Annotated in this window: 55 protein-coding genes and 1 tRNA gene (1 of these 56 cut by a window edge); 29 read left to right on the top strand and 27 right to left on the bottom strand. The window is 68.9% G+C overall.

What is annotated here, in order from left to right; translation table 11 throughout:
• Nucleotides 1–1272, top strand: the 3' portion of a protein-coding gene (pyrC, locus tag V6M51_RS00485) for a dihydroorotase (protein WP_332763686.1). 39 nt of this gene lie to the left of the window's left edge; only the last 1272 of its 1311 coding nucleotides appear in the window; its start codon lies off the left edge, out of view; the stop codon is at nucleotides 1270–1272.
• Here the strand turns inward: pyrC and V6M51_RS00480 are convergent.
• Nucleotides 1242–2132 carry a glycosyltransferase family 2 protein gene (locus V6M51_RS00480; protein WP_332763684.1) on the bottom strand — a complete coding sequence of 297 codons (891 nt, stop codon included), beginning with the start codon at nucleotides 2130–2132 and terminating at the stop codon, nucleotides 1242–1244. The genes pyrC and V6M51_RS00480 overlap by 31 nt on opposite strands.
• 408 nt (nucleotides 2133–2540) lie before the next feature.
• Between V6M51_RS00480 and V6M51_RS00475 the strand changes: the two genes are divergently transcribed.
• The 3 genes from V6M51_RS00475 to dprA all read left to right on the top strand — a co-directional run bounded on the left by V6M51_RS00475 (nucleotide 2541) and on the right by dprA (nucleotide 5371).
• Entirely contained in the window at nucleotides 2541–3485 is a 945-nt protein-coding gene (locus V6M51_RS00475; RefSeq protein WP_332763683.1) for a glycosyltransferase family 2 protein, read from the top strand.
• A 141-nt stretch (nucleotides 3486–3626) separates the two neighbouring features.
• Entirely contained in the window at nucleotides 3627–4274 is a 648-nt protein-coding gene (gene plsY, locus V6M51_RS00470) for a glycerol-3-phosphate 1-O-acyltransferase PlsY (RefSeq protein WP_332763682.1), read from the top strand.
• Nucleotides 4271–5371, top strand: coding sequence for a DNA-processing protein DprA (gene dprA / locus V6M51_RS00465; RefSeq protein WP_332763681.1), 1101 nt, complete (start codon nucleotides 4271–4273; stop codon nucleotides 5369–5371). Before plsY ends, dprA begins: the two co-directional genes overlap by 4 nt.
• Here dprA and V6M51_RS00460 read toward each other — a convergent pair.
• On the bottom strand, nucleotides 5368–5589 hold the full coding sequence (locus tag V6M51_RS00460; RefSeq protein ID WP_332763679.1) for a hypothetical protein: 222 nt from the start codon (nucleotides 5587–5589) through the stop codon (nucleotides 5368–5370). The two genes, dprA and V6M51_RS00460, sit on opposite strands and share 4 nt — an antisense overlap.
• Nucleotides 5590–5769: 180 nt before the next feature.
• Between V6M51_RS00460 and topA the strand changes: the two genes are divergently transcribed.
• Nucleotides 5770–8379, top strand: coding sequence for a type I DNA topoisomerase (gene topA, locus V6M51_RS00455; protein ID WP_332763677.1), 2610 nt, complete (start codon nucleotides 5770–5772; stop codon nucleotides 8377–8379).
• A gap of 57 nt (nucleotides 8380–8436) precedes the next feature.
• Complete coding sequence (gene rnr / locus V6M51_RS00450) at nucleotides 8437–10770, top strand: ribonuclease R (RefSeq protein WP_332763675.1); 2334 nt, start codon at nucleotides 8437–8439, stop codon at nucleotides 10768–10770.
• On the opposite strand, the gene V6M51_RS00445 is transcribed toward rnr, so the two are convergent.
• On the bottom strand, nucleotides 10767–11456 hold the full coding sequence (locus V6M51_RS00445; RefSeq protein ID WP_332763673.1) for a phosphatase PAP2 family protein: 690 nt from the start codon (nucleotides 11454–11456) through the stop codon (nucleotides 10767–10769). The genes rnr and V6M51_RS00445 overlap by 4 nt on opposite strands.
• A gap of 173 nt (nucleotides 11457–11629) precedes the next feature.
• On the opposite strand from V6M51_RS00445, the gene V6M51_RS00440 reads away from it, so the two are divergent.
• The 6 genes from V6M51_RS00440 (at nucleotide 11630) to V6M51_RS00415 (ending at nucleotide 17530) form a co-directional block, all read left to right on the top strand.
• A complete protein-coding gene (locus V6M51_RS00440; protein ID WP_332763672.1) occupies nucleotides 11630–12274 on the top strand; it encodes an NUDIX hydrolase in 645 nt (214 codons plus the stop codon).
• A 92-nt stretch (nucleotides 12275–12366) separates the two neighbouring features.
• Nucleotides 12367–13044 (top strand): PepSY-associated TM helix domain-containing protein, encoded by a 678-nt coding sequence (locus V6M51_RS00435; protein ID WP_332763671.1) that lies wholly within the window; start codon nucleotides 12367–12369, stop codon nucleotides 13042–13044.
• A gap of 11 nt (nucleotides 13045–13055) precedes the next feature.
• Nucleotides 13056–13571 (top strand): DUF2271 domain-containing protein, encoded by a 516-nt coding sequence (locus tag V6M51_RS00430; RefSeq protein ID WP_332763670.1) that lies wholly within the window; start codon nucleotides 13056–13058, stop codon nucleotides 13569–13571.
• A 20-nt stretch (nucleotides 13572–13591) separates the two neighbouring features.
• On the top strand, nucleotides 13592–14410 hold the full coding sequence (locus V6M51_RS00425; RefSeq protein WP_332763669.1) for a DUF4198 domain-containing protein: 819 nt from the start codon (nucleotides 13592–13594) through the stop codon (nucleotides 14408–14410).
• A gap of 4 nt (nucleotides 14411–14414) precedes the next feature.
• Nucleotides 14415–15410 carry an FAD:protein FMN transferase gene (locus tag V6M51_RS00420; protein WP_332763668.1) on the top strand — a complete coding sequence of 332 codons (996 nt, stop codon included), beginning with the start codon at nucleotides 14415–14417 and terminating at the stop codon, nucleotides 15408–15410.
• 83 nt (nucleotides 15411–15493) lie between these two features.
• Nucleotides 15494–17530, top strand: a complete 2037-nt coding sequence (locus V6M51_RS00415) for an amidohydrolase family protein (RefSeq protein WP_332763824.1) — start codon at nucleotides 15494–15496, stop codon at nucleotides 17528–17530.
• Between the two features lie 5 nt (nucleotides 17531–17535).
• On the opposite strand, the gene V6M51_RS00410 is transcribed toward V6M51_RS00415, so the two are convergent.
• Entirely contained in the window at nucleotides 17536–18279 is a 744-nt protein-coding gene (locus tag V6M51_RS00410) for a class I SAM-dependent methyltransferase (RefSeq protein WP_332763666.1), read from the bottom strand.
• 291 nt (nucleotides 18280–18570) lie between these two features.
• Between V6M51_RS00410 and rpmG the strand changes: the two genes are divergently transcribed.
• Entirely contained in the window at nucleotides 18571–18738 is a 168-nt protein-coding gene (gene rpmG / locus V6M51_RS00405) for a 50S ribosomal protein L33 (RefSeq protein ID WP_254836926.1), read from the top strand.
• Between the two features lie 64 nt (nucleotides 18739–18802).
• On the opposite strand, the gene V6M51_RS00400 is transcribed toward rpmG, so the two are convergent.
• From V6M51_RS00400 to V6M51_RS00390, 3 genes are all read right to left on the bottom strand, one after another.
• Nucleotides 18803–19171 (bottom strand): hypothetical protein, encoded by a 369-nt coding sequence (locus tag V6M51_RS00400; protein ID WP_332763664.1) that lies wholly within the window; start codon nucleotides 19169–19171, stop codon nucleotides 18803–18805.
• A gap of 65 nt (nucleotides 19172–19236) precedes the next feature.
• On the bottom strand, nucleotides 19237–20601 hold the full coding sequence (locus tag V6M51_RS00395; protein WP_305761913.1) for a PleD family two-component system response regulator: 1365 nt from the start codon (nucleotides 20599–20601) through the stop codon (nucleotides 19237–19239).
• A gap of 5 nt (nucleotides 20602–20606) precedes the next feature.
• Nucleotides 20607–20972: a response regulator gene (locus tag V6M51_RS00390; RefSeq protein WP_215340030.1), complete on the bottom strand. Its 366-nt coding sequence runs from the start codon at nucleotides 20970–20972 to the stop codon at nucleotides 20607–20609.
• A gap of 99 nt (nucleotides 20973–21071) precedes the next feature.
• Between V6M51_RS00390 and V6M51_RS00385 the strand changes: the two genes are divergently transcribed.
• Entirely contained in the window at nucleotides 21072–21755 is a 684-nt protein-coding gene (locus V6M51_RS00385; RefSeq protein ID WP_332763662.1) for a hypothetical protein, read from the top strand.
• A 17-nt stretch (nucleotides 21756–21772) separates the two neighbouring features.
• Here the strand turns inward: V6M51_RS00385 and V6M51_RS00380 are convergent, their stop codons facing one another.
• Nucleotides 21773–22513 (bottom strand): YceI family protein, encoded by a 741-nt coding sequence (locus V6M51_RS00380; protein ID WP_332763661.1) that lies wholly within the window; start codon nucleotides 22511–22513, stop codon nucleotides 21773–21775.
• A 131-nt stretch (nucleotides 22514–22644) separates the two neighbouring features.
• On the opposite strand from V6M51_RS00380, the gene V6M51_RS00375 reads away from it, so the two are divergent.
• The 4 genes from V6M51_RS00375 (at nucleotide 22645) to clpA (ending at nucleotide 27611) form a co-directional block, all read left to right on the top strand.
• Nucleotides 22645–23532: an ROK family protein gene (locus V6M51_RS00375; protein ID WP_332763660.1), complete on the top strand. Its 888-nt coding sequence runs from the start codon at nucleotides 22645–22647 to the stop codon at nucleotides 23530–23532.
• Nucleotides 23529–24797 (top strand): DNA polymerase IV, encoded by a 1269-nt coding sequence (locus tag V6M51_RS00370; protein ID WP_332763659.1) that lies wholly within the window; start codon nucleotides 23529–23531, stop codon nucleotides 24795–24797. The genes V6M51_RS00375 and V6M51_RS00370 overlap by 4 nt, the downstream gene beginning before the upstream one ends.
• A 154-nt stretch (nucleotides 24798–24951) precedes the next feature.
• Nucleotides 24952–25281: an ATP-dependent Clp protease adapter ClpS gene (gene clpS / locus V6M51_RS00365; RefSeq protein WP_305761908.1), complete on the top strand. Its 330-nt coding sequence runs from the start codon at nucleotides 24952–24954 to the stop codon at nucleotides 25279–25281.
• An 8-nt stretch (nucleotides 25282–25289) separates the two neighbouring features.
• Nucleotides 25290–27611, top strand: coding sequence for an ATP-dependent Clp protease ATP-binding subunit ClpA (clpA, locus tag V6M51_RS00360; RefSeq protein WP_332763656.1), 2322 nt, complete (start codon nucleotides 25290–25292; stop codon nucleotides 27609–27611).
• A gap of 60 nt (nucleotides 27612–27671) precedes the next feature.
• On the opposite strand, the gene V6M51_RS00355 is transcribed toward clpA, so the two are convergent.
• A complete protein-coding gene (locus V6M51_RS00355) occupies nucleotides 27672–28109 on the bottom strand; it encodes an HIT family protein (protein WP_332763654.1) in 438 nt (145 codons plus the stop codon).
• A 59-nt stretch (nucleotides 28110–28168) separates the two neighbouring features.
• Here V6M51_RS00355 and V6M51_RS00350 point away from each other — a divergent pair, with 59 nt between their 5' ends.
• The 3 genes from V6M51_RS00350 to V6M51_RS00340 all read left to right on the top strand — a co-directional run bounded on the left by V6M51_RS00350 (nucleotide 28169) and on the right by V6M51_RS00340 (nucleotide 32921).
• Nucleotides 28169–28765 carry a DUF4287 domain-containing protein gene (locus tag V6M51_RS00350; RefSeq protein ID WP_332763652.1) on the top strand — a complete coding sequence of 199 codons (597 nt, stop codon included), beginning with the start codon at nucleotides 28169–28171 and terminating at the stop codon, nucleotides 28763–28765.
• Nucleotides 28766–28914: 149 nt separating this feature from the next.
• Entirely contained in the window at nucleotides 28915–31227 is a 2313-nt protein-coding gene (locus tag V6M51_RS00345; RefSeq protein WP_332763651.1) for a TonB-dependent receptor, read from the top strand.
• Nucleotides 31228–31241: 14 nt separating this feature from the next.
• A complete protein-coding gene (locus V6M51_RS00340) occupies nucleotides 31242–32921 on the top strand; it encodes an alkaline phosphatase D family protein (RefSeq protein WP_332763650.1) in 1680 nt (559 codons plus the stop codon).
• 4 nt (nucleotides 32922–32925) lie between these two features.
• Here the strand turns inward: V6M51_RS00340 and V6M51_RS00335 are convergent, their stop codons facing one another.
• From V6M51_RS00335 to V6M51_RS00320, 4 genes are all read right to left on the bottom strand, one after another.
• Nucleotides 32926–34086 carry a GNAT family N-acetyltransferase gene (locus V6M51_RS00335; RefSeq protein ID WP_332763649.1) on the bottom strand — a complete coding sequence of 387 codons (1161 nt, stop codon included), beginning with the start codon at nucleotides 34084–34086 and terminating at the stop codon, nucleotides 32926–32928.
• On the bottom strand, nucleotides 34083–34829 hold the full coding sequence (locus tag V6M51_RS00330) for a glycerophosphodiester phosphodiesterase (RefSeq protein WP_332763648.1): 747 nt from the start codon (nucleotides 34827–34829) through the stop codon (nucleotides 34083–34085). Before V6M51_RS00330 ends, V6M51_RS00335 begins: the two co-directional genes overlap by 4 nt.
• A complete protein-coding gene (locus tag V6M51_RS00325) occupies nucleotides 34826–35287 on the bottom strand; it encodes a RidA family protein (RefSeq protein ID WP_332763647.1) in 462 nt (153 codons plus the stop codon). Before V6M51_RS00325 ends, V6M51_RS00330 begins: the two co-directional genes overlap by 4 nt.
• A gap of 122 nt (nucleotides 35288–35409) precedes the next feature.
• Nucleotides 35410–35844 carry a phasin family protein gene (locus V6M51_RS00320; protein ID WP_305675551.1) on the bottom strand — a complete coding sequence of 145 codons (435 nt, stop codon included), beginning with the start codon at nucleotides 35842–35844 and terminating at the stop codon, nucleotides 35410–35412.
• Nucleotides 35845–36143: 299 nt separating this feature from the next.
• On the opposite strand from V6M51_RS00320, the gene V6M51_RS00315 reads away from it, so the two are divergent.
• Complete coding sequence (locus tag V6M51_RS00315) at nucleotides 36144–37460, top strand: D-alanyl-D-alanine carboxypeptidase (RefSeq protein ID WP_332763646.1); 1317 nt, start codon at nucleotides 36144–36146, stop codon at nucleotides 37458–37460.
• 3 nt (nucleotides 37461–37463) lie between these two features.
• Here the strand turns inward: V6M51_RS00315 and V6M51_RS00310 are convergent, their stop codons facing one another.
• A complete protein-coding gene (locus V6M51_RS00310; RefSeq protein ID WP_332763644.1) occupies nucleotides 37464–37883 on the bottom strand; it encodes a J domain-containing protein in 420 nt (139 codons plus the stop codon).
• Between the two features lies 1 nt (nucleotide 37884).
• Nucleotides 37885–38703: a division plane positioning ATPase MipZ gene (locus V6M51_RS00305; protein ID WP_332763642.1), complete on the bottom strand. Its 819-nt coding sequence runs from the start codon at nucleotides 38701–38703 to the stop codon at nucleotides 37885–37887.
• Nucleotides 38704–38854: 151 nt separating this feature from the next.
• Here V6M51_RS00305 and panC point away from each other — a divergent pair, with 151 nt between their 5' ends.
• Nucleotides 38855–39706 (top strand): pantoate--beta-alanine ligase, encoded by an 852-nt coding sequence (panC, locus tag V6M51_RS00300; protein WP_332763640.1) that lies wholly within the window; start codon nucleotides 38855–38857, stop codon nucleotides 39704–39706.
• 610 nt (nucleotides 39707–40316) lie between these two features.
• On the top strand, nucleotides 40317–41942 hold the full coding sequence (locus V6M51_RS00295) for a flavin-containing monooxygenase (RefSeq protein WP_332763638.1): 1626 nt from the start codon (nucleotides 40317–40319) through the stop codon (nucleotides 41940–41942).
• A gap of 4 nt (nucleotides 41943–41946) precedes the next feature.
• On the opposite strand, the gene V6M51_RS00290 is transcribed toward V6M51_RS00295, so the two are convergent.
• Together V6M51_RS00290 and V6M51_RS00285 are read right to left on the bottom strand one after the other, a co-directional pair.
• Nucleotides 41947–42348 (bottom strand): DUF1489 domain-containing protein, encoded by a 402-nt coding sequence (locus V6M51_RS00290; RefSeq protein WP_332763637.1) that lies wholly within the window; start codon nucleotides 42346–42348, stop codon nucleotides 41947–41949.
• 6 nt (nucleotides 42349–42354) lie between these two features.
• Entirely contained in the window at nucleotides 42355–43191 is an 837-nt protein-coding gene (locus V6M51_RS00285) for an enoyl-CoA hydratase-related protein (RefSeq protein WP_332763636.1), read from the bottom strand.
• Nucleotides 43192–43287: 96 nt separating this feature from the next.
• Between V6M51_RS00285 and V6M51_RS00280 the strand changes: the two genes are divergently transcribed.
• A complete protein-coding gene (locus V6M51_RS00280; RefSeq protein WP_332763635.1) occupies nucleotides 43288–45042 on the top strand; it encodes a patatin-like phospholipase family protein in 1755 nt (584 codons plus the stop codon).
• A gap of 221 nt (nucleotides 45043–45263) precedes the next feature.
• On the opposite strand, the gene V6M51_RS00275 is transcribed toward V6M51_RS00280, so the two are convergent.
• On the bottom strand, nucleotides 45264–46010 hold the full coding sequence (locus V6M51_RS00275; protein WP_332763634.1) for an anti-sigma factor: 747 nt from the start codon (nucleotides 46008–46010) through the stop codon (nucleotides 45264–45266).
• Nucleotides 46007–46507: an RNA polymerase sigma factor gene (locus V6M51_RS00270; protein WP_332763633.1), complete on the bottom strand. Its 501-nt coding sequence runs from the start codon at nucleotides 46505–46507 to the stop codon at nucleotides 46007–46009. The genes V6M51_RS00275 and V6M51_RS00270 overlap by 4 nt, the downstream gene beginning before the upstream one ends.
• Nucleotides 46508–46660: 153 nt before the next feature.
• Here V6M51_RS00270 and V6M51_RS00265 point away from each other — a divergent pair, with 153 nt between their 5' ends.
• The 3 genes from V6M51_RS00265 (at nucleotide 46661) to V6M51_RS00255 (ending at nucleotide 49623) form a co-directional block, all read left to right on the top strand.
• The gene (locus V6M51_RS00265; protein WP_332763632.1) at nucleotides 46661–47992 is read left to right on the top strand and encodes a S8 family serine peptidase; all 1332 of its coding nucleotides are present in this window, start codon (nucleotides 46661–46663) and stop codon (nucleotides 47990–47992) included.
• A 90-nt stretch (nucleotides 47993–48082) separates the two neighbouring features.
• Nucleotides 48083–48643 carry a hypothetical protein gene (locus V6M51_RS00260; RefSeq protein WP_332763631.1) on the top strand — a complete coding sequence of 187 codons (561 nt, stop codon included), beginning with the start codon at nucleotides 48083–48085 and terminating at the stop codon, nucleotides 48641–48643.
• Nucleotides 48644–48816: 173 nt separating this feature from the next.
• Entirely contained in the window at nucleotides 48817–49623 is an 807-nt protein-coding gene (locus tag V6M51_RS00255) for a helix-turn-helix domain-containing protein (protein ID WP_332763629.1), read from the top strand.
• Nucleotides 49624–49809: 186 nt separating this feature from the next.
• Here V6M51_RS00255 and V6M51_RS00250 read toward each other — a convergent pair whose 3' ends face one another.
• The 5 genes from V6M51_RS00250 to V6M51_RS00230 form a co-directional block, all read right to left on the bottom strand.
• Entirely contained in the window at nucleotides 49810–50223 is a 414-nt protein-coding gene (locus V6M51_RS00250; RefSeq protein WP_332763627.1) for a DUF3574 domain-containing protein, read from the bottom strand.
• A 48-nt stretch (nucleotides 50224–50271) separates the two neighbouring features.
• Nucleotides 50272–51510, bottom strand: a complete 1239-nt coding sequence (locus V6M51_RS00245; protein WP_442957830.1) for a glycoside hydrolase family protein — start codon at nucleotides 51508–51510, stop codon at nucleotides 50272–50274.
• Nucleotides 51511–51578: 68 nt separating this feature from the next.
• Nucleotides 51579–53009: a magnesium transporter gene (gene mgtE, locus V6M51_RS00240; protein ID WP_332763623.1), complete on the bottom strand. Its 1431-nt coding sequence runs from the start codon at nucleotides 53007–53009 to the stop codon at nucleotides 51579–51581.
• Nucleotides 53010–53072: 63 nt separating this feature from the next.
• Nucleotides 53073–53157: transfer RNA gene (locus V6M51_RS00235), tRNA-Leu, on the bottom strand.
• A gap of 48 nt (nucleotides 53158–53205) precedes the next feature.
• On the bottom strand, nucleotides 53206–53484 hold the full coding sequence (locus tag V6M51_RS00230; RefSeq protein ID WP_442957677.1) for a FliM/FliN family flagellar motor switch protein: 279 nt from the start codon (nucleotides 53482–53484) through the stop codon (nucleotides 53206–53208).
• A gap of 49 nt (nucleotides 53485–53533) precedes the next feature.
• Here V6M51_RS00230 and lipB point away from each other — a divergent pair, with 49 nt between their 5' ends.
• The gene (lipB, locus tag V6M51_RS00225) at nucleotides 53534–54250 is read left to right on the top strand and encodes a lipoyl(octanoyl) transferase LipB (protein ID WP_332763618.1); all 717 of its coding nucleotides are present in this window, start codon (nucleotides 53534–53536) and stop codon (nucleotides 54248–54250) included.
• Here the strand turns inward: lipB and V6M51_RS00220 are convergent.
• From V6M51_RS00220 to V6M51_RS00210, 3 genes are all read right to left on the bottom strand, one after another.
• A complete protein-coding gene (locus tag V6M51_RS00220; RefSeq protein WP_332763616.1) occupies nucleotides 54225–54701 on the bottom strand; it encodes a DUF805 domain-containing protein in 477 nt (158 codons plus the stop codon). The two genes, lipB and V6M51_RS00220, sit on opposite strands and share 26 nt — an antisense overlap.
• A gap of 18 nt (nucleotides 54702–54719) precedes the next feature.
• Nucleotides 54720–55130 carry a DUF805 domain-containing protein gene (locus tag V6M51_RS00215; protein ID WP_332763614.1) on the bottom strand — a complete coding sequence of 137 codons (411 nt, stop codon included), beginning with the start codon at nucleotides 55128–55130 and terminating at the stop codon, nucleotides 54720–54722.
• A 43-nt stretch (nucleotides 55131–55173) separates the two neighbouring features.
• The coding region (locus tag V6M51_RS00210; RefSeq protein WP_332763612.1) for an acetyl-CoA carboxylase biotin carboxyl carrier protein subunit at nucleotides 55174–55456 on the bottom strand (283 nt) is incomplete at its 5' end.

Raw genomic sequence — 55456 nt, 5'->3', positions numbered from 1 at the left:
GTCGATCCGGCCAGCGGTTGGGACGGCCCCGGCGCCCTGCTGGTCCGTGACGGCAAGATCGCCGACGTCGCCCACGGCGGCGACTTGGGGACCCTGTCGGCCGACATCGAGGTCATCGACGCGGGCGGCGCCATGCTGGCTCCAGGCCTCGTGGACCTGCGGGTCAAGACCGGCGAACCCGGCGCCGAGACCAAGGAGACGTTGAAGTCCGCCGCCCTCGCCGCCGCGGCCGGCGGCGTGACCTCCATCGTGCTGCAGCCCGACACAGATCCGGTGATCGACGAGGCCTCGGTGGTCGACTTCATCCTGCGCCGGACTCGCGACATCGAGCTGGTCCATGTCTATCCCGCCGGCGCCGCCACCAAGGGCTGCCGCGGCGAGCGGATGGCCGAGATCGGGCTGATGGCCGAGGCCGGCTGCGTCTATGTCACCGACGCCGACCGGCCCATCGTCGACTCCAAGGTGCTGCGCCGGGTCCTGGCCTACGCCAAGAGCTTCGACGTCCTGGTCGCCCACCGGCCCTCCGACCCGTGGCTGGCCAACGGCTCGGCGGCCACCGAGGGCGAGTTCGCCGGCCGCATGGGCCTGCCCAGCGTGCCGCCCATCGCCGAGAAGATCATGCTGGAGCGGGATCTGGCCCTGGTGGAGCTCACCGGCGCGCGCCTGCTGGTCGACCAGGTGACCACCGCCTGCGCCCTGGAAAGCCTGGCGCGGGGCAAGGCCAAGGGCCTGCCGGTCACCGCCACCACCTCGATCAACCACCTGTCGTTCAACGAGATCGACATCGGCGACTACCGGACCTTCCTGAAATTCGACCCGCCGGTGCGCGGCGAGGACGACCGCCAGGCGACCATCGATGCCCTGGCCAGCGGCCTGATCGACATCGTGGTCTCCGCCCACGCCCCGGCCCCGGCCGAGGACAAGCGCCTACCCTATGACGAGGCCGCCCCCGGAGCTGTGGGCCTGCAGACCCTATTGGCCGCCCTGCTGGCCTTCCACCACGAAGGCCGCATCCCGCTGATCGACCTGATGCGCACGGTCACCAGCCGCCCTGCCGACCTGCTGGGCCTCGCCGCGGGCCGCCTCGCCAAGGGCGCCCCCGCCGACCTGGTGCTCTGCGACCTCAACGCCCCCATCGTCGTCGACCTTGAGAAGCTGAAATCCAAGTCGCGCAACTCCCCCTTCGACGGGCGCAGGCTGCAGGGCGAGGTGAAGATGACCCTGGTCGACGGGCGGGTCGTCTACGCCCTGGCCGACCGCCAGTCGTCCTGAAGCTTGCGGATAGCCTCCGGGCAGTCGCCAAATCGCCGTAGCAGGTAGTCCAAAAGGCCCCGACGACGCGCCCGCGCCGTCCGGTCGCCAGCGGCGAACGCCCTGGCCGCGAAATTCTTCGCCGCGCGCAGGCGCTGCACGAGCGTGGCGTGTCGCTCGGTGAACAGCAGGCCGTTGCGCGTCCGGAAATAGGCTACGAGCGGCGAGTCGTCGCCTCCCGTCGATCCATAGCGGCTGTGGCGAAGCCTCGCGTCGGCCACGACAAGGCTCGGGTGTCCCGCTTTCGCGCCCCGAACGCACCAGTCGGCCTCATCGTTGTAGAGATAGAAGGCGTCGTCGAAGGGCCCGATCGCCTCGAACACGTCGGCGCTCGCGAACAGCGCCGCGCCGCAGACCATCGATGCCGCCAGCAACCCGTCGTCGACGGCCGTCATGGTCGGGGTCGGCGTCCAACGCGGCAGTCCGGTCGGCGGGTGCAGGCGGAAACCAGACTGGATCTCGACGCCGGTCTCGTCGCAAAGCACCCCGCCGAGGATCGCCGTGGGGGCCCGCTGCGCGCCCGCCAGGAACGCCGCCAGCGTCCCGGGCTCGACGCAGGCGTCATTGTTGAGCAGAAAGATCTGCCGGTAGCCGGCCCGCAGGGCGTAGGCGACGCCGAGATTGTTGCCGCCGGTCCAGCCGCCGTTGGTCGGCGACGGCAGACAGGTCACCTCGTCGCCCAGGTCCACGAAATGACTTATAGAGTCGTCGGTGGAGGCGTTGTCGACAATGAACAGGCGCCAGGATACGTCGCGGGTCGCGCGAAGGGCTGCCAGGCACGCCAGGGTGTCCCGCCACCCGTTCCAGTTGACCGTCACCACCGCGACGCAATCCTTGGGGGGCGATTGGACCGGGGAAGTTCCATCTCCACCTGGCCCCCTGGGAACGTCCGGCGGCGTGAAGCTTGGCCCACGGCGACGCTCGCCCCCTTCGCCGCGCGGCCACGTCATGCGCCGAGCTTCCTTCAGCAGCCCTTCCCGACGCACAACTATCTGCTCTCCTGATTGTTCAATCCAATATGGCGCCGATCAATTACGTCTCCAAAAAAACAACGCTGCATCGCCAACTATTTCACAAAAAATTCAAACGGTTCCCCTAATACACATTGTCGGCGGGAAGATTTTACATAGTTGCCGCCCGGTGAATCGGACGCAGGCAGCCGGATTTTGCCTGCACCTATTAGGAAGCCACTGCGTCATAATGTTCCCGAGGCAAGGATGAACGAAGACTTGGCGAAGTCTGCCCCCAACGCCTCGATCACGGTGCTGATACCCGCCTACAACGCTGCGGATTTCATAAATCGGGCCATCGAGTCGGCGCTCGCGCAGTCACCCTCCCCGTTGGAGGTTGTGATCGTCGACGACAAGTCCACCGATCGCACGGTGGAGGTCGTCTCGGCCATGGCCGCGACGGAGCCGCGGATCAGGCTCATCGAACTGCCGGCCAATCTCGGGGCTGCGGGAGCGCGCAACGCGGGGCTCGACAACGCCCGCGGCGATTGGATCGCCGTGCTGGACGCCGACGACGCCTACGCCGCCGGCCGCCTGTCGGCGTTGCTGGAGACCGCCTTGTCTTCGAACGCCGACCTCGTCGCCGACAATTACCACTACTACAACGCCATCACTCAGGAGATCGGCGGTTGCGCCCTGGCGACCGAGCCGGCGCAGGAAGTGGTCGACCGCTATCGCTACGTGGAGCGCTCTCACGGTTTCACCGACGAGAGCGACTGGGGCATGCTCAAACCGATGTTCCGTCGACGCTTCCTGGAAGATCATGGGCTGCGCTATCGACCCTATGCCCGGCATGGACAGGATTTCCTGTTCGTCCTGGACATCCTGCTGGCCGGCGGCCGGTATGTGCTGAACCGGACCCCTTACTACCTCTGGACCACCCGGGACTCAGGCATGAGCCGCACCCCGGTAAACTACGACAAGATGGCGCTTCAGAACGCCCAGCTGCTGGAGGACCACCGGATCCGTTCCGATCCGGCCATGCGCAGGCTGATCGAGATCCGGGTGCAGGCGGTCGAACGCCTGTCGGCCGAACGCAAGATGTCGGCGCTGATCGCCAAGCGGAACCTCGGCGGAGCGCTGTCCCTCGCCTTCTCCGACCGCTGGGCCGCTCGGGCTCTCTGGAAGCGTGTCGCGAAGCGGACGGCTCTGCCCGTCCGCTGACCGCCAGCGCCGCAGGCGGCCGCCTCCTTCTACGAGAACAATTGACGAACACGCATGGGCGGCGCCAAGCTCGGCCTCGGAGGTGACGGGTGACGCGATGCCCGGCCTCGGCTACCAAAGCGCCAAAGAGGGGGAACGCCGATGCCTGAGTCACTCAGTCCCGCGCTGCTCGCGGTCGCCATGGTGGGCGGCTATCTGCTGGGCTCGATCCCCTTCGGCCTGATCGCCGCCAAGCTGGGCGGCCAAGGGGACATTCGCAACATCGGTTCGGGCAATATCGGGGCGACCAATGTCCTGCGCACCGGCCGCAAGGACCTGGCGGCGCTTACCCTGCTGGGCGATGGCGGCAAGGGCGCGGTGGCCGTGCTGCTTGCCTGGCTGGCCACCCGCGACAAGGGCGTGGACGCCCAGGCCGTGCTGACGGCGCTGGCCGGCGGCGCGGCCTTCTTGGGCCACTGCTTCCCTGTCTGGCTGAAGTTCAAGGGCGGCAAGGGCGTGGCGACCTTCTTCGGCGTCCTGCTGGCCGCGGCCTGGCCGGTGGGGCTGGCGGCGGGCGCCACCTGGATCGCCATGGCCTTCCTGTTCCGGATGTCCTCGCTGGCGGCCCTGACCGCCGCCGCCCTGGCGCCGCTCTATGTGGTCTTCGTCTTCGACCGCCCCTACCCGATCGCGGCCATGGCGCTGTTCATGGCGGTGCTGATCTACGTCCGCCACAAGGACAACATCTCCCGCCTCCTGAAGGGCCAGGAGCCCAAGATCGGCGGCAAGAAGGGCAAAGAGGCGGCGTGATCCGGGCGCTGACGCAGGCCGGACGCCGCGACTGGCTGCGCCTGGCGCGCACCGAGAACGTCGGGCCTGTCACCTTCCAGCAGCTCATCGGCCGCTATGGCGAGGCGTCGCTGGCGCTCGCCGCCCTGCCCGACCTCGCCCGGCGCGGGGGTCGAGTATCGCCCCTCGACATCCCCGCCGTGTCCGAGATCGAGGCCGAACTGGAGGCCGGAGCCGCCCTGGGCGCGCGGCTGATCGCCGCGTGCGAGGCCGATTTCCCGGCGCCCCTCGCGGCCCTCGATCCCCCGCCGCCGGTGATCTGGGCGCGCGGCGAGCCCCGGCTGCTGTCGCGGCCCGCGGTGGCGATCGTCGGCGCGCGGGTGGCCTCGGCCGGCGGCCAGAGGTTCGCCCGCGGCCTCGCCGCCGATCTCGGGGCGGCGGGGTTGGTGGTGATCTCCGGCATGGCCCGCGGCGTCGACGGCGCGGCGCACGAAGGGTCACTCGCCACCGGAACCGTCGCCGTCTTGGGCGGCGGGGTGGATGACGTCTATCCCCGCGAGCACCGCGACCTCTACGAGCGCATCGTCGAGCAGGGCTGCGTGGTCTCGGAGAGCGCGCCCGGCCGCACCGCCACGGCCAAGGACTTCCCGCGGCGCAACCGGCTGATCTCCGGCCTCAGCCAGGCCGTGGTCGTGGTGGAGGCCGAACTGCGCTCCGGCTCGCTGATCACCGCCCGCCTGGCCGCCGAGCAGGGCCGAGAGGTCCTGGCGGTGCCCGGCTCACCGCTGGATCCGCGCGCCAGGGGGACGAACGACCTGATCCGGCAAGGCGCGGCCCTGTGCGAAGGCGCCGACGACGTGCTGCGCGCCCTGGAAGGATTCGGCGGCTTCCGCGCTCCGGATCGCGCCTTCGAACCGGCGCGTCCGACGACGCCCGACGCGGAGGTGGCGGCCATACGCGAGCGGGTCGCGGCCCTGTTGTCGCCGACCCCGGTGTCGCGGGACGAACTGATCCGCGCCGCGGGGGCGCCAGCGGCCATCGTGCTCGCCGCCCTGGTCGAGCTCGCCCTGGCCGGCCGCGCGGAGCTGACCGCCGGGGGATTGGTCTCGAGCCTTTAGTGTTCCGAGGTCTGGTCTCGCGTCTTGTCCGGCGTGCGGTCGGGAGCCTGGTCCGGCGGACCGGCGGCGGCGCGGGCTGCATCCAGGGCGGCCATCATCAGGGTGGAGGCGAGAGCGCGATAACCCTTCAGGGCCGCCAGTTCGGCGAGTTGGTTTAGAACCTCTTCAATAAAGGTCGCGGAGGCCTGCGGCGAGGCGTTGCGGTTCCACGGTTCCATTGTTCTGAAAAACGTCGGTATCAGATTCTCGTTGCAATTGCGCGCGAAAGTTGTTCGCCAACCTGTAATTGCGCAGCTTGATGATCACGCGACCCCCGTTGACAGGGCATAGGCGCCTCGCCCACCTTTCGCGGCCTTGAATTTCGGGCCTTCCGCCCGGGACGCCTATATAGAGCGCCCATGAACCTCGTCGTCGTCGAAAGCCCGGCCAAGGCAAAGACCATCAATAAGTACCTCGGGTCCGGCTATATCGTGCTGGCCTCGTACGGACACGTGCGCGACCTTCCAGCCAAGGACGGATCGGTGAAGCCCGACGAGGACTTCGCGATGATCTGGGATGTGGACGCCAAGTCCGCCAAGCGCCTCAGCGACATCGCCGAGGCCGCCAAGGGCGCCGAACGCATCATCCTGGCGACCGACCCCGACCGCGAGGGCGAGGCCATCTCCTGGCACGTGCTGGAGGTGCTTCGGAAGAAGAAGGTCCTCAAGGACGCCAAGGTCGAGCGCGTCGTCTTCAACGCCATCACCAAGACCGCGGTGACCGAGGCGATGAAGAACCCGCGCGATATCGACATGGAGCTGGTGGACGCTTACCTGGCCCGCCGCGCCCTGGACTATCTGGTGGGCTTCACCCTTTCGCCGGTGCTGTGGCGCAAGCTGCCGGGCTCGCGCTCGGCCGGCCGCGTCCAGTCCGTGGCCCTACGCCTGGTGGTCGATCGCGAGATCGAGATCGAGCGCTTCAAGACCCAGGAATACTGGACCGTCGAGGCCGACGTCTCCGCTGGAAGCGATCCGTTCCTGGCTCGACTGGTCAAGCACGACAGCAAGCGGTTGACCAAGTTCGACCTGGGGAACGAGGCCTCGGCCCATGCCGCCCAGGCGGCGGTGAAGGCCGCCACCTTCAAGATCGCCGCGGTCGAGAAGAAGCCCGGCCGGCGCTCGCCCGCCCCGCCCTTCACCACCTCGACCCTGCAGCAGGAGGCCTCGCGCAAGCTCGGCTTCTCCGCCCAGCGCACCATGCAGGCGGCCCAGAAGCTGTATGAAGGCATCGATATCGGCGGCGAGACCGTGGGTCTCATCACCTATATGCGGACCGACGGCATCCAGACCGCGCCCGAGGCCATCGACGAGGCCCGCCAGGTGATCGGCGGCCTCTATGGCAAGGAATACGTTCCCGAGAACGCGCGGATCTACAAGACCAAGGCCAAGAACGCCCAGGAGGCCCACGAGGCCATCCGTCCGACGGCGCTCGCCCGCAACCCGGGCTCCCTGCGCCTGGAAAGCGACCTTGGCCGGCTCTACGAGCTGATCTGGAAGCGGATGATCGCCTCGCAGATGGAGGCCGCCCGCATCGAGCGGACCAGCATCGATCTGGAGAGCGCAGACGGGAAGACCGGCCTGCGCGCCACCGGCCAGGTGGTGCTGTTCGACGGCTACCTCGCCGTCTACGAGGAGGGCCGCGACGACGCGGATGACGAGGAAGGCGGACGCCTGCCCCAGGTCCGCGAAGGCGCCGACGCCAAGGTGGTCGACGCCCGCGCCGACCAGCACTTCACCGAGCCGCCGCCGCGCTATTCGGAAGCCAGCCTGGTCAAGAAGATGGAGGAGCTCGGCATCGGCCGGCCCTCGACCTACGCCTCGGTCCTGACCGTGCTGCGCGACCGCGAATATGTCCGCATGGACAAGAACCGCTTCGTGCCGGAGGACAAGGGACGGCTGGTCACCGCCTTCCTGGAGCAGTTCTTCGCCCGCTACGTGGAGTACGACTTCACCGCCGCCCTGGAGGAGAAGCTCGACCTGGTCTCGGCCGGCGAGCTCAACTGGAAGGCGCTGCTGCGCGAGTTCTGGCAGTCCTTCCACGCCGCGGTCGGCGAGATCGCCGAACTGCGCGTCACCCACGTGCTGGACGCGCTCAACGAGGCGCTCGGCCCGCACATCTTCCCGGAAAAGGCCGACGGCTCCGATCCGCGCGGCTGCCCCACCTGCGGGACCGGCCGGCTGTCGCTGAAGACAGGCAAGTTCGGGGCCTTCATCGGCTGCTCCAACTATCCCGAATGCCGCCACACCCGTCCCATCGCCCAGGCGAGCGACGACGCCGCGACCGAGAGCGCCGACCGCGAACTGGGCGTCGACCCCGTGACCGGCGAGACCGTGTTCCTGAAGGCCGGCCGTTTCGGCCCCTACGTGCAGCTGGGCGAGGGCGACAAGCCCAAGCGATCCTCCCTGCCCAAGGGCTGGTCGGCGGCGGCCATGGACCTGGAGAAGGGACTGCGCCTGTTGCGCCTGCCCCGCGAGGTCGGCGCTCACCCCGAGGACGGCGGCATGATCACCGCCGGCATCGGTCGGTTCGGGCCCTTCGTCCTGCACAATGGCACCTACGCCAACCTGCCGGGTGTCGACGAGGTGTTCGAAGTCGGCCTGAACCGCGCCGTCACCCTGCTGGCCGAGAAGCGCGCCGGCGGCGGACGTCCCGGACGCGGTGAATCCGCGGCGCTGAAGGACCTCGGCCCCCACCCCACCGACGGGGCGCCGGTGAAGATCCTGTCGGGCCGCTACGGCCCCTATATCAAGCACGGCTCGACCAACGCCAACGTGCCCAAGGGCAAGGATCCCCAGGACCTCACCATGGAAGAGGCCGTGGCGCTCATCGCCGAACGCGAGGCCAAGGGCGGCGGCAAGAAGAAGCCGGCCCGCGCCAAGGCCGCGGCCAAGCCCGCCGCGACGAAGAAGGCGCCCGCCAAGAAACCGGCGGCGAAGAAGCCCGCCGCCAAGAAGGCCGTGCCCGCCTAGAGGTCACGGCCCGAGTTCCCGCGAGCCGAACGTCGATTCCCGCGTTAGAAGAGCGGGATGCCCAAGACACGTACGCCGAAATCCGCACGCTTCGCCCCCAAGGGACCGGGGAGGCCCGTCCAGGGCCTGCCAGATCGTGACACCCTGCTCCAGTACGTCCGCGAGGCCCGCGAGACCGGCAAGGCCGATATCGCCAAGGCCTTCGGGCTGAAGGGCGCCGATCGCCGGGCCCTGCGCGACATGCTCAAGGAGCTCGAGGACTCCGGCGCGCTCGGCAAGCGCGGCCGCAAGGCCTTCGCCGAGGCCGGCGCCCTGCCCGAGGTCGGCGTGGTCGACGTGGTGGAAAAGGACGCCGACGGCGAGCTGATGGTCCGCCTGACCAAGGGCGAGGACGCGCCCAGCGTCCGCCTGGCGCCCGACCGCCGCGAAGCCGTGGGTGGCGCGCCCGGCCTGGGCGACCGGCTGCTGGTCCGCTTCACGGTCCTGGAGAACGGCGAGACCGAGGCGCGGATGATCAAGCGGCTGGGCCAGAGCGCCCACCGCATCCTGGGCGTGGTCCGCAAGGCCAACCGCCAGGTCCGCGTCGAGCCCGTGGACCGCAAGTCCAAGGAAAGCCTGCTGCTGGTCCCCGCCGAGGCCGAGAACCTCAGCGACGGCGACCTGGTCCTGGCCCAGGTCAGCGGCGCGGACGGCCGCTACGGTCCCAAGCGCGGCAAGGTGCTGGAGGTGGTCGGCCGGGTCGACCAGCCGCGCGCGGCCTCCCTGATCGCCATCCATTCGCACGGCATTCCCACCGGCTTCACCCAGGCCGCGGAAGCCGAGGCCGAGGTGGCCCAGCCCCCGACCCTCTCGGGCCGCGAGGACCTGCGCGACGTCCCCCTGCTGACCATCGATCCGCCCGACGCCCGCGACCACGACGACGCGGTCTACGCCGAGCCCGACACCGACCCCAAGAACGAGGACGGCTGGATCGTCTGGGTGGCCATTGCCGACGTCGCCGCCTATGTCCGGCCAGGCTCGGCCCTGGACAGGGAAGCCCACGACAAGGGCAACAGCGTCTATTTCCCCGACCGGGTGGAACCCATGCTGCCCGAGCGGCTGTCGGCCGGCCTCTGCTCCCTGCGCCAGGGCGAGAACCGCGCCTGCGTGGCCGTGCGGATGGTGTTCGGCAGGGACGGCCGCAAGCGGTCCCACAAGTTCGTGCGCGGCCTGATGCGCTCGGCCGCCAAGCTCTCCTACGAACAGGCCCAGCGGGCTATCGACGGCTTCCCGGACGACCACACCAACCCGCTGCTGGAGCCGGTGCTGAAGCCGCTCTGGGCCGCCTACCACACCATGCTGAAGGGCCGGATCGCCCGCTCGCCCCTGGCCATCGAGAGCTCGGAGCGGAAGATCGTCATCAGCGCCGAGGGCGAGATCACCTCGATCACCGCCCGGCCCTCGCTGGAGGCCCACCGGCTGATCGAGGAGATGATGGTCCAGGCCAATGTCTGCGCCGCCGAGACCCTGGAGCAGAAGAAGAGCCCGCTGATCTACCGGATCCACGACACTCCCAGCCAGGAGAAGGTCCAGTCCCTCGCGGAATTCCTGCAAACCCTGGGGATCAACTGGGCCAAGGGCGAAGCGCCCCGCACCGACCGGTTCAACAAGCTCTTGGTCGAGACCCGGGAGGGGCCGCACGCCCAGATCGTCAACGAGGTGGTGCTGCGCACCCAGATGCAGGCGATCTACGCCACCGAGAACATCGGCCACTTCGGGCTGAACCTGGACCGCTACGCCCACTTCACCTCGCCGATCCGGCGCTATGCCGACCTGATCGTGCACCGGGCGCTGATCAAGGCCTTGGGCCTAGGCTCAGATGGCCTGACCGACCGGGACATCGCCCAGATGAAGGACACCGCCGAGCGGATCACCTTCGCCGAGCGCCGGGCCATGGCCGCAGAGCGTGACGCCACCGACCGCTATGTGGCCGCCTTCCTCTCCGACCGGATCGGCGCGACCTTCACCGGCCGGATCACCGGGGTGACGCGGTTTGGCCTGTTCATCCGCCTGGACGAGACTGGGGCGGACGGCCTGATCCCCGTCTCCACCCTCGGCGGTGAGTACTTTGTCCACGACGACCGGACCCACGCCCTGGTCGGCGAACGCACCGGCGCGCGCTGGCCGCTGGGCATGACCGTCGAAGTGCGGTTGCGTGAGGCGACGCCGGTCACCGGCGGGCTGCTGTTCGACATGCTGAGCGAGCCGGCCGCCGCCGATCCCAATGCGCCGCGCCCCAGGCTCGGCATGCGCGACCGCCAGTTCTCCGGCCCCAAGCGCGGCGGCGGAGCCGGCAAGAGCGCTTTACCCAAGGGCGTTAGACGCAAGGCCGGCAAGAAGGCCAAGCGCTAACCGGTCCTCCGGGGCCGGGTCAGCCCCAGGACCACCCAGGCCACCAGGGCCCAGCTCGCCCCCAGCGCCCAGCCGCCCAGCACGTCGGTAGGCCAATGGACGCCCAGATAGACCCGGCTGACACCCACGGTCACCACGAACAGGATGGCCAGGCCGAAGATCACCGCCTTGGTGCGCGTCTTGGTCTCGACGCTGGCCAATACCGTGGCCAGGGTGAAGAAGGTGGCCGCCGCCAGCGCCGAATGGCCGCTAGGGAAGCTCTGCGAATAGACGATGCCGCCATGGGTGACCAGCGAGGGCCGCGGCCGGTCGTAGAGCATCTTCAGGAGTTCGCTGGAAATCTGGGCCAGGATCACGGTCGCGCCGAAAATCAACGCTTCCCGCCGCCGGTCGTGGAAGATCAGCAGCAGCACGGCGACCACGGTGGTGATGGTCAGCAGGGTGAAGCCGCCGAGCGCGGTGATGTCGCGCATGGCCTCCTCGAACCAGCGAGGCCCGATGGGATCACTGGGCAGGCCTGGCGTGCGCAGGGCCAGCAGCAGGATCCGGTCGACCTTGTCGGTCTCCCCCTCCCCGACCTCTTCCGCGATGGACAGGAAGAACCACGGCGCGCCCACCACCGCGATCCAGATCGCGAGCGTTCGGGCCTCGGGACGGCGGACGAGGGACCACAGGCGACGGATCATGAGGACATCAACTCCGGTGAAGCTGCTCCGAACCCATTTACCGCTTGGGCGACCCAGATTGACGTAAGGGCGCCGTTCCCAGGCCCCGAGTCCGCCCATACAGTCGTTTCATGAGTCAAACCGAACCTGTCCGGCGTCCTGAAGGACGCCTGCGCGCCGAGGGATCGCGCGCCGTGAAGCCCCGCAACGCCGCCACCTTGATCATCGTGCGGCGCGACCGCAAGACGCCGCAGGTCCTGATGGGCAAGCGCAACAGCGGCCACGACTTCATGCCCGACCTCTGGGTCTTCCCGGGCGGACGCATCGACCGCAGCGATTTCCGCGCGCCCTTCGCCACCGACCTGACGCCCGACGTCGCCGCCCGTTTCGAGGCCCACGTCCCCAAGGCCCGCGGCCGGGCCCTGGCGCTCGCCGCCGTGCGTGAGACCTTCGAGGAAGCCGGCCTGCTGCTGGCCAAGAAGGTCCCGGTCCGGCCGCTGGCCGGGCCCTGGCGCGAGTTCGCGGCCCACGGCGCGGCGCCGGACCTGGAGGCGCTGGACATCGTCGCCCGCGCCATCACCCCGCCGATGCTGGCCAAGCGGTTCGACACCTGGTTCCTGATGGCCGACGCCGAGCGCCTGGTCAGCCTGGACCGCGAGCCGGACTGCGGCGAGTTGGAGGAGATCGCCTGGGTCGACTTCGACGACGCCATCGCCCTGCCCCTGCCCGCGGTCACCCGCACCATGATCGGCGAAGCCGTGAGCCGGATGGCCGACCCCAGCCGGCCGCGGCCCTTCATGCGGTTCGGCAGCGCAAAGACGAAGTTCAGCCACCTCTAACGTTTCAGATGCGAATTATTCGCAACAAGCTTGCGCCAAACTCTCCGCGTTGCTAGTGCGAGTCATTATCGGCGCGCGCGAGGACTGGGATCTTGTCGGCTTCTGAGCTCGTGGGCGCCAAACCGGTCATCAACGAGGACAAGGCGCGGGCCAAGCGCGCGGCCCAGCGGCGCGCCGGCCTGCTGCGCCAGATGGTGCAATGGCACTGGATCAGCGCCGCCATCTGCCTGATCGGCATGCTGCTGTTCGCCATCACCGGCATCACCCTGAACCACGCCGGCGCGATCGAGACCAAGCCGAAGACCGTCGAGGTCCAGGGCCAGCTGCCGCCGGACCTGATCGCCGTCGCCAAGACCGCCCAGGCCTCGAAATCGACCCTGCCCGACCCGATCCGCGCCTGGCTCGCGAAGGAGGTCGGCGCGAAGGCTCCGAGGGCTGCGGCGATCGAATGGACCGACGACGAGGCCTATATCGCCCTGCCCCGCCCTGGAGGCGACGGCTGGGTGACCTTCGACGCGGACGCCGGCAAGGTGATGCACGAGACCACCGACCGCGGCTGGATCGCCTATCTCAACGACCTGCATAAGGGCCGCAATTCGGGACTGGTCTGGAGCCTGTTCCTCGACGTCTTCGCCCTGGGCTGCGTGGTGTTTTGCGTCACCGGCCTGATCCTGATGCAGCTCCATTCCCATGCGCGGAAGATCACTTGGCCCCTGGTCGGGCTGGGCCTGGCGATCCCGCTGCTGCTCGCCCTCCTCTTCATCCACTGACCGGAGTCTCCATGCGCCTGCCCGTCTACACCGCCGCCCTCACCGGCCTCCTGGCGACGCCCGCCGCCGCGGCGGACCTGGAGCTCAGCCTGGAGATCCCGCGGCTGACGGTGGCGGAGTATCACCGGCCCTATGTCTCGGTCTGGGTCGAGACGCCCGACAAGACCGCCGTGAAGACCCTGGCGGTCTGGTACGACGTCAAGCTGAAGAACCAGGAAGGCCAGAAGTGGCTGAAGGACATGCGCCAGTGGTGGCGTCGCGCCGGCCGCGACATGACCCTTCCCGCTGACGGCGTCAGCGCCGCGACCCGCGCGCCCGGCAAGCACCAAGTGGTGTTCAAGGCCGGGGCCTCGCCGCTGGGGGCCCTGCCCGCCGGGCAGTACAACCTGGTGGTCGAGGCCGCCCGCGAGGTCGGCGGGGTCGAGGTGCTGCGCGCGCCCTTCCAGTGGCCGCCCAAGGCCAAGGCCTCCTCGTCCGCCGAGGGCGAAACCGAACTCGGCGCCCTCGCAGTCACTGTCAGGCCGTGAACTCCAGAAGGGTCTTCCCAATGATCTCGGTTCGTCGCGGCGCTCTCGCCGTCCTGTCGGCCGCCGCCCTGCTCGCGGTCCCGGCCGCCGCCAGCGCGCACCGCCAGTGGCTGCTGCCCTCGTCCACAGTCCTGTCGGGGGCCGATCCCTGGATCACCGTCGACGCGGCGGTCTCTAACGAGCTCTTCTATTTCGACCACAACCCGATGCGGCTGGACTCGATGACCGTCACCGCGCCGGACGGGTCGAAGGGCGAGATCAAGAATGGCGCGACCGGCAAGTACCGCAGCACCTTCGACGTCCAGCTCGACAAGCCCGGCACCTACCGGATCGGCACGTCCAGCGATGGTCTCATGGCCGCCTACAAGCTGAACGGCGAAGCCAAGCGCTGGCGCGGAACCGCCGCCGAGCTGGCCACGGCCATCCCCAAGGAGGCGACCGAGGTCAAGCTCACCCAGGCCTCGCGCCGGGTCGAGATCTTCGCCACCCGCGGCGCCCCGACCAAGGATGTCCTGAAACTCACCGGCCAGGGCCTGGAACTGGACCCGGTGACCCACCCCAACGATCTGGTCGCCAGCGAGCCCGCTGTCTTCAAGCTGGTGCTGGACGGCAAGCCCGCCGTAGGCCTGGAGGTCAATGTGGTCCCCGGCGGCAATCGCTACCGCGCCGCCACCGGCGAGATGAAGCTGACCACCGACGCCCAGGGGGCGGTGACCATCAAGTGGCAGGGCGCTGGCATGTACTGGCTGGAGGCCACGTCGCGTGGCGGTAAGTCCAGTATCCCCAACGCCGAGCGCAGCGCCGCCTATGTCACCACCCTGGAAGTCCTGCCGGACTAGGGCGTTGAACCGCGTCGCGATTCCTCTGGACATCGCGCCGCCGGCCGCGCGGCTTCGCGGCGCGACCGTGGTCGAGTTCGGCGGGCCGACCATGGGCGTGTCCTGGCGCGTCAAGGCCGTGGCGCCGCCCGGCTTCGACCTCGCCAAGGTTCAGGCGCGGGTGCAGGCGGCGCTGAACGCCGTCGTCGCCCAGATGAGCCCGTGGGAACCCGGCTCGGACATCAGCCGCTTCAACGGCGCGCCGGCCGGCGCCTGGATGGACCTGCCGGACGCCTTCCAGCACGTGCTCCACCGCGCCCTGCGCTGGGCGGAGGTCAGCGGCGGGGCCTTCGATCCCGCCATCGGCCGCCTGGTGGACCTGTGGGGCTTCGGCCCGCCCGGACCGGTGGAGGCTCCGCCCTCCGACTCCGCGATCATCGCGGCGCTCGCCGCCGGCGGCTGGGACCGGCTGGCCCACGATGGCCGTCGGATCTTCCAGCCCGGTGGCCTGGCCCTGGACCTCTCCGGCATCGCCAAGGGCTTCGGGGTCGACGAGGTCTCCGCGGTGCTGACGCGCCTGGGGCTGGTCGACCACCTCGTGGAGATCGGCGGCGAGTTGCGAGGTGAAGGGCTCAAGCCCGACGGAGAGCCCTGGTGGGCGGAGATCGCCGCCCCGCCCGGCCTGGCCCTGCCCGGGGGACCGATTCTGGCGGCCCTGCACGGCCTGTCCGTCGCCACCTCGGGCGACTACCGCCGCGTCCTGGAGCACGACGGCCGGCGCTACGCCCACACCCTGGATCCGCGCACAGGGCGACCCGTGGAGGCCGGTCTTCGCTCGGTCAGCGTGATCGCGGCGACCTGCATGGACGCCGACGCCCTCTGCACGGCGCTGGGCGTGCTGGGGCCCGACGACGGCGCCCGGTTCGCCGCCGCGCAGGAGGTCGCCGCCCACCTGCTGGTCGAGGACGAGGGCGGACTCCGCGAGATCATCTCCCCGGCCCTTGCCGCCCTGCTCGACTGAGCCCCCCGTCGCTCACAAGGTTGCCGTGGCGGCGAGGTCAGGGCACAGATTACACCCTGCGGTGGCGGCTCAGGGTGATCGACATGTACGGCAAGGTTCTGCTCGGCGTCCTGGGCGCCGTCCTGCTCTCGGGCGCCGCGCTGGCGCAGACCCCGGTCGCCGACCTCGCCAAGCCGCCGGCGGACGCCCGGCATTTCATCATCGCCTCACCCGGCGGCAAGCACGGCGACTCCTGGAGCTGGGTCGCGGCCGATGGAACCCGCATGGCGCGCGAGAGCATGAACCTGCGCGGCCAGGTCTGGGAGGTGGACTATGCCGGCAAGCCGGGCCCCGACGGCCTGCCGCTCGCCGTGACGATCCGCGGGGCCACCCCGCAGGGCGACGCGGCCGAAACCTTCACGGCCGCGGGCGGGACCGCCCAGTGGAAAAGCCCGGTCGACGCCGGCAGCGCCATGGCCGGCGGCGCCTTCTATGTCAGCCAGGGCGGTCCGATGGACGCCAGCGCCTGGTTCGTCGAGCGCCTGCTCGCCAAGCCCGACAAGACCCTCGCCCTGCTGCCCGGCGGCCAGGCGCGGGCGGAGAAGGCGGCCAGCCTCGAGATCGGCCAGGGCGCCCAGCGCCAAACCGTCAACCTCTGGGCCATATCCGGCATCTCCAACTCGCCGATCTTCGCCTGGGCCGACGCCAAGGACCGCTTCTTCGGCGTCACATCGGGCCTGGCCTGGCTGCCAGAAGCCTATGCCGGCGAGCGCCAGCGGATGCAGGACGCCCAGGCCGCGGCGGCCGCCAAGCAGGCCCCGGGCTTCATCAAGGCCCTGGTCCAGGCGCCCGCCGGGCCAGTGGCCTTCACCGATGTGCGGATCTTCGACGCCGACAACCTGCGCTTCGTGTCCGACCAGACGGTGATCGTGGACAAGGGGCTGATCACCGCCGTGGGACCCGCGGCCTCGACCAAGGCGCCCGCCGGAGCCCGCGTCATCGACGGCAAGGGCAAGACCCTGACGCCCGGCCTGTGGGACAGCCACATGCACGTGGGCGACGACTATACGGGCCTGCAGGAGCTCTCGATGGGGGTCACCTCGTTCCGCGACCCCGGCAACAACGACGCTCTGACCCTCGACCGCCGGACCCGCCGCGCCGCCGGCCAGCTGCTGTTCCCGAACGTCTATTCGTCGGCGCTGATCGACGGCAAGGGCCCCTACACCGCCCAGGTCGCCAATGTCGCCGCCAGCGAGGCCGAGGCCGTCGCCCTGGTCGCCGCCGCCAAGGCCAAGGGTTTCGTCGGAGTGAAGTTCTACGGCACCCTCAACCCCGCCTGGCTGCCGGCCGCCGTCGCCGAGGCGCACAGGCTGGGCCTGCACGTCCATGGCCACATTCCCGCGGGGATCCGTCCCCTCGACGCGATCAACGCCGGCTACGACGAGGTCACCCACATCAACTGGGTGATGATGCAGGCGATGCCGGACAACATCATCCCGGTGTCGAACGGCATCGCCCGGTTCCAGGGCCCGGGGCGCTACGCCAAGGACGTGGACCTCGACGGCCCGGCGATGAAGGCCATCATCGAGGCCATGGCCAAGAAGAAGGTCTACAGCGATCCGACCATGGTCGCCTTCGAGGGCCTCTATGTGCCTGAGAACGGCGACCTCTCGCCGTCCTATACGCCCTTCGCCGGCACCTTGCCGCCGGCCACGGAGCGCGCCTTCCGTAGCGGCGGCTTCGCGCCGCCGGCCGGGGTCACCCGCGCCGACTACCGCGCCAGCTGGGCCAAGATGGTCGAGCTACTGGGCCACATGCACAAGGCCGGCGTCCCCATCGTCGCGGGCACCGACGGGTCGGGCCTGGAGCTCGTCCACGAACTCGAGATCTATGTGGAGGCCGGTTTCAGCCCCGCTGAGGCGCTGGCGGCCGCGACCATCGTGCCCGCCCGTTTGGTGGGCCAGGCGGCGAAGACCGGCTCCATCAAGGTCGGCAAGGCGGCTGATCTGGTGCTCGTCGAGGGCGACCCGTCGACCCGCATCGGCGACCTGCGCCAGACCCGCCTGGTCATGTTGGACGGCCAACTCCTGGACGCCGACGCGCTACGCAAGGCGGCGGGCTTCTCCGGCCGGCCGCGCTAGGCGACCTAGAGCTTGCAGGCGAGATAGAGGTGCGTCTGCCAGGCTGAGGAAAATATCCCGCCGTTGGCGGCGACGGCGCCGGCCAGGGCGTCGAACAGGGCGAACCGAGGACCCTCGGCCAGGAAGTGGTAGCTGGAATCGGTGCGCAGATAGCGGCCGAAGGTTTCGGGGTCTAGGTCCCAGGTCCAGGCGTAGCCGCGATGCATGGCGGGCCCGAACAGGGCCGAGCGGGCGAACATCCCGGCGAAGGGGCCGCTGGGCAGATAGGCCGCCTGGGACGGCGGCTGGCCCCAGACCTCCGGCGCATGGCGGTCGAAGGCCGCCTTGAACGGCGCCTCGAAGGCCTCGGGAACCGCCATGGGCACGTGGCCGAACACCGCCAGCCAGCCGCCGGAGCTCAGCGCCTCGGCGGCCTTGGAGAAGGCGATCTCGCGCGGGATCCAGTGCCAGGCCTGGGCCGAAGCCACCAGGTCGAAGCCTTCCGGCTCCAGCTCATAGTCTTCGAACCGTGCGACGACATATTCGACATTGGCCGCCCCGACCTTCCGGCGGGCTTCGTCGACCAGCCGGGCTCCGGGATCGAGCGCCACCACGGACCGCGCCCGCGTCGCCAGGTCGCCGGTCGCCTGGCCGCCGCCACAGCCGACCTCCAGGACCCGGGTCCGCGGGGTCAGGGCGCCCAGCGCCGCCAAGTCGTCATAGAGCGCCGCCGGATAGCCTGGGCGGACGGCGGCGTAGGTCTGCGCCACCTTGTCGAAGGACGCCTTCTACGCCAGGGCGAGCGGCGCGGCGTCGATGCTGGACATGGCCAGGTCCCTTCCCGTATCCGCGGCCAGATTGGGCGGGGCGGTTCACGGCGACAAACGACCATTGCGCCGTTTTGTTGTGAGCCCACGTCACAGACTATCGGGTCGCCGAAGCCCAATCCGATGCGGGAGGCCCCTAGCTGCGCGCCCTGCATTGACTTTGGGTTCGGGATTCGTATTGTCCGCGGCTCTTTCGAACACCTGCCGGTCTTGCCGGCCCCGCGAGGACCGACCATGGCGAAGCCCGCCTCCATCAAGATCCGCCTGAACTCGTCGGCGGACACCGGCTACTTCTACGTGACGAAGAAGAACGCCCGCACCAAGACCGACAAGCTGGTCATGAAGAAGTATGACCCGGTCGTGCGCAAGCACGTCGAATTCAAGGAAGGCAAGATCAAGTAGGCTCGAAGCCTCGATCTTTCCGTCTGTGAAAACGCCCGGTCGAAAGACCGGGCGTTTTTCGTTGTCAGCTCCGCTTCGGCTTGCCCAGCAACGAGAGCAGCAAGCCGACGACGGTGACGCCGAACAGGATCCCGATGATCAGGGTCAGGCGCTGCTCACGGGCGCTGATCTCACCACCAGCCTTCATGGCGTCGCCGTAGTGGCCAAAGAACGACATCCAGAACATCGCGCAGGCGAACCCCCAGCCGGCGCTCAGCCAGCGCTCCACGCCCCGGCGCAAGGCCAGCACCCCGCCGACCACCAGCAGCGTTGCGGCTAGGTAGTCGACCACCCAGAACGGCCACCACTGCCAGTCGCCCCAGTTGCGGACCGCTTCCAGCGCGCCGAGCACCAACCCGAATACGATAGCCAGCCATGCCGATGTCTTGATCATGCCAATCCTTCCCGACCTGCGAGGAAGCTTGGCTATTGGCGCTCGGTTTGAAAAGGGCTTCGAAGCTAAGCCGCCCGCGCGATGACCTTGTTGCGGCCTGAGGCCTTGGCCTCGTAGACGGCCTCGTCGGCGCGCTTGAGCAGGTGCTCGGGGGTGTCGTCGGCGCCCAAGGTGGCGGCGACCCCGATCGAGATGGTCACCGTCAGCAGCTCCGAGCCGCCCATCACCCGGAAGGGCGAGCCGGCCACGTGCAGGCGGATGCGCTCTGCGATCCGCTCGGCGTCCTCGATCTTGGTGTCGGGCATGACCACCACGAACTCCTCGCCGCCGTAGCGGCACGGCAGGTCGATGGCGCGGACGTTGGAGGCCAGGCGCACGGCGAACTCGCGCAGCACCTCGTCACCGACGTCATGGCCATAGCCGTCGTTGATCTTCTTGAAGTGATCGATGTCGATCAGCAGGCAGGCGACCTCGTCGCCGCCGAGCGCCGCGCGCTTCACCAGGGCCTCGAGCTGTCCCACCATGTAGCGGCGGTTGTGCAGGCCGGTGAGCTGGTCGGTGACCGCCAGTTCCAGCGAATGGTCGAGATTGTCGCGCAGATAGTCGGTGTAGCGCTTGCGGCGGATCTGGGTGCGCGCGCGCGCCGCCAGTTCCTGCGGATCGATGGGCTTGGAGAGCACGTCGTTGACGCCGATCTCCAGGGCCTTCACCAGCCGCGAACGTTCGTCGAAGTCCACCACCGCCAGGATCGGCAGATGGCGGGTGGCCTCGTCCGAACGCAGCTGGGCGGCGAAGCGCAGGCCGTCGAAGGACCGCGCCGTCGCGTTGATGATGATCAGGTCGACCGGCCCCTTGGCGGTCATCATGGCCTTTTCCGGCGAGGTCTCGATCACCGGGCGGTGCTCGATGGCCAGTTCGGCGGCCACCCGCTGGGCCTGGCGCTCGTGGTCGTCGACGATCAGCACCCGGCCGCCCGTGCCGCCCAGGCGCGAAGAGGCGCCGGCGATGACACCCATCCGGCGGCCCGAGGCCTCCCGGTCGCGCAGCTCGTCGATCACCATCTTCAGCCGGGTCAGGCTGCGCACGCGGGCGAACAGCATGACGTCGTCGATGGGCTTGGTGAGGAATTCGTCGGCGCCGGCCTCGAGGCCGGCGATGCGGTCGGCGCGGCCGTCCAGGGCCGTCACCAGCACCACGGGCACGTGGCGGGTCTCGGGATCGTCCTTCAGCCGGCGGCAGACCTGGAAGCCGTCCATGCCCGGCATCATCACGTCCAGCAGCACGATGTCGGGCTTCTCGGCCGCGGCGATGGCCAGCGCCGTCGGGCCGTCATAGGCCGTCAGCACCTCGTAGTACTCGGCCGTCAGCTTGGCTTCGAGGAGCCTGACGTTCGCCTCGATGTCATCGACCACGAGGATACGGGCGGACATGGCGACTAGCCCAGCAAGCGGCGGATGGTGTCGAGGAAGTGCGACACCGAAATGGGTTTGGAGATATAGGCCTCGCAGCCGCCTTCGCGAATACGTTCCTCGTCGCCCTTCATGGCGAAGGCGGTGACGGCCACGACCGGGATGTGGGCGAGCTCGTCGTCTTCCTTCAGCCACTTGGTGACTTCCAGGCCCGAGATCTCGGGGAGCTGGATGTCCATGAGGATCAGGTCGGGGCGATGCTCACGCGCCAGGGCTAGGGCCTGCAATCCCTCGCGGGTCTGCAGGGTTTCGTAACCCTGGGCGTCGAGCAGATCATGAAATAGCTTCATGTTCAGCTCGTTATCCTCGACGATGAGGACTTTCTTGGCCATTGACGTCCCGACGATGCCGTCGAGGCTGCGCGAATCGGACGCCGCCCCCACCATTGGGACCTTGATCACACGGATATCCTTAAACTCGCGTTAGTCGCGATGGAGCGCTCACTGACGGACACCCCGCCCCCCGCCCCCCGGCCGGCCAAGCCGCCGAACCTGGCCGACCTCGGCGTCGATCCCGCCAAGCCGCTGCTGCTGGTGGACGTCGACGAGGTGCTGGGCCTGTTCATGGAAGGCTTCGGCCGGTTCCTGGAGGGGCGCGGCCTGGAGTTCCGGGTCGATCGCTTCGCCCTGTTCCAGAACATCTACCGGCCCGGCGAGGCTGAGCACCTGCCCATCGAAGATGGCCGGACGCACTTCGAAGACTTCTTTCGCTATGGCTGCGGCGACATGGAGCCGGCCCCCGGCGCGGTCGAGGCCCTGCGCGCCTTGTCGCGCCAGGCCAGCGTGGTGATCTTCACCAACGCCCCTGGTCCCGCGCGGCTGGCGCGGGCGCGCTGGCTGGGTCGTCACCGGATGGACTACCCGCTGGTGCTCAACACTGGCCCCAAGGGCCCGCTGGCGGCGGGCATGGCCCGTCAGGTTCGCGCGCCGGCCGTCTTTGTCGACGACCTGATGTCCAATCTCGACTCGGTGGCCGAGAGCGCGCCGCATGTGATCCGCTTCCAGATGGTGGCCGACAGGCGGCTGCAGCCGCTCGCCCCCTCCGCGCCGGATCGCCACACCCGGATCGACGACTGGGACGAGCTGCGCGCGGCCATTGAGGCGGCGATCAGCTAGCGACGCGGCCCCTCAGGTCAGGTCTTCGGCTTGGGCGCGGGCAGGGCCGCGGGGGCGATCGTCCCGGCCGGCGGCCGTTGGGTGAGCTCGGTCTCGATGATCACCTCGACCTCGTCGCCGACCCCGAAGTTCGAGCCAGGCGCTGGAACGCCGTAGGTCATGCCGAACTCCGAGCGCTTCAGGGCGCCGCGCGCCGAGAAGCCGATCCGCGAGCCCTTGGGGTCCATGGCATGGGCGGCCAAGCCGCCGTTGAAGGTGACGTCCAGGGTCAAGGGCTTGGTGACGCCACGCAGGGCGAGGTCGCCGGTGACCCTGGCGGTGTTGGCGCCCGTGGTCTCCACCCTGGTGGACTTGAAGGTCATCTGCGGGAATTTCGCGGCGTCCAGGAAGTTCGGGCCGGCGAGTTCGCCGTCGAAGTTCAGCTTGGTCGGCTCGGGATAGTCGGTTTCCAGAGAGCGGGGATCGATGGCCACGGAGACGCTCATGGCCGCCGGATTGGCCGGATCGAACTGCAGGTCGCCAGTGACCTTGGTGAAGCGGGCCGTGTAGTGCGACAGCCCCATGTGGTTGACCCGGAAGATGACGCTGGTGTGGTCCAGATCGACGATGTAGGCGCCCGAGGGCGCGGTGTTGGTCACCGCAGCCGCCGCCGCGGCGGCCGGCGGCTTGGCGTCTTCCGCCTTCTCGGCGGGCTTGGGCGAACAGGCGACCGCGCCGACCGTCGCCAATAGGGCGCAGGCCCACAATACAGGTCTCATGGCAGCTATCCTTTGGGGAGGGGGGAGGATCTGGTGGATTCGAGTAACACCTCAGGGTGGCGCCGCAAAGATGGCCGAACCGAGCCGCGCGCCATTGAACTTCCCGTCGAAACGGAACAAACCATGACCCCATGATCCGCATCGGGGTGGATTTCGGCGGCACCAAGATCGAGGCTGCGGCGCTCGACGCCGATGGCCGTTTCCTGGCGCGCGTGCGCGGCGCCTCGCCAAGAACCTATGAGGCCGGACTGGAGGCCGTGGGCGAGCTGGTGGCCGAGGCCGAACGCCAGGCGGGTGCGTCCGCGCGCCGGATCGGGGTCGGTGGGCCGGGCTCGCCCTCCCCCGCCACGGGCCTGATGCGCAACGCCAACTCCACCGAGCTGAACGGCCACCCCTTCCCGCAGGACCTGGCGCGGGCGCTCGGGCGACCGGTACGCTACGCCAACGACGCCAACTGCCTGGCCCTGTCCGAGGCGACCGACGGCGCGGGCGCCGGCGAGCGCACCGTGTTCGCCGCCATCCTCGGCACCGGCTGCGGCGCGGGGATCACCGTCGATGGCCGGGTCTTGGAAGGCCGAAACGGCTTCGCCGGCGAATGGGGTCACATGCCCCTGCCCTGGCCCGCTGACGACGAACATCCCGGCCCCACCTGCTGGTGTGGGCGGCTGAGCTGCATGGAGCTCTGGGTCTCTGGGACCGGCTTCGCCCGCGACGCCGGGGCGGTCAACGGCGAGGCGGCGACCGCCGCCGCCCGCGCCGGGGAGGCCCGGGCCGCCGCAGCCCTCGGCCGCTATGTGGACCGGCTCGCCCGCGGCCTGGCGGTGGTCTGCGATGTGATCGACCCCGACGTGATCGTCCTGGGCGGCGGGATGTCGAACCTTCCCGAACTCTATGACCGGCTGTCCGGCGCCATCGCGCCCAGGGTCTTCTCCGACGTCTTCACCACCCCGGTGCGCCGCGCCTTGCACGGCGACTCCTCGGGCGTGCGGGGGGCCGCCTGGCTCTGGCCGGCGCCATGAGCGCCCTCTGCCGCGACTGTTTCGCCAAGGGCGATTTCGCCCGCCGCTGCCCGGCCTGCGGCTCACCCAGGGTCGTCGCCCATCCCGAGCTCGACCTCCTCTCCATCGCCCATATGGACTGCGACGCCTTCTACGCCTCGGTGGAGAAGCGCGACGACCCGTCCCTGCGCGACAAGCCGCTGATCGTCGGAGGCGGCAAGCGCGGCGTGGTCACCACCTGCTGCTACATCGCCCGCATCTCCGGCGTCCGCTCGGCCATGCCGATGTTCAAGGCCCGCCAGCTCTGCCCCCAGGCCGTGATCCTCAAGCCCGACTTCACCAAGTACCGCACCGAGAGCCGGCGGATCATGGAGATGGTCCGCGCGCTCACCCCCCTGGTCCAACCACTGTCGCTGGACGAGGCCTGGATGGACCTCTCGGGCACCGAGCGCCTGCACAAGGCTCCGCCCGCCGAGACCCTGGCGCGGTTGCAGGCCAGGATCGAGGCCGAGATCGGCATCACCGTCTCCATCGGGCTGGCGCCCAACAAGTTCCTGGCCAAGATCGCTTCGGACCTCGACAAGCCCCGCGGCTTCTCGGTGATCGGCGGGGCCGACGCGGAGAGCTTCCTTGGCCCCAAGCCCGTGGGGATCATGCCCGGCGTCGGCCCGGCCATGGTCAAGTCCATGGAGGCCGCGGGCTATCGCACCGTCGGCGACCTGGCTCGCGCCGACATCCGGGATCTGGCCGAGCGCTTCGGCGCCTATGGCCTGAAGCTGGCCGAGCTCTCCCGCGGCCGCGACAACCGGGCGGTCAATCCCAACGAGGAGCGCAAGAGCATCAGCGCCGAAACGACCTTCAACGACGACCTGCGCACGGTGGAGGACCTGGAGGCCATGCTGGCCCCGCTCTGCGAAAAGGTCGGCCGCCAAGCCCGCGCCGCGGGCCTGGCCGGCCGCGTGGTGACGCTGAAGCTGCGGAGCACCGACTTCAAGATCCTCACCCGGCGGCGGGCCATTCCGGTGCCCACCCAGACGGCCAAGACCCTGTTCGCCATCGGACGCGAGCTGCTGGCCAAGGAAGCCAAGGGCCAGCCCTGGCGGCTGATCGGCATCGGCATCGCCGAACTGACCCCGGCGCAGACCCTGGAGCACGATCTGTTCTCCGGCGACGAGCGCCGCGCCCTGCTCACCGAAACCACGATCGACGCGCTGCGAGCCCGATTCGGACCCGGAGCGCTCGCCTCTGGGCGCGCGTTCCGCTCGAAAACCTCACCCGAGGATTGAGCGCGCGGCCCGCTGGCGCCTTTCGGCGCGGCAAAAAGGCGCTGTTGGCGCATTCGGGATGGTCGCTAACGATTTCAACCCTTCCATACGGCCATCTTTTCCATATCTAATCCGTAGATAGAGCGACCCCGTGGTCGCCAGGAGACCTGTTCCGATGGCCGAGCGAAAGCAAGGTGATCAAGAGACGGGCGTCAAATCGGCGGTCATCACCCAGACCAAGCCGAAGACGCAGAAGCCGTCGATGTACCGGGTATTGCTCCTGAACGACGACTATACTCCAATGGAGTTTGTCGTTTACGTACTTGAGCAGTACTTCAACAAGTCGCGCGAAGACGCGACGCGCATCATGCTGCATGTCCACCAGCACGGGGTGGGGGTTTGCGGCGTGTTCACCTACGAAGTGGCGGAAACAAAGGTGGCCCAGGTCGTTGATACCGCTCGGCGGCATCAACATCCGCTTCAGTGCACCATGGAAAAGGATTGAGGCCCAGATTGCCGTCATTCTCGCGCCATCTCGAAGAATCCCTCCACCGCGCCGTGGCGTTCGCCAACCAGCGAAAGCACGAGTACGCGACCCTCGAGCACTTGCTGCTCTCCCTCATCGACGATGAGGACGCCGCCGGCGTGATGCGCGCCTGCGACGTGGATCTCGGCGCGCTGAAGACAACCCTCACCAACTACGTGGACAACGAGCTCCGCTCCCTGGTGGTCGACGACGGGGAGGACGCCAAGCCGACCTCGTCCTTCCAGCGGGTGATCCAGCGGGCGGTGATCCACGTCCAGTCCTCGGGCCGCGAGGAGGTGACCGGCGCCAACGTGCTGGTGGCCATCTTCTCCGAGCGCGAGAGCCACGCCGCCTACTTCCTGCAAGAGCAGGACATGACCCGCTACGACGCGGTGAACTACATTGCCCACGGCATCGCCAAGAAGGCCGGCGCGGAGACCGCCAAGCCGGTCAAGGGGTCCGAAGACGAGGACAAGCCCGCGGTCAAGACCGGCGGCGAGGCGCTCGAGGCCTACTGCGTCAATCTCAACGAGAAGGCCAAGCAGGGTAAGGTCGATCCGCTGATCGGCCGGGCCAACGAGGTCGAGCGCTGCATCCAGATCCTGTGCCGGCGCACCAAGAACAACCCGCTGCTGGTGGGCGACCCCGGCGTCGGCAAGACCGCCATCGCCGAGGGCCTGGCGCGCAAGATCATCAACAACCAGGTTCCCGAGGTCCTGGCGGGCGCGACCATCTTCTCGCTCGACATGGGTTCGCTGCTGGCGGGCACGCGCTATCGCGGCGACTTCGAAGAGCGCGTGAAGCAGGTGGTCAAGGAGCTGGAGAACCACCCCGACGCCATCCTGTTCATCGACGAGATCCATACGGTGATCGGCGCGGGCGCGACCAGCGGCGGGGCCATGGACGCCTCCAACCTGCTGAAGCCGGCGCTCGCCTCCGGCACCCTGCGGTGCATGGGCTCGACGACCTACAAGGAGTTCCGTCAGCACTTCGAGAAGGACCGCGCCCTGGTCCGCCGGTTCCAGAAGATCGACGTCAATGAGCCGACGATCGAGGACACCATCAAGATCCTCAAGGGCCTGAAGACCTACTACGAGGAGTTCCACAAGCTCCGCTACACCAACGACGCCATCAAGGCGGCGGTGGAGCTGTCGGCCAAGTACATCACCGACCGCAAGCTGCCCGACAAGGCCATCGACATCATCGATGAGGCCGGGGCCGGCCAGATGCTGCTGCCCGAGGCCAAGCGGAAGAAGATCATCGGCCTGAAGGAAGTCGAGGCGGTGGTCGCCAAGATCGCCCGCATCCCGCCGAAGTCGGTCTCCAAGACCGACACCGAGGCGCTGAAGCAGCTCAACGACGACCTGAAGCGCGCGGTCTACGGCCAGGACGAGGCCATCGCCCAGCTGTCGGCAGCCATGAAGATGGCCCGCGCCGGCCTGCGCGACGCCAACAAGCCGATCGGCTGCTACCTCTTCTCGGGCCCCACCGGCACCGGCAAGACGGAAACCGCCCGCCAACTGGCCTCGACCATGGGTATCGAGCTCCTGCGCTTCGACATGAGCGAGTACATGGAGCGCCACACGGTCAGCCGCCTGATCGGCGCGCCTCCCGGCTATGTCGGGTTCGACCAGGGCGGCCTGCTCACCGACGCCGTCGACCAGCACCCCCACTCGGTCGTGCTGCTCGACGAAATCGAGAAGGCCCACCCGGACGTCTTCAACATCCTGCTGCAGGTCATGGACCACGGCGTCCTCACCGACGCCAACGGCAAGAAGGTCGACTTCCGCAACGTGGTCCTGATCATGACCACCAACGCCGGCGCCTCCGACGCCCAGCGCAACTCTATCGGCTTCGGCCGCGGCAAGCAGGACGACGAGGTCGACGAGGCCCTGAAGCGCCTGTTCACCCCGGAGTTCCGCAACCGTCTGGACGCCGTGGTGCCCTTCAAGGCGCTTACCCAGGACATCATCCGCCAGGTGGTGCAGAAGTTCGTCATGCAGCTGGAGGCTCAACTGGCCGACCGCCACGTCACGATCGAGACCACCGAGGAAGCGGCCGACTGGCTGGCCAAGAACGGCTTCGACGAGCTCTACGGCGCCCGGCCCCTGGCCCGGGTCATCCAGGAGCACATCAAGAAGCCCCTGGCCGACGAGATCCTGTTCGGCAAGCTGGTCAAGGGCGGCCACGTCAAGGTGGTGCTCAAGGACGCCAAGCTGGCCTTCGAGATCGAGGGCGACGACCGCGTCCCCGGCGCGCCCATCATCGAGGGCCCGACCGAGGAAACCGCCGAGGCCCTGGCCGACTAGGGCTTCATCTCAACTTTCGACGGGAACCCCAGGCTTCGCCTGGGGTTTTTCGTTTGTGGACTAGGCGATCTTGGCCGCGATCTGTTCGGCCAGGACCTTGAGCTCGACGGGGTCGGCCATGCCGCCCTCCCCGTGGCGGCCCAGCGCCACGCCCGTCCAACGCGGGATGATATGGAAGTGCAGGTGATAGATGGTCTGGCCCGACGCCACGCCGTTGAACTGGCTGACCATGATCCCGTCCGGATTGAGCGCCGCGCGCACCGCCCGGGTCACCCTCTGGACGCCCAGGATCAGCGAGGGCAGCACCAAAGGGTCTTCCTCCAGCAGATTGCGCGCCGTGGAATGCTTGGGAATCACCAGGGTGTGGCCCTTGGCCTGGGGGAAGACGTCCATGAACGCGAAGACCTCGCCGTCCTCGAACACCTTGGCGCAGGGCGCCTCGCCGCGCAGGATTTTCGCGAAGATGTTGCCGTCGTCATAGGTCCCGTCCAGGCTCATGATCCGCGCTCCGTGGTGCTCATGGAGCGTCGTAGCAAATCGCGCAGGGAGGCGGAATGATGGGAACGAGCGGAACAGCGGGTCCCACGAGGACCGGCCTCACCGAACGCCAGCGGAAGTGGTTCGCCTCCGTCCAGGCCAGCCTGGAGCGCGACACCGGCAAGACCCTGGACGAGTGGGTGGCCATCGCCCGGACCTGCCCGGAAACCAGGCCCAAGGCGCGCGCCGACTGGCTGCGGGAGCATCATGGATTGGGGATCAACCGCGCCTCGCATGTGCTTTCCGTCGCCTTCCCCTCCGGCGAGGGTTGGGACCAGCCGGACAAGCTGCGCGTTGCGCTCTGGACCGACCCGGCTTCGCTCAAGATCCTCGAGGCCGTGGAGGCGGCGGTGGCCGCCCTGCCCGACGTGGTGACCGGCCAGCGTAAGGGCTTCACGGCCTTTTCCCGGAAGGTTCAATTCGCCGCCGTCCGGCCGCTCAAGGGTGGGCTGGCGGTGCTGGGCCTGGCGCTGACGCCGGATGCCGATCCGCGCCTGGACCCGCCGAAGAACGAAAGCTGGTCCGAGCGGCTGAAGGCCAAGCTGGTGCTGGATTTTCCCGACCAGGTGGACGGGCGGCTGGCGGAATTGCTGAAGCAGGCCTGGGCGCGATCTTGAGCAACAACGTCAGAAAAAACTGACGGCCGCGACTATTCAAACCCTGACGACGTAAGGGGTTTCTGCTTCACACCAGCGTCAAGGCTTCGTCGCGCTTCCGTCATCGCCATTCCCTAGGCACGGCTCTCCGAAGTCAGGGGAAAGACGCGATGACCAGCCTCAAACTCATTCTGCTCGCCAGCGGCGCCGCGCTCCTGGCCGGCGCCGCGCGGGCCGACGATGCTCCGGCTCAGGTCGAGGAATTGATCGTCACCGCACAGAAGCGCGAGCAGAAGACCCTCGACGTTCCGATCGCCATCACCGCCTACAGCCGCGACAGCATGGATCGCCTCGGCATCCAGGAATTCGAGGAGCTCTCGCTCTACGTGCCAGGCTTCGAGGTCCAGAATCAGTCGCCGAACAATCCAGGCTTCGTGATGCGCGGCATCACCTCCGACTCCGGCGAGGCCACCAACGAGCCCCGGGTTTCGGTGTTCCAGGACGGCGTCTCCATCTCCAAATCCCGCGGCTCCTACATAGAGCTCTTCGATCTGGAACGGGTCGAGATCGCCAAGGGCCCGCAATCCACCCTCTATGGCCGCGGCGCCCTGATCGGCGCGGTGAACCTGGTCCAGGCCAAGGCTGATCCCACCGGCTGGCAGGCCGCCTCCAAGGCCGAGGCCGGCAACCACGGCTACGCCATGTTCGAAGGCATGCTGAACATGCCGGTGAGCGACACCTTCGCGATCCGCGTCGCCGGACGCCTGAAGAAGCGCGACGGCTTCGTCGAGAACCTGCTGGGCGGAGAGGACTTCAACTCCACCGACACCGTCGCCGGCCGCGTGGTGCTGAACTGGCGCCCCACCGAGAAACTGAAAGCCGACCTGATCGTCAACTACGAGCGTGACCGGCCCAGCGGCACCTCATTCAAGTCGCTCACCTATGCGCCCACCGATCCCACCACGGGGGCAGTGATCGGTGACGTCGGCCGCAATTCCGGCGCGGCGCTCTCGACGTCGGATGGCTTCCAGGGCGGCAAGGATCTGGGTCTCGACCGCACCGTCTGGGGCGCGACGGCGCTGGTGGACTACACGATCAGCGACGTGCTGAGCCTATCCTCGATCACGGCCTATCGCGAGTTCGACAGCCTGGAGATCTTCGACGCCGACGGGTTCTCCCTGCCGCTGTTCGTCTTCGCGGAGGACGCCCAGGGCAAGCAGAGCAGCCAGGAGTTGCGGCTGAACTACGACGGCGGCGCCCGGCTGACCGCCTTCGCCGGCGTCAGCTATTTCCACGAAGATGGGTTCCAGCGGGTGCCGCTGCAGTTCAACGAGAAAATCTACGCCCTGCATGCGTCCGGCGCGATGCCGAAGCCGAAGGGCCTCTCCCTGCCCACCGTGACCGCCCTGGCCCCCGCCGCGCTCAAGTCCGTCCACCGTGAGACCTACGCCAACTACGGTGAGACCACCGCCTATGACGTTTTCGCCGACGCCACCTACAAGCTAACCGACCAGATCGAACTGACGGGCGGTATCCGCTACAGCCAGGAGGACAAGACCAGCGGCTACGGCGCCCGGTTGGAGAACGGCGGCTCGGTCCTCGCGGGCTCGACGCCGGCCTTGGCGCGCGGCCTCTTCCTCCAGCCAACGGCCGGGGGGGTTCCGGAATACAAGGACCTTTCGGACTCCGGCCTCACCTATCGCGTGGTCGGCCGCTACGCGGTCAGCGAGCAGCTCAGCCTCTACGCCTCCTACGCCCGCGGCCGGCGCCCGAAGGTCCTGACCGTCGGCGCCCCGACGACACCCGGCGGACGGGTGCGATTCAGCGAGCTTCCGGCCGAGAAGGTCGACTCGTACGAGGCCGGCGCCAAGAGTGAACTGTTCGAACGCCGCCTGACCCTGGAAGGGTCCGTCTACCACTACAGTTACGACAACTTCCAAACCTCGGTCCTGAACGCCGCCGGCCAGATCGTCGCGGCCAACGCTGGCGAGGCGGCCGCCACGGGTTTTGAGGGCCAGGCGAATTTCCGCCCGACCACCAATGTCGAGGTCTTCGGCACCTATGCTTACAACCACGCGCGGTTTGGCAACGGCATCTTCAAGGACAACAGCTTTCGCCTTTCGCCCGACCACTCGTTCTCGCTAGGCGCGCGGTTCATGGCGCAGGTCGCGGGGGGCACGCTGGCCTTCATCCCGACCTATACCTGGCAGAGCAAGATCTTCTTCGAGGCCAACAACGACATCCCGGCATTGCAGACCAACGACCTCGTCCAGGATGAGTTGCAGGAGAGCTACGGCCTGGCGAACCTGCGGGTCACCTACAAGCCCGCCACCGGGCCGTGGCAGGTGGAAGTCTTCGCCACCAACCTGTTGGACGAGGACTACATCAAGGACGCCGGAAATACCGGCGGCGCCTTCGGCATCCCGACCTTCATCGCCGGCGAGCCTCGCTATTACGGCGCCTCGTTCTCCATCCGCTACTGAGCCGAGCCAGACCCATGTCGTTCAACAGACGTACGGCGCTCACCTGGCTCGGGCTCGGGATCAACGCCGCGGCCTCTCCCGCCTTGGCCCAGCAGGCCAAGGGCGTCACCTTCGGTCATGGTGTCGCCTCCGGCGATCCCCTGGCGGACCGACTGATCATCTGGACGCGGGTGACGCCGCCGACGGGTGCGGCCGCGACGATTCCCGTGGCCTGGACAGTGGCCGACAGCCCTGACTTCAAGATGGTGGTGGCCCGGGGCGAGGCCCAGGCCGGACCCGCCCGCGACTTCACCGTCAAGGTCGATGTGGCCGGCCTCAAGCCCGGCAAGGACTACTGGTTCAGGTTCACGGCCGGAGACGCATCCTCGCCCACGGGCCGCAGCCGCACCCTGCCGGCTGGCGGCGCAAAGGACGTGGTCCTGGCGGTGGTTTCCTGCTCGCTCTTTCCGGCCGGCTACTTCAACGCTTATGACGCCGTGGCCAAGCTGGACCGCGTGGACGCCGTCGTGCATCTCGGCGACTACATCTACGAGTACGGCGCGGGCCCCGACGACTACGGCACGGCCGACGCCGCCAGGATGGGCCGGCAATTGGAGCCCCGGCACGAGATCCTATCCCTCGACGACTATCGACTGCGCCACGCCACCTACAAGACCGACGTCCACCTCCAGGCCGCCCATGCCCGAGCGCCGTGGATCTGCGTCTGGGATGACCACGAGACCGCAAATGATAGCTGGCTCGGTGGGGCGGAGAACCATACGCCCGGCGCGGAGGCGGACTGGGAAGGCCGCAAGGCCAACGCTCTGCGAGCTTATTATGAATGGATGCCCCTGCGCGAGCCCGCGCCCGGCGGCCTTGCCGCGGCGATCAACCGGACGTTTCGATTCGGCGACGTGGCCGAATTGATCATGGTCGAGAGCCGCCTGACGGCCCGCACACGGCAGATGGACTATGCCGAGGTCCCCATGACGACGCAGAACGGCCGACAGATACCGGATCTCGCCGCCTTCATGAAGGAGCGCGCCGATCCCGGCCGCCAGGTGCTTGGCCCCGCCCAGGAGGCGTGGCTGGCCAAGACGCTGGAAGCGTCGACGGCCGCCGGCTGCGCCTGGCAGGTCCTGGGCAACCAGGTGGTCATGGGCCAGGTGAAAGGTCCGGACCTGAAGGCCGCCCTGCCTGCGGCCGACTGGGCCGCCATGTTGGCCGATCTGCCGGAGCGGGTTCGCCCCCGCCTAGAAGCGATGGCGGCGCTCTTCGCCCACGGCGTGCCATTCAACCTGGACGCCTGGGACGGCTATCCGCAGGCGCGTGAGCGGGTCTACCGGATGATCAAGGCGGCAAAGGCCCAGGCCATCGTCTTGGCCGGCGACAGCCACGCCTTCTGGGTGAACGAACTGCATGATGCGGCGGGCGACCGCGTGGCCGTGGAGTTCGGAACCACGGCGGTCACCAGTCCCGGCTGGGGCGATTTCCTGGCCAAGCAGGACATGGGCAAGATCTTCGCCGATCAGAACAAGGAGGTGGTCTATTCCCACCAATCGGCCAAGGGCTTCACCCTACTGACCCTGACGCCGGCGGAGGCGCACGCCGAGCTGATCGCGGTCTCGACCGTCACCGACCTGGCCTACGAGACCAAGACCCTGAAGCACTACAGGGTGTCCCGGCGATTTGGCGCCGGCGTGCGGGAGTCCTGATCGATCACTCCTGCCGGAACGGCGAGTACTCCTCCGCCAGCCACTCCATCTCCCCGCCCACGGCCTCGCGTTCGCGGCGGACGAAGTCCTCCACGGGCCCGCGCAGCATGGGGTCGGCGATGTAGTGGGCGGAATAGACGGGGCTGGGCAGGTAGCCACGGGCGATCTTGTGCTGGCCCTGGGCGCCAGCCTCGACGCGGGCCAGGCCGTGGTCGATGGCCCACTCGATAGCTTGATAGTAGCAGAGCTCGAAATGCAGGAAGGGCACATCCTCGACGCAGCCCCAGTTGCGTCCATAGAGGCAGTCGCCACCGATCAGGTTGAGCGCCCCGGCGATCCAACGCCCGTCGCGCCGCGCCATGACGAGGAGCACCCGGTCAGCCATCCGCTCGCCCAACAGGGAGAAGAACAGCCGATTGAGATAGGGCCGGCCCCACTTGCGCGAGCCGGTGTCCATGTAGAAGGCGAAAAAGGCGTCCCAGTGGTCCTCGGTGATCTCCGCGCCGTTGAGCGCCAGGATCTCCACCTCCGCCTGGGCGTCGCGGCGCTCGCGGCGGATGGTCTTGCGCCGGCCTGACGACAGGGCGCCCAGGAAGCCCTCGAAGTCGGCGTAGCCGCGGTTCTCCCAGTGGTACTGCTGGCCCTGGCGCAGGGAGAGCCCCTGCCCGGCCATCCACTCGGCCTCGGCCTTGGTCGGGAAGTTCACATGCAAGGACGAGGCGTCGTAGCGCTCGCAAAGCGCCAGGGCGCCGCCCAGCAGGATCGGCCAGGCCTGCAGCGGATCCACGTCCGGCCGCACCAGCAGCCTGGGCCCCGTGGCCGGGGTGAACGGCGCGGCCGAAACCAGCTTGGGATAGTAGCGTCCGCCGGCCCGCTCATAGGCGTCGGCCCAGGCGTGGTCGAAGACATATTCGCCCTGGCTGTGGGACTTCAGATAGAGCGGCATGACCGCGGCGACCTTGCCCGCCTCGTCCTCCACCGATAGGTGGTGCGGCCCCCAGCCGGCGCGCTCCAGGGCGCAGCCGGACTCCTCGGCGATGTCGAGGAAGTCGAAGGCCATGAAGGGATTGGCGCCGTAGGCCGGGTTCGCGGCGCAGGCCTCCCACGACTCGCGCCCGATCTCCGCGATCCGGCGGCCGACCTTCACCGCCGCCTTCAGGCTCACGCGGCGAAACCCTCGAAGATCAGGTTGTCGCAATGGGGCCTGATGGCCTCCCACTGGGCCGGATCACGCACCGTCCAGGCCACCACAGGCATGCCCTTGTCGCGGAAAGCCCCGGCGCGGGGATCGTCGACCATGTCGAGGCTGAGCGCCAGGAAGTGCGGCCGGGCGATGGCCACGTGCTCCAGCCGGGCGAAGGCCGCGCGCTGTTCCTCGGCCAGATGCGGCGCGCGCTTGTAGTTGTAGCTGTCCAAGCCACGCAGCAGACCCGGAAACCGGTCGGCGAACCAGGCATGGGAATAGGGATTGAACCCGATCACGCAGACCGGGCCCGCGTGGTCGATCAGGATGTCATGCACCCGCTGCTCCAGCGGGCCGACCTCGCCGAACGGAGTCTTCAGCTCCACATGCACCATGGCCCGCTGGCCGACGATGGCCAGGGTGTCCATCAGGGTCGGGATCGGCTCGTCCGTGCCCATGAGGCGCAGCTCCGCGAGGTCGGCGGCGGTGCGGTCGCGCAGGCGGCCCTTGACCCCGGTCATCCGCTCCAGGTCCTCGTCGTGGAAGACCATGGCCTCGCCGTCCGCCGAGAGCTGGACGTCCAGCTCGATGCCGTAGCCGGCCTTGCAGGCCGCCTGGAAAGCGCCCAGCGAGTTCTCCGGCGCGCCGTCCTTGGCCCAGAGGCCGCGATGGGCCACCGGCGGGTGGAACAGGAAGTCCCAGGCCTCGCCGAACTGGGTGTTCACGCGACCTCCACCACCGCGTCGACCTCGACGGCGAAGTTCATCGGCAGGCGGTAGACGCCGACGGCGGAGCGGGCGTGCTTGCCGGCGTCGCCGAAGGCCACGACCATCACGTCGGAACAGCCGTTCACCACCTGCGGGATCTCGAAGAATTTGGGGCCGGCCTGGACGAAGCCGCCCAGCTTGACCACCCGCACCACCCGGTCGAGGTCGCCGTCGCAGGCGGCCTTCATCTGGGCCAGCAGGTTGATCCCGCAGAGCCGCGCGGCGGCCTTGGCGGTCTCGGCGTCCACGTCCTCGCCCACGATCCCGCGCACGCCGCCCGAGGCGTCGACCGAGACCTGGCCCGAGATGTGGACGATGGAACCTGCCCGGACGAACGGCACATAGTTGGCGACCGGGGGATTGGGCTGCGGCAGGACGATGCCGGCGGCGGCGAGGCGTGCTTCGACTTGGGACATGGGTGAAGGTCTAGCGCCCGGCCCCGCCCCCGAAAAGAGAAAAGGCCCACGCCGTTTCCGGCGTGGGCCTCTTCAGGGTCAGCCGCGCTAGTACGCAGCGCGGCTGGGGGAGACTCTGGATCTTAGCGGGCGGCTTGCAGGCGCTCGACGGCGGCGGTGACGCGCTCGTTCAGCGGCTTCATGCTGTCCTTCACCGAGGCCGAGACGATCTCGGACATCTTGCCCACTTCGGCCATGTAGGCTTCGAGAGCCGTCTTGGCGAAGGAGGTTTGCAGCTCGACCACTTCCTGGATGGACTTGGCGCCCGACAGCGACTTGGCGGCGGCCACCTGGTCTTCCACGGCCTTCTTGGAATAGGCCATGGCCTGGGCGCCCAGGGCTTCAGCGCCCTTGGTCGAGGCGGTCACCGAGGCGATGACGGCTTCCAGGTTCTTCTTGGAATGGGCGTTGACTTCGTTCAGCGAAGCCAGTGACTTCTCGACGGCGTCCTTGAACGCGACGTTGCCGGCGGTGGTGAACTGCTCGACGGTGTTCTTGACGGTTTCGGCGGCGGCCATGGGATGTTCTCCTGAGGTCGGTTGTGGGGGCGGCGGACGCCGCAATGCAAACTTGGCAGTGAGACTGCTTTGAACTCGCAGCCTATTTCTCATGTTGCAGTGCAGCAGTCAAGAGCTTTTGTGCAGTGCAGCATCGCCTCCTGCGCGAGCGATCACGGCAGTGTTGATCGGCAAAACCGCGACAAAAGGGCTCGTTCAACGCTTGTTTACCCTCGCGCAAGGTCCACGCTGTCATGCTAGGGTTCTTGTAAGGCGGCCGGGGGGTCGCCCAACCCTTTGATTCGACGGACGAACCGCCCATGTTCGAGCGCGCCCGCCGCCTGTTTGTCGCCCTTGGTCTCGCGGTCACCACCGCGTTCGCGCCCTTGGCCACGACCGCGCAGGCTCAAATCCCCTACCTGTCGATGCCCGCCAGCCAGCCGAAGTACGCGGCGGTGGTGGTCGACGCCAAGACCGGGGAGGTGTTGTACGCCAAACGCGCGGACAGCCCGCGGTATCCCGCCTCGATCACAAAAGTGATGACGCTCTACCTGGCCTTCGAAGCCCTGGCCTCGGGCCGGCTGAAGCTGGACGACCCCGTCATGATCTCGCCGCGCGCCGCGGCCCAGGCGCCGACCAAGCTCGGCCTCCCCGCCGGCCAGACCCTGACCGTCGAAGAAGCCATGTCGGCCATGGCCACCAAGTCGGCCAACGACGTCGCCGTTGCCCTGGCCGAAAAGCTGGGCGGCTCGGAAGCCCGCTTCGCCGCCATGATGACCCTGCGCGCCCAGGAGCTGGGCATGCAGAACACCCGCTTCGTCAACGCCTCGGGCCTGCCCGACAGCCGCCAGATCTCGACCGCCCGCGACATCGCCATCCTGTCGCGCGCCGTGATGCGCGACTATCCGCAGTACTATGGCCTGTTCAGCACCAGGTCGTTCAGCTTCCGCGGCACGTCGATGCGCAACCATAACGGCATGCTCAACACCATGCCGGGCGTGGATGGGATCAAGACCGGCTACACCAACGCCTCGGGCTTCAACATCGCGGTCTCGGCGGTGCGCAACAACCGCCGCCTGATCACCGTGGTCCTGGGCGCCCCGTCCACCGCTTGGCGCAACAACAACGCCACCCAGCTGCTGACCACCGGCTTCGACGTCATGGCCCGGCGCGACCGCGGCGAGAACATCACCGTGGCGCAGAACTATTTCGAGCCGCCGCCGCTCGGTCAGGCCATGCAGCGCAGCATCGAGCAGGGCGACAACGACACCGAAGGCGCGAAGATCATGCTCGCCTCGGCCGCGTCCAGCACCTCGGCCTCCAAGGTCAAGATCGTCGAGCCGTCCAAGAGCGCCCTGCGCGACGGCAAGAAGGACGATGACAAGAAGGCCTCCAAGAAGTCGGGCAAGTGGGCCGTCCAGGTCGGCGCCTTCAAATCCAAGTCCGACGCCAAGGAACAGCTGACCTTCGTCACCAAGCGCTTTGGCAAGATCTTCGGCGACGCCGACGGCTCGGTCGGCAAGGGCGGCGGCAAGTACCAGGCCCGCTTCACCGGCTTCAACGAATCGGCCGCCAAGGGCGCCTGCCAGGCCCTGAAGGCCAAGCGCCTGGCCTGCATGGTCGTCCGGCCCGCCTAGGGCCTATTTCTTCAGGAGCCTGTCCCGCGCGGCGTTGAGCTGCGCGGCCAGGCCGCTGGTGCCGCCCTTGTCGGGGTGGGCCATGCGCATCAGCCGCGTATAGGCCGCCTGGATTTCCGCGGTCGAGGCGTCGGGCGTCACACCCAGGATCGCGCGCGCCTCCGAATCGCTGAGCTTGCCCGAGAGTGAGGGGACGCCCAGGCCCGTGCGGCGGGTGGAGACGGCCAGCCACAGGCCCATGACCACCAGCACGATCGACTTGCCCCAACCGCCGCGCACGCCGACATAGGCGGCCGCGGCGAAGCAGGCGAGCGCCAGCGCAGCGGCCAGGAACCGCCACTCCCGCCGTTTCAGGACCGGTTTCCCCCGGCTGGCCCAGATGAACAGCGCCAGGGCCGCGCAGCCGACGGCGACATAGATCATCCTATTGGGCGGCCAAAAGCTCGCCGCCCGAAGCCAGCCCCAGGGAGCCCATCAGGGCGCGCAGCTCCTGGCGCGCGGCCACATGCTGCAGCGACATGGCCACCGGACGGATGGTCGGCGACAGGTCGGCGATGGTCAGGCCGAACGGGAACAGCTCGCGATAGATCACCCGGTCGCGCAGGCCGGGACCGACGCGGAAGCCGACGCGGCGCGACAGGGCCTGGACCCGTTCGTCCAGGCGCTTGCGGTTGCGCGCCTCGGTGGGCGCCAGGCGGTTGCGCAGCACCACCCAGTCGATGGACTTGCCGCTGGCGGCGGCCTTGACCTTGCGGCTGTTCCAGACGGTCTCGGAATAGAGGCTGGGGCGCTTCAGATCGAGGGTCACCGGATCGACGATGCCCAGCATGTCGAAGTCCACGAAGCTGTCGTTCATCGGGGTGACGATCAGGTCGGCCAGGCCGTGGGCGGCGCGGCTGATCGCCGTGTCGCCGCCGGGGGTGTCGATGAGCACATAGTCGGCCAGGTTCGACACCTTTTCGAACGCGTCCTCGAAGTGGGCCATGGCCTCGGCGTCGGGGGCGCGGGCCAGTTCGGCGGCCAGGTGGTGCTCGACCGGCATCGGCGCGCTGACGCCGTTGGCCGCCAACCAGGCGGCGCGGTGGGCGAAGAAGTGGCCCATGGACTGCTGGCGCAGGTCCAAATCCAGGATCGCCACGCGACCCCCGCCATGCAGCAGCCCCGTCGCGAGATGGATGGCGATGGTGGACTTGCCCGCCCCGCCCTTCTCGTTGCCGACGACGATCACCTTGGCCTGCGCCATCGAACCCCAGCTCCAGTTGATTCTAGAGGTTAACAGGAGCCCCAGGCCCGATGCGGCGTCAACGCGCTGTTGGTCGCGGGCTGTGGATGGAATGGACGTTCGTGGCCCAACGAGCCATAAGCCGCCTCGCCCGTCGCCCCGGAGTCACCGAATGACCGCCATCGCCACCGTCCGAACCGTCGCCGACCTGCGCGCCGCCGTGGCCGCCTGGAAGCGGTCGGGCGAGCGGGTGGCCATGGTCCCGACCATGGGCGCCCTGCATGAAGGCCACCTGTCGCTGGTGGCCCTGGCCAAGACCCGGGCCGAGCGGGTGGTGGCCTCGATCTTCGTCAATCCCACCCAGTTCGGCCCGAATGAGGACTTCGACGCCTATCCCCGCGGCGAGGCCCGCGACGCCGAGCTGCTGGCCGGGGCCGGCTGCGACCTGCTGTTCGCTCCCACGGTGGCGCAGATGTACGCCCCGGGCTTCTCCACCCGGATCGAGGTGACTGGCGTCTCCGAGCCTCTGGACGGCGCGGCCCGGCCCGGCCATTTCGGCGGCGTCGCCCTCATCGTCGCCAAGCTGCTGATCCAGTGCGGTCCCGACGTGGCCGTGTTCGGCGAGAAGGACTACCAGCAGCTCCAGGTCATCAAGCGCCTGGTGGCCGATCTGGACATCCCGGTCGAGGTGGTCGGCGCGCCGACGGCCCGCGCCGGCGACGGCCTGGCGCTGTCCTCCCGCAACGCCTACCTGACTCCGGCCGAGCGCGAGATCGCCCCGGCCCTGGCCGCCGCGCTCAAGGAAGCCGGCCGCCGCCTGAGGGCCGGCGAGAGCGTCGAGCGGGTCGAGGCCACGGGCCTGGCGGCCCTGGAACGCGCCGGCTTCCGGAAGATCGACTATTTCGAGGTCCGCCACCCCGCCGACCTCAGCCGCCTGGGACCCGGCCCCATCGAGGGCGACGCCCGCATCCTGGCCGCCGCCCACCTGGGCAAGACCCGTCTGATCGATAATATGGAAGCCTAGCCAAAGTGACTGTTGAGGTTGGGATGCGGACGCACGGCGCAAACGAAGTTAGGTCCAAGCCATGAACGCTCGCCACACCAAGCTTCTCGCACTTGTCCTAGTTGGCTCGTGCGTATCGGGTCCTGCGCTGGCGTGTAGCTGCATCCCTCGGGATAGCGCCCGCGCGCAGCTCGCCAATGCCGACGTGATGTTTCTTGGCCGGGCTGCGGAAACGCGGCGGACAGGGCGGCCGCCGGGCAGCGACGAAATGGTTACGCGGTTTACGGTGCAGCGCACGATAAAGGGGACCTCGGTAGGCGCGAGGGAAGTAGCGCATGACGTTGAGTCTGCAGCTTGCGGCCTGACATTTCAGCCGGGCCAGAGCTACGCAGTGATGGCCAGGAGCAATTCAGCCGGGCTAACGACCAGTCTATGCATGCTGCCGAGGTTTCCTATTTCGGACTATGACCGCGCCGTGAAGCGCGGCCGTTAGCGCCATGCCTGCCTCGTTTCGGTAGTCCTTGAGCAAGACCCGGCTGATCGACAACCTGGCCGTTGGCTGACGGCGTTCGTTTTTCTCAGCGCGGTCAAAAAGTCGCGCTAACGTGGCGGTCCCACGGGAGCGACCGTCATGTCCGCCACGCCCTCCTCCGACACCATGGTCGACGCCGTCGTCGTCGGCGCCGGCTTCTCCGGCCTCTACATGCTGCACAGGTTGCGGGAGCTCGGCTTGTCGGCGCGGCTGTTCGAGGCCGCCAGCGGGGTCGGCGGCACCTGGTGGTGGAATCGCTATCCCGGCGCCCGGGTCGATATCGAGAGCATGGAGTATTCCTACTCCTTCTCCGAGGCGCTGGAGGCGGAATGGGAGTGGTCCGAACGCTACGCCACCCAGCCCGAGCTGCTGGCCTATCTCGACCATGTGGCCGAGCGGTTCGACTTGAAGCGCGACATCCAGTTCGACACCCGCGTGACCGCCGCGACCTTCGACGAGACCGCCAACCGCTGGCTGGTGGAAACCGATAGAGGCGACCGGGTCTCGGCCCGGTACTGCGTCATGGCCACCGGCTGCCTGTCTGTGGCCAATATCCCGGACTTCCCCGGCCTGAAGAGCTTCAAGGGCAAGACCTATCAGACCGGCCACTGGCCGCACGGAGGCGTCGATTTCACCGGACAGCGGGTGGGGGTGATCGGCACCGGGTCCTCAGCCATCCAGTCGATCCCACGGATCGCCGAGCAGGCGGCCCACCTGTACGTCTTCCAGCGGACGCCGAACTTCAGCGTTCCCGCCCACAACGGCCCCTTCGATCCCGCCTTCCTCGCCGACTGGAAGGCCAACCGCGCCCAATATCGCAAGGAGGGCCGCGAGAACGGCTTCGGCATCCGGGCCCTGGACTCCTCCGAGCAGCTGGCCGTGGACACCCCGCCCGAGGCACGCCGGCGGATCTATGAGGACCGCTGGGCGCGTGGCGGGTTCAGCTTGGTGGGCGCCTTCGCCGACCTGATCTTCGATCCCGCGGCCAACGCCACGGCCGCCGAGTTCGTGGGCTCCAAGATCCGCGAGATCGTCAAGGACCCGCAGGTGGCCGAGACCCTGTTCCCCAAGTCCTATCCGATCGCCACCAAGCGCCTCTGCGTCGACACCGACTACTACGCCACCTTCAACCGCGACAACGTCACCCTGGTGGACGTGGCCGCCGCCCCGATCGAAGCGATCACCCCCACCGGCCTGCGGACGACGGAGGCCGAGTACGAACTCGACTCCATCGTGTTCGCTATCGGTTTCGACGCCATGACCGGCGCGCTCAACAGCATCGACATCCGCGGGCGCGGCGGCGTGGCGCTGAAGGACCGCTGGGCCGAGGGCCCCCGCACCTATCTGGGCCTGATGGTCGCGGGCTTCCCGAACCTGTTCATTGTCACCGGACCTGGCAGCCCCTCGGTGCTGTGCAACATGGCGGTGGCCATCGAACAGCATGTTGGCTGGATCGCCGATTGCATCGCCCATCTGAGCGGAGGCCAGCTCGCCGCCATCGAGGCCACGGACGACGCCCAGGACGCCTGGGTCGCCCACGTCAACGAGGTGGCGGAGATGACTCTCTATCCCCTGGCCAACTCCTGGTACATCGGGGCCAACGTCCCCGGAAAGCCGCATGTCTTCATGCCCTATATCGGCGGCTTCCCGGCCTATCGCGAGAAGTGCGAACAGGTCGCCGCCGGCGGCTACGAGGGCTTCACCCTGTCTTCGGCGGCGTCCTAGTCGCCTACCACGCCCCCGCCTCGCGAAGGCGCCGCGCCAGGTCTGTGGGGATGTCGCCGTCGGCGGCGCTGTCCAGGTCAGGCGGGGCGTCCTTGGGCTCCAGATAACGCCAGCCCTGGAAGGCGCGGCGCGGGGTCGGGGCCACGCGAACCAGGTTCGGGTCCACCGTCACCTCGCAGCGGGCCGTGACCCCCTCGCCCACCGTGGTCACCGCCAGGATCGGCTGGCGGCAGAGGATCACGCCGCGGAACACCCGATAGAGCGAGCCGCCGTCCAGCAGGTCGGCGGCCCGTTTTGGCGTCTGGCGCGTGCGCATGATCCAGGGCTCGCCCGGGTCCTTGTGCCAGTCGAGCAGGTCCTGGATGGTGTCGCAGCCGACCACCAGCTTGATCAGGTGCAGGCTCACCGGGCGTCAGACCGCCCAGTTGGGCTTGCGCTTGGCCAGGAAGGCGCGGACGCCCTCCTGCCCTTCCTCGCCCACCCGGACGCGGGCGATGCGCTTGGCGGTCTCCTCCATCACGTCCTCGACCGGGCGATAGGCGACGTCGTCGACCAGTTTCTTGGAGGCCTCGACCGCGCCCGGGGCGCAGGCCATCATCTCGGCGGCGATGCGGTCGCGCGCGGCGTTGAGCGCGGCGGTGTCGGCCACCACCTCGGTGACCAGGCCGATCTTGTCGGCATGGGCGGCGTCGAACACTCGGCCGGTGGCGAACAGGCCCCGGGCCTGCCGCGGGCCGATAGCCTCCACCACATAGGGGCTGATGGTGGCGGCGATCAGGCCCAGGCGCACCTCCGAGAAGCTGAACTTGGCGTCCGCCGTGCAGACGGCCAGATCGCAGGCCGCGACGAGCCCCGCCCCGCCGCCGAAGGCGCCGCCCTCGACCAGGGCCACCGTCAGGGCCGGCATGTCGCGCAGGCTCTTCAGCATGACGGCCATGGCGAGCGCGTCCTCGCGGTTGTCGGACTCGCTGCGCTCAATAGCGTCGCGCATCCATTCCAGGTCGGCGCCGGCGCTGAACGTGCCGCCGGCCCCGCGCAGGAACACCACCCGCACCCCCTCGGCGCCCTGCAGGGTCTCGAAGGCCTCGTGCAGGGCGGCGATCAGGTGGTCGTCGAAGGCGTTGCGGCGCGCGGCGCGGTTCAGGGTCACGGTGGCGACGCCCGCCAGCGTCGCCTCGATCAGGACGAGCTTGGAAGCCGCGTCGGTGTCGGGGACCTCGACCAGGGGGTCGGCGATGGGATTGGTCATGCTGCGCACTCCTATGGCGCTATTAGAACGCCGAACTGGGCGTGGAGATCAGGCCAAGCCATAGCGGGCGGCGGCGACGCAAGCTAGGCTCCCCGCGTGGCCAGTCTGCCAGACATTCCATCCGACTCGGCGCTGGCGCGCCTCTTCAACCAGGAGCGCGCTCAAGGCGACGCCACGTGGTTCTCCCTGCCCGGCGGGGCGACCCTCTACAAGGCCGGCGAACCGGCCGATCACCTCTATCTGGTGCGCGCCGGTCGGCTCGGCGCCTTCCGCCGCGACGACGGCGGCGAGACCCAATTCCTGGGCGTGATCCGCCCCGGCGAGCCGGCCGGGGAGATGTCGCTGATCGCCGGAGCGCCGCACTCGGCCCAGGTGGTGGCCCTGCGCGATTCCGAGATCTTCGCCCTGCCCCGGGACGCCTTCTTCGAGGCCTGCGACGCCGACGGTTCGGTGATGATCGAGCTGGCCAAGCTGATGATCCTGCGCTCGCGCCAGGCGGCTACCAAGGCCGCGGTCGGCGTGCCTTCGGTCTTCGGCTTCGTCTGCACCGGCGAGCCCACGCCGCTGCGCGCCCTGGTGGACAAGATCGGCCGCGAGATCGGCCGGCTCGGCTATTCGGTCACCGTGGTCGGCGCCGAGGCCCAGCATGCCCCCACCGAGTGGTTCTCCGAGGTCGAGCGCGACTACGAGGTGGTGCTCTATGTGGCCGAGGCCGACGACCAGGGTTGGCGCCAGGTGGTGGGCCGCCAGGTCGACCGGCTGTTCCGGGTCGGCAAGGGCGACACCGCCCCGCCGAAGGACGGCGTCGCCTCCGAGCCGCTGCAGGCCCAGCGCCTGGTCGACCTGATCTTGATCCAGAAGAAGACCACCAAGACGCCGAAGGGCTCCGAGGCCTGGATCGCCGCGGCCCAACCCGCCCGCCTGTTCCACCTGCGGCGCGACAACAGCGAGGACGTCAAGCGCATCGCCCGAGTGCTCACCGGCCAGTCGGTGGGTTTGGTGCTCTCGGGCGGCGGAGCGCGGGCCTACGCCCACGTCGGCGCGATCCAGGCCCTGCGGGAACGCGGGGTGCCGATCGACTTCGTCGGCGGCTCATCCATGGGCGCGATCATCGGGGCGGGCCTGGCGCTCGGCTGGGAAAGCGAGGAAATGGACGTCCGCATCCGCGACGCTTTCGTCAACACCAGCCCGCTGGACGACATCGCCCTGCCCCTGCTGGCCATGACCCATGGAGGCAAGGTCAAGGAGCGCCTCGCCCAGCACTTCGGCGACACCCAGATCGCCGACCTGTGGCTGCCGTTCTTCTGCGTCTCCTCGGACCTGACCACCGGAACCTATCATCTGCACAAGAGCGGACTGCTGCGCGACGCCCTGCGCGCCTCGATCGCCCTGCCGGGCGTCATGCCGCCGGCCACCACCGAGGACGACCACGTGCTGGTCGACGGGGCGGTGATGAAGAACTTCCCGGCCGACGTGATGCGCATGTCCCAGCTCGGCCCCATCGTCGGCGTCGATGTCAGCCGCGGGCGCTCGATCATGGCCGACGACGTGGCCCGCCCGGCCTCGGTCTGGCGTTGGCTCTGGTCGGGCGAGTGGCGCAAGGGCCCGCCCATCGTCTCCCTGCTGATGCGAGCCGCCACGGTTTCCACCGGACGCGACCTGGCCGCGGCGCGGGAGGCCACCGACGTGCTGGTCACGCCGGACGTGACCGGCGTCGAAATCCGCGACTGGTCCGCCTACGATCCCGCCGTGGCCGCCGGCTACAAGGCCACCCTCGAGGCGCTCGACAAACTCACCCTGCCCGTCACCGAACTGCGTCAACGCGCAAGTGACCGGACCATTCGAAAGTGATGTTTGCGACTCGGGAATTCCGCCCCCATATTGGGGGTCCTGTTCAATCAGCTGAAAGGAGGTGACCAGTGTCTCATTGTCTTCATCCGCAAGTGGAAACCGCGACCTGGGCTTCCGCTTACGAGGTCTCCAAGTAAGCGACTGGGTTTCGGGACCGCGACGCGGTCCGACAATGGAAGGGCCGGCCCCGACAATGGGCCGGCCCTTCGCATGTCTGGGGGCTATTTCCAACCGGCCTTGCGGGCGGCGATTTCCTGGGGCCGGTCCAGGGGTTCGCCGACGATCATGGCGTCGACGGCCTCCAGCACCGCCGGCGGGATCGCCGAGGCGGCCATCCGATAGTCCCCGCTCCCGCCCGATGGCGCCGCGGGCGCGTCGGCGGCCATTCGCACGCTCCAGCCCTGCTCGCGCCGGCAAGCTATGCCGGCCGTCCGGTCGATCTGGAAGGTCCGGCAGGCCTGGCCGCCGCTGTCGCGGAAGCTGAGCCCCACCTGCACCAGGCCCGCCTCGCCCGAGAGCTTGCGGTCCAGGGCCACCGTGAGGGCCGCCGATGCGGGCTGGCCCGCCCGGGGCGCCGCTTCGAAGGGCTTGGTCCGGATCATGCCCAAGGCCTGGGCCACGAGCACACCCACCACCAGGCACGCCGCCGCCGAGGCCCAGGCCGGCAGCCGCGACGGTTTCGCCGGCGCAGGCGCGACGGGTAGGCCGCGGGGCTTCTTGAAATCGAGCTTGATGATCTCGGCGCTGCGGGCGCCCGCCTCCACCGCCTGGCGCAACCGTTCGGGCGCCGGCTCGGTGAGCACATCGCCCAGGGCGCGCGCCGCGACCGCGCGCAGGTGGCTCTCGCGCACGATCCTGGCGCCCAGGGCCGGGTCGGCCGCCACCGCCGCGTCCACGGCGGCCACGCCTTCCGCGTCCAGCTCGCCGTCCACATAGCGGGCGATCATCTCGTCGGTGATCTTGCTCATGCCGCGCTCCCCTCGCCGCCCAGGCGGGCCAATATCGCATTGCGTCCCCGGACCAGGCGGCTGGTCAGGGTGCCTTCCGGGGTCTCCAACACCGAAGCGGCCTCTCGATAGGATAGCCCCTCGACCAGCACCAGGGCCACAGCCAGGCGTTGGTCTTCCGGCAAACGCATCAGTTCGCGCTCCACCTCGGCCACCTCCAGCCGCCGCTCGGCCCGCGCCACGCCGTCATCGCCGATCCCAAGCCCGGCCGCCTCGGGGGCCAACACGACATCGCGGCGCTTGCGGGCGCGGGTCTCGTCGATCCAAGCGTTCTTCATGATCCGAAACATCCAACTGTCCAGGCGCGTCCCGGGCATCCACTGGTCGGCGCGCGTCAGGGCCCGCTCCACGGTGATCTGCACCAGATCGTCGGCGTCGGACACGTCGCGGGTCAGGACGCGGCCGAAACGACGCAACCGCGGCAGCAGCTCGACCATTTCCTGCTGAAACGCGTTCAAGACTTGCCTCTATCTAAGGATGGAACGTCCGCCGCGCGGCGTTTCATCCCAAAAGGCGGAATCATGCCGCCGCCCATTCCGGATCGAAACATGACCGTACGCCAAACCGCAGTCAGGAAGACTTCAACACGCTGGCGCCGCATACAGCCATGGTTGGCCGGCGCGCTGGGCGCCATGGTGGTCTGCGCCCCGGCCCAGGGCCAGATCATCGGCGGCGGGATTCCGCTTCCGACCCAGGCCCTGCCTTCGGCTGGCCTGCCCGACATCTCCGGCGTACGGCCCCTGCCCCGGACCGATCGGATGACGGCGCCGGTTCGAGGCCTGACCACTCAGGTCCTGACCCAGGCGCGAAGGCTCGGCCTCGACACCCTGGTGCGGGAGAATCCCAGGCTGTTGGAGGTCGACGACCAGGGCGCGGCGGTGGTGCGCGGCGAGATCCTGGCGCTCTCGCCGTCCCCGGAGGCCCTGACGCGCCTGCGGTCGGCCGGGTTCACGGGCGGGCGGGACCTGGACGCAGGCGAGCTCGATCTCGGGCTGACCGTGCTCGCCCCGCCGACCGGCCTGTCGGCCCGCCAGGCCGTGGCCGAGGCGCGGCGGCTTGATCCCGGCGGACAGTACGACTTCAACCATATTTATTCCGACGCCGGCGGCGGTGCGGGACCCGCGCCGGCGCCGGCCAACCGATCCGCGCCGGCCGCGGACGCCATCCGGGTCGGCCTGGTGGACGCCGGAGTGGACGCCCGCCACCCGGCCCTGCGCGGCGCCCGGATCGAACAGCGTGGTTTCGCGCCGGGCGGGGTGCGCGCCCAGGGCCACGGCCTGGCCACCGCCGCCCTGTTGGTCGGCCGGCAGGGCCGATTCCGCGGCGCGGCGCCCGGCGCGACCCTCTATGTGGCCGATGTCTATGGAAACACGCCGGTCGGCGGATCGGCCAGCGCCCTGGTCCAGAGCCTGGCCTGGATGGCTCGGGGGCGGGTTCCGGTGATCAATGTCAGCCTGGTGGGCCCGCCCAACCTGGCCCTGCAGGCCGCGGTGCGGGCGCTGAACGCGCGCGGCCACCTGATCGTGGCCGCAGTGGGTAATGACGGCCCCGCCGCCCCGCCGCTCTATCCCGCCGCCTATCCGGGCGTCGTCGCGGTGACCGCCGTGGACGGCCGCCGCCGCATCCTGCCCGAGGCCGGCCGGCCGGCCCGGATCGACTTCGCCGCGCCGGGGGCCGACATGGCGGTCCCGGCCGTGGATGGCGGCTTCGTCGCGGTCCGCGGCACCTCCTTCGCGGCCCCCCTGGTGGCCGGAAGCCTGGCGGTTCTGCTCCCGGCGCCTGATCCGCGCGGCGCGGCGCAGGCGAGAGCCGCCCTTGCCGGCCAGGCATTGGATCTGGGGCCTCCGGGACCCGACCGCACCTACGGCCAGGGCTTGGTGGGCTTCGATTTGGCAGCCCGCCCCAGCGCCGTCGCGGCCCGAGGCCTGCTGACCAGGCGCTGATTTTTTGCCTGAAGCCGGGATGAAAGCGAAAGGCGTCGTCGTTGGACCCTGCGAGAGGCGGTCAAGGCCTCGAAACCGCAGGAGATCAACATGCGCAAGACCACACTTCTCGCCGCCATCGCCACGACCAGCCTGGCCTTCGCCGGCGCGGCCAACGCCCAACTGCTGGGCGGAACGCTCGGCGGGTCCGGCTCGGCCATCGGCGGCGTCACCGGCGGCCTGGGCGGCCTGGGCGGGCTGACGGGTCAGGCCTCGGGCTCGCTGACCGGCTCGGGCGCCCTGCGCGGCGACACCAGCCAGGTGGGTTCGCGACTCGACGAAGTGCGCGACACAACCCGTTCGACCCGGCGGGCGGCGGCCCGCGCCGCTCGCGACGCCACCGCCCAGGCCGCGCGACAGGCCGAGGCGGCCGACGCCCAGGCCCAGGGCGGCCTCGACGCGGCCCTGGACGCATCGACCCGTGGTGTGGACGCCGGAGCCGGGGGCCAGGCCTCCAGCGGCGGCTCGACCTCGGTCACCGGCGCCGACGCCACGGGCGGCACCCAGGCCTCGGGCAGCGCCCAGGCCTCGGGCGGCGCGTCACCCACGGGCGTCAAGGCCTCGGCCAGCGCCGAAGGTTCGGCCCAGGGTGAGGTGACGCGCCCTCGCTAGCCAGCCCCTGACCGATCGCTGAGGATCGCGGCGCGCGACTGGAGAGGCTCGCAAGAGTGCGCAACGTGATCCTGCAGTGGAAAGGCCGCCGGGGGCTCCCTCGGCGGCCTTTCGCTTGGTTCATTACCTGCGAGGTCATGGAGCCCGGAAGCCGGCCTCGCTATGGTCGCGGCATGAGCATGTCATCTGCAGCCGCGGTGGGCGACCACCTCCGGGAGTGGCGCCAGCGCCGCCGGTTGAGCCAACTCGACCTGGCCCTCGACGCCGATATCTCCACCCGCCACCTCAGCTTCCTCGAGACCGGCCGGGCCCAGCCCAGCCGCGACATGGTCCTGCGCCTGGCAGACCAGCTCGAGATCCCGCTTCGCGAGCGCAATGTGATCCTCGTCGCGGCCGGCTTCGCGCCGGTCTTCCCGCAACGGGCCCTGGACGATCCGGCCCTGGCCGCCGCCCGCCGGGCCGTGGACATCATCCTGAAGGGCCACGAGCCCTTCCCGGCCCTCGCCGTCGACCGTGGCTGGAACCTGGTCAGCGCCAACCGCATGATCCCTCTGATGCTCGACGGGGTCGATCCCGAGCTGCTGGCCGCGCCGGCGAACGTCCTGCGCCTGACCCTTCACCCCAAGGGCCTGTCGTCGCGGGTCGCCAACCTGCATGAATGGCGCGCCCACCTCCTGGACCGCCTGCGCCGGGAGGTGGAACTGACCGCCGATCCGCGCCTGGGCGAGCTGTTGACCGAGCTGAAGGCCTATCCGATCCCCGGCGGCCAGCCGCCGCGCAGGGCGTCGGACGAGTATGGCGGGGTGGCGATCCCCTTCCAGCTCAACACCCCGGCCGGGGTGCTGTCGTTCTTCAGCACCACCACCGTGTTCGGCACGCCTGTGGATGTGACCCTGCAGGAACTGACCCTGGAGACCTTCTTCCCGGCCGACACGGCCACCGCCGAGGCCCTGCGAGTCCTGGCCGGAACGCTGGGCTAGAAGTCTCAGCTCTCAGATCCTCCCCCAGCGCGCAGCGCGGTTTGGGGGAGGTGGATCGTCGCCTCTTCGCGACGAGACGGAGGGGGTTGAAGCGCGCGCAAGCGAGTCAAAGTCCCCCTCAGTCGGCCATTCGGCCGACAGCTCCCCCAGAGGGGGAGCAATTGGGTCTCGAGCCCATTCTGATGACTAGAACGCCACGCAGGCTGGCTGGGTGACCAGCATCACCGAGTCCTGATGGAACTTGCGGACATAGGCCCTGCGCGCCTCGTCCAGCTTGCCGCCGGAATCGCCCTTCAGGGGCAGGACCAGGACGACCACCTTCGAGGCCTCGCGGATCATCCTGTTCTCGTCGCCCTTCCACTGGCCGCCGCCGTCCAGGACGGTGAGGCCCTCGGGGAAGCGCGGGGTCAGCTCCTGGTCCACGAAGGCGCGGAAGTCGGCCTCCGAGACGCCGGGCTTGTCGCCGATATTGCGCCCGAAGAAGAGCTGGGCGGTGCGCATGGGCTCCTGGCCCGCGGGACAGGCCGGACCGCTCAGGCTGGCGCAACCGCCGAGCGTCAGCAGGGCCAGACAGCAGGACAGGGAGAGGACACGCGCCATGGCCGCAGCCCTAGCATGGTCCGGCGGCGATGCGGAACCGGCCCGCTGCTATTGGTCGCGGTCGTCGCCCTCGGCGCCGATTTCGCCGTCGATCTCGTCCTCGAAGGCCTCGTCCGGCTCCACCTGACCCAGGCGGTCCAGCAGCTGGTAGACCGCCACGGCGAAGAGGCCGATGCCGACCACGCCGGCGATCCAGGCGAGGGTGTTCAGGTTGTTGACGCCGCTCAGGACGCCGCCGCTGAAGATTGCGATCCCGGCCACCGCCAGGACGGCGGGCGCCAACAGGGAGGGCCTGGCCGGGGCTCGCCCCGACTCCAGCGGCGGAACGCTGGCCTCCACGACGGCTTCCGGCTCGACTTCGACCAGCGTCTTGGTCTCCGGCTCGGTGATGGGCTCAGGTTCCGGCGCGGCCGGCGCCTGCACGACATCGTTGGCGACCGTCAGCGGGGAATCGAACAGACTCGGTTCGACTTCGTTGGCCGGCTCGGGCGTCGCCGGCGCGACGCGGTTCAACGCCTCGCGGCTGAAGTCTTCCTCGGGCGGGGTGAGCACCAGGGCGTCTTGCGCCTCGGCCGCGGGCGTCCCGGCGGCTTCCGGCTCGGCGAAGATAGTCGAAAGGCGCGACGTGACCGCTTCGGCGGCGCTCAGGGCCGGGCTGGCCTCGTCGTCGTCCGGCTCGACCGGGGTCGGCGGGACCTCGTCGCGCTCGATGAAGGTATGCTCGCCTTCCAGGGGCACGGTCAGGGCCGTGGGGACCTGGCGGGGCACGACCCCCTGCGAATCCATGTCCACATTGGGCGGCAGGATCGGCGTCGGCGCGGGCACGAAGCCCCCCGGCGGGGTCAGGAACAGGGTCTTCTCGACAGACCTGCGGCGCACCAGGGCGTCGACCACGATCCGCTCGCCGTCGAAATCGGCCTTTCGCCACAGTTCCATGGCGCAGGCGGCCTGCAGCAGCTGGCCTTCGTTCAGGCGGCGCAGGACCGAGGAGCGCTGGAAGTTCTCAACGCCGATATTGAAGGCGAAGGCGACCAGGGCGTCGAACTGGTTCTGGGTCAGGGGCGCGAAGACGTGCTCGTTTACCGCGTGGGCGACGGCGATCAGGTCGTAGAGCAGCAGGGCCTCGGCGTCGCTTTCCGAGACCTCGGCGCCTTCGCGGGCCGTCAGGGTGTGGCCATGGCCGATCGTCCAGCCGCCGCCCGGCAGCTGCGCCGACTTGCGGCGATATCCCTCGAACCGCTTGATCAGATCGATCGCGGCGCGGGATATCCGATGACGCGGCTTCATGGTCGACATGACCCATCCTGACACAGGCGCCGAGGCGCTATCCCCTCAGCCCGCAAGATAAAGGCCGATCAGATCAGGATCAGCGCCGCCAGGCCCAGGAATGCGAAGAAACCTGTGAAGTCTGTCGCGAAGGTGACGAAGACCGAGGATGAGACCGCCGGGTCGCGTCCCATCTTCTCCAGGGCCAGGGGCGCCAGGACACCGGCCAGGGAGGCCACGAACAGGTTGATGACCAGGGCTAGGCCGAAGGTGACGCTGAGCAGGACATTGCCGAACAGGGCGTAGACCACCCCGCCGGTGACCACGGCCAGGGCCGCCCCATTGGCCAGGCCGACCACCATCTCGCGCACGACCACCCGGTAGGCGTTGACGTCGGACAGCTCCTTGCTGGCGAGCGCGCGCACCGCCACGGCCAGGGCCTGGGTGCCGGCATTGCCGCCCAGGGAGGCCACGATGGGCATCAGCACCGCCAGCGTGACCAGCTTGCCGATCTCGCCCTCGAAGGCGCGGATCACCCCGGCGGCCAGGGCCGCAGTGACGGTGTTGACCATCAGCCAGGGCAACCGGGCGCGGATGATGTCCAGGATGTCGGCGTTACGGCCTGCGTCGGACACGCCGGCCAGGGCCAGGATGTCCTCTTCGCTCTCGTCCTGGATGACGCCGACAATGTCGTCGACGGTGATCTGGCCCACCAGCCGCCCGCCCGGCTCCACCACGGGGGCCGAGATCAGGTGGTACTTGTCGAAGATGTAGGCCACCTCCTCCTGGTCCATGCCGACCGGGATCTCGGTGACGGGCTCCATGATGCTCGCCAGCGGCGTGTCGCGCCGGGCGCGCAGCAGATGGCTGACCGGACAGGCGCCCACTGGCCGGTAGCTGGGATCGACCACATAGACGTCGAAGAACAGCTCGGGCAGGTCGTCGGCTTCCTTGCGGAAGTGGTCGATGGTCTGGCCGACGGTCCAGAACTGCGGGGCGGCCACCACCTCGCGCTGCATCAGGCGCCCGGCGGTCTCGTCCTCGTAAGAAAGCGAGCTTTCGATGGCCGTCCGCTCGGTCTCGGGCATGGCCGCCAGGACCTGGGCGCGCTTGTCGTCCTCCAGGTCGTCGACCACGTCGGCCGCGTCGTCGGAATCGAGCTCCTCCAACGCCTTCGCTAGGACCCCCGGCGAGACGGTCTCCAGGACCTCCTCGCGGATATCGGTGTCGAGTTCCGACAGGATCTCGGCCAAGGCCTCCGGCGCCAGGTGCGCCAGGATCTCCTCGCGGTAGTCGGCCGACAGGAAGCCCATCAGGTCGGCCACGTCGGCCGGGTGCAGGGCGCCCAGCAGCTCGCGCAGGCGCTCGGCGTCGCCGCGATCGGCGGCGTCCACCACCATCGCGACGAAGTCCGGATTTAGGGCGTAGTCCTCGCCAAGCGCGAGGTCTTCCAGGTCTTCTTCCAGCTCAGGAGCGAGATCGTCACGGGCTTCGGACAGGTCGGCCGTTTCGCGGCTCATGCGGACCTCCCTGGGCTTTAGGACTGACGGTTTGCTCTATGGCTGTTGAAGACCTTGATTCACTGGTGCGGTCGAGAAGACTCGAACTTCCACGGGTTGCCCCACAGCGACCTCAACGCTGCGCGTCTACCAATTCCGCCACGACCGCTCGTGGTGAGGCGCGGCAGGTAGCAAACCTCCAACGCTTTGGGAAGCCCTACTGCCCGCCGGCCATGAAGTCGTACACATTGGCCGCACGGGTGACGGCGATCGAGATGCGGTCGTCGTTGATCTGGATCTCCCCGCGAGCGACGGGATGGTTGTTGGCCAGGATCCAGACTTCCTCGTTCACCCCGGCGTCGAGCGGGATCACCGCGCCGCGGCCCATGCGCAGGAGCTGCTGCATCGGGAGAGTCGAGCGGCCCAGCAGGACCGAGATCTCGACATTGACGGCGTTGACCTGACTCAAGACGGAAAACCTTTGAAACCCTAAGATACAGGGGCGGGCTTTGCGTTGCTCCCACCTGCCCCCACATTGAGCCGACATGCTTGACCACGTGTTAAACCCCGCCCCGATTTTCGCCCGCCCGGATGGGCTGGCCGCCAGCTGGGCCGTGTCGCGCGGGCCGGTGGGTTATCTCGAGGCGGTGGCGGCCATGGAGGCCCGCGCCGCGGCCATCGCGGCCGGGGAAGCACCGGAACTGGTCTGGCTGCTGGAACATCCGCCGCTTTACACCGCCGGGGTCTCGTCCAAGGCCGGCGACCTGCTGGCGCCCGACCGGTTTCCAGTGTTCGAGAGCGGCCGGGGCGGCCAATACACCTATCACGGGCCCGGCCAGCGGGTGGCCTATGTGATGCTGGACCTGACCAAGCGTGGCCGTGACGTGCGCGCATTCGTCGCGAGCCTGGAGGCCTGGATCATCGGGGCGCTGGGCCATTTCAACGTCGAGGGCGAGATTCGCCAGGGCCGGGTCGGGGTCTGGGTGGAGCGCCGCGCGCCGGGCCTGCCGACCCGCGAGGACAAGATCGCCGCCATCGGGGTGAAGCTGCGCCGCTGGGTCTCGTTCCACGGGATTTCGCTGAATGTCGAACCCGATCTGGGCCATTTCGACGGCATCGTGCCCTGCGGCCAGACGCAGCACGGCGTGACCAGCCTGGTCGATCTGGGCCTGCCGGTGACCATGGACGAGGCTGACGAGGCCCTGAAGGCCAGCTTTATCGAGGTTTTCGGCGCGGTTACGCCCGCCGAGGCGCCGCTCTAGCGGTGGGTTTCGCGACGGGAACCGGACGCCGCGGGTCGCAGCCGTAGCGATTCTCCCCCGGCTGGCCGGGAAATACGCAGAGGGCGGCGAACAGCAACGGCGCCCCTACCCCCGGCAGGAACACCAGCAGGGTCCACATGCCGGTCTGGCCCATGTCGTGGAGCCTGCGGCTCGAGAGCGCCAGGAAGGCCGCCGTGGAGCCCGCGAACAGCATCACCGCGGCGAAGCCCAGGATCGACCAGTGCAAGGCGCCCAGGGCCAGGCCCACGGTCGCCTGCGGCTCATGGATCATGCCGCTCAGGCTGCGCATCCACCATCCCGCGCCCATGGCGTAGGTCGACCAGACATAGGCGCCCAGGAACAGGTTCAGGATGCCGAAATAGACCAGTCCCGTCAGGCCGTAGATCGCCCGCCGCAGACGGCCGCTCGGGTTAAACAAGAATCTGAACATGTCGTCCCCACGACGAGATCAGGCCAGCGCGGCCCTCAGCGGATTTGGCCCATAGCGGTTGGTTCCCGCCTCCCCAGCCATCACCCCGAGTTCCACAGCGGCCCAAACGAGCACGAGACCGAACAAAAAGTCAAAGAATCCCACTGGCTGCGGCCAGATGGCCACCGTCCCGAACAGGATCACCGCCGCCCACCAGCCCGAGCGACCTCGGTCGTGCAGGCGTTTGGAGAGCACGCAGGCGCCGCAATAGAAGAGGGCCGGATAGACGAACCAGCCGGTCACCCAGTGCAGCGTTACCGTTACCCCGATCACCGATTCATAGAGCGCCGCCAGGCCCAGCAGGATGGCCGCCGCCACCAGGAAGGGGGTGCGTGCGACGCGTCCCTGGGCGTTGAAAAACAGGGCGCCCCAGTCGGTCTGGCCGTTCATGCCGCAAGGTTCCGTACGTCGAGGCGGCGAATATAGCTCTGGCTCACGCGAACTCCACGAGGACTTCGTCGGCCGCCACGCTGTCGCCTGCGGCGGCTCCGATGGTTTTGACGGTTCCGTCGCGCTCGGCGCGGATGATGTTCTGCATCTTCATGGCCTCGACGATGGCGACCTGCTCGCCGGTCTTGACCTCCTGGCCGACCGCGACGTCGAGCGAGACGACGAGCCCGGGCATGGGCGAGAGGATCAGCTTGGAGGTGTCGGCGGCCTGTTTCGGCGGCAGCTTCTCGTGCAGCTCGGCCGAGCGGGGGGTGAGCACCAGCACG

Source organism: Phenylobacterium sp., assembly GCF_036677185.1.
In the GTDB taxonomy this organism is placed as follows: domain Bacteria; phylum Pseudomonadota; class Alphaproteobacteria; order Caulobacterales; family Caulobacteraceae; genus Phenylobacterium.
Note: the sequence above shows the minus strand (reverse complement) of the source record. Positions and strands in the feature narration are given on the sequence as shown.

Bases quoted from the DNA above. Each gene is read 5' to 3' on its own strand.
- plsY (WP_332763682.1), top strand. From the start codon at position 3,627: ATGCCTGAGTCACTCAGTCCCGCGCTGCTCGCGGTCGCCATGGTGGGC.
- V6M51_RS00460 (WP_332763679.1), bottom strand. From the start codon at position 5,589: ATGGAACCGTGGAACCGCAACGCCTCGCCGCAGGCCTCCGCGACCTTT.
- topA (WP_332763677.1), top strand. From the start codon at position 5,770: ATGAACCTCGTCGTCGTCGAAAGCCCGGCCAAGGCAAAGACCATCAAT.
- rnr (WP_332763675.1), top strand. From the start codon at position 8,437: ATGCCCAAGACACGTACGCCGAAATCCGCACGCTTCGCCCCCAAGGGA.
- V6M51_RS00445 (WP_332763673.1), bottom strand. From the start codon at position 11,456: ATGATCCGTCGCCTGTGGTCCCTCGTCCGCCGTCCCGAGGCCCGAACG.
- V6M51_RS00430 (WP_332763670.1), top strand. From the start codon at position 13,056: ATGCGCCTGCCCGTCTACACCGCCGCCCTCACCGGCCTCCTGGCGACG.
- V6M51_RS00425 (WP_332763669.1), top strand. From the start codon at position 13,592: ATGATCTCGGTTCGTCGCGGCGCTCTCGCCGTCCTGTCGGCCGCCGCC.
- V6M51_RS00415 (WP_332763824.1), top strand. From the start codon at position 15,494: ATGTACGGCAAGGTTCTGCTCGGCGTCCTGGGCGCCGTCCTGCTCTCG.
- rpmG (WP_254836926.1), top strand. From the start codon at position 18,571: ATGGCGAAGCCCGCCTCCATCAAGATCCGCCTGAACTCGTCGGCGGAC.
- V6M51_RS00400 (WP_332763664.1), bottom strand. From the start codon at position 19,171: ATGATCAAGACATCGGCATGGCTGGCTATCGTATTCGGGTTGGTGCTC.
- V6M51_RS00395 (WP_305761913.1), bottom strand. From the start codon at position 20,601: ATGTCCGCCCGTATCCTCGTGGTCGATGACATCGAGGCGAACGTCAGG.
- V6M51_RS00390 (WP_215340030.1), bottom strand. From the start codon at position 20,972: ATGGCCAAGAAAGTCCTCATCGTCGAGGATAACGAGCTGAACATGAAG.
- V6M51_RS00385 (WP_332763662.1), top strand. From the start codon at position 21,072: ATGGAGCGCTCACTGACGGACACCCCGCCCCCCGCCCCCCGGCCGGCC.
- V6M51_RS00380 (WP_332763661.1), bottom strand. From the start codon at position 22,513: ATGAGACCTGTATTGTGGGCCTGCGCCCTATTGGCGACGGTCGGCGCG.
- V6M51_RS00375 (WP_332763660.1), top strand. From the start codon at position 22,645: ATGATCCGCATCGGGGTGGATTTCGGCGGCACCAAGATCGAGGCTGCG.
- V6M51_RS00370 (WP_332763659.1), top strand. From the start codon at position 23,529: ATGAGCGCCCTCTGCCGCGACTGTTTCGCCAAGGGCGATTTCGCCCGC.
- clpS (WP_305761908.1), top strand. From the start codon at position 24,952: ATGGCCGAGCGAAAGCAAGGTGATCAAGAGACGGGCGTCAAATCGGCG.
- V6M51_RS00355 (WP_332763654.1), bottom strand. From the start codon at position 28,109: ATGAGCCTGGACGGGACCTATGACGACGGCAACATCTTCGCGAAAATC.
- V6M51_RS00350 (WP_332763652.1), top strand. From the start codon at position 28,169: ATGGGAACGAGCGGAACAGCGGGTCCCACGAGGACCGGCCTCACCGAA.
- V6M51_RS00345 (WP_332763651.1), top strand. From the start codon at position 28,915: ATGACCAGCCTCAAACTCATTCTGCTCGCCAGCGGCGCCGCGCTCCTG.
- V6M51_RS00340 (WP_332763650.1), top strand. From the start codon at position 31,242: ATGTCGTTCAACAGACGTACGGCGCTCACCTGGCTCGGGCTCGGGATC.
- V6M51_RS00325 (WP_332763647.1), bottom strand. From the start codon at position 35,287: ATGTCCCAAGTCGAAGCACGCCTCGCCGCCGCCGGCATCGTCCTGCCG.
- V6M51_RS00320 (WP_305675551.1), bottom strand. From the start codon at position 35,844: ATGGCCGCCGCCGAAACCGTCAAGAACACCGTCGAGCAGTTCACCACC.
- V6M51_RS00315 (WP_332763646.1), top strand. From the start codon at position 36,144: ATGTTCGAGCGCGCCCGCCGCCTGTTTGTCGCCCTTGGTCTCGCGGTC.
- V6M51_RS00310 (WP_332763644.1), bottom strand. From the start codon at position 37,883: ATGATCTATGTCGCCGTCGGCTGCGCGGCCCTGGCGCTGTTCATCTGG.
- V6M51_RS00305 (WP_332763642.1), bottom strand. From the start codon at position 38,703: ATGGCGCAGGCCAAGGTGATCGTCGTCGGCAACGAGAAGGGCGGGGCG.
- panC (WP_332763640.1), top strand. From the start codon at position 38,855: ATGACCGCCATCGCCACCGTCCGAACCGTCGCCGACCTGCGCGCCGCC.
- V6M51_RS00295 (WP_332763638.1), top strand. From the start codon at position 40,317: ATGTCCGCCACGCCCTCCTCCGACACCATGGTCGACGCCGTCGTCGTC.
- V6M51_RS00285 (WP_332763636.1), bottom strand. From the start codon at position 43,191: ATGACCAATCCCATCGCCGACCCCCTGGTCGAGGTCCCCGACACCGAC.
- V6M51_RS00275 (WP_332763634.1), bottom strand. From the start codon at position 46,010: ATGAGCAAGATCACCGACGAGATGATCGCCCGCTATGTGGACGGCGAG.
- V6M51_RS00260 (WP_332763631.1), top strand. From the start codon at position 48,083: ATGCGCAAGACCACACTTCTCGCCGCCATCGCCACGACCAGCCTGGCC.
- V6M51_RS00255 (WP_332763629.1), top strand. From the start codon at position 48,817: ATGAGCATGTCATCTGCAGCCGCGGTGGGCGACCACCTCCGGGAGTGG.
- V6M51_RS00250 (WP_332763627.1), bottom strand. From the start codon at position 50,223: ATGGCGCGTGTCCTCTCCCTGTCCTGCTGTCTGGCCCTGCTGACGCTC.
- V6M51_RS00245 (WP_442957830.1), bottom strand. From the start codon at position 51,510: ATGAAGCCGCGTCATCGGATATCCCGCGCCGCGATCGATCTGATCAAG.
- mgtE (WP_332763623.1), bottom strand. From the start codon at position 53,009: ATGAGCCGCGAAACGGCCGACCTGTCCGAAGCCCGTGACGATCTCGCT.
- lipB (WP_332763618.1), top strand. From the start codon at position 53,534: ATGCTTGACCACGTGTTAAACCCCGCCCCGATTTTCGCCCGCCCGGAT.
- V6M51_RS00220 (WP_332763616.1), bottom strand. From the start codon at position 54,701: ATGTTCAGATTCTTGTTTAACCCGAGCGGCCGTCTGCGGCGGGCGATC.
- V6M51_RS00215 (WP_332763614.1), bottom strand. From the start codon at position 55,130: ATGAACGGCCAGACCGACTGGGGCGCCCTGTTTTTCAACGCCCAGGGA.